Origin of the sequence: Sphingomonas lacusdianchii (assembly GCF_022664395.1) — a bacterium.
Taxonomy (GTDB): Bacteria; Pseudomonadota; Alphaproteobacteria; order Sphingomonadales; family Sphingomonadaceae; genus Sphingomonas; species Sphingomonas lacusdianchii.
The window spans coordinates 1-55529 of sequence record NZ_JAKRET010000015.1; the positions used below are offsets into that span (position 1 = coordinate 1).

Here is a 55529-nt window from a genome sequence, read left to right on the forward strand (position 1 = left end):
GCCGGACTTTCGTTCTACAGTGCCCGGAGCGGAGAGCCGGATGCAGTGAAAGTTGCACGTCCGGTTCGGAGGGGGGCAGTGGGGTGTTCTCTCGTAGACGCCACCCTGCCTACCCTACGGTACGATACCGGCACCTTCGTCCGCGCGATCGCCATTCACCTGAACGACGAGACGGCCGTCGCCGCCATGCGGCGCGCGAACCGGCTGCTCGAACGCCTCCAGCGTCATAAGCCCCCGGTGGACTCGGCCGTCTACGATGGTGGCCGCTACCGGGCCTACACCTTCACCGGACTGCCGCCGGAGCGGTTTCCCGCCGTTCGCCCCCGCTACGAATAGCGGCGCGCGCGCCTGCACTCCCCAATCCAGCACGAGAGGAACGCGCCATGTATCGCGTCCATCATTTCGACAGCAGCGAAGACGCCTACGACGCCTGCCTCGCCGGCAAGGCCGTTCGAGAAAACGATGTCGTGGTCGCCGCGTCCGAAGGCGTCGTCGGCCTCGCCTCGACCGACCCGATCGCGGTTACCATTACTGCCGGCGCGCTCAAGGCCTTTCCGGCGATGACCCGCGAAGACCTGCTCGCCGAGCTGGTCCACGGCGCCGCCACGATCGGCCGCGCCGTGGACGAGGCGCTCCGCCATCGATTCCCGGTCGCACCGAGTTTCCTCGCCTTCGCCGGGTTTCCGCACCGCCTGTTGCCGAACGAGGCCAGCCTCACGCTGACCCTCGACGACATCACCTCGATCGGGGACGCGATCGATCACCGCCTCGCCGTCTTCGCGGAGCTGTCCAAGACGGTCGACCCGGAGAGTTCGCGCGGGCTGTTCCTGGCGCAGGCCATCACCCGGCTCCGCGAGGGACGTGTCCGCCTGTTCAACTACACCAAAAGCGATGTGCCTCCGCCGGCATCGGGTCGACCCTGACCAACTGAGCAACGAGGCCGGAAGAGGAGGGGGGAGGGGAAGGCGGATGCGGGGATTGCCCCGCGCAACAGGAGACCGCCATGCTTCCCGCCTCGATCGCAACGAGCGTCGCCCCCGAGACCATCTCCAAGGTCACCCGGCTCTTCAACGGCTCGGCGCGTGACGTGCTCAACGAGCTGCTTCAGAACGCGCGGCGGGCGGGTGCCAGCACCGTCTCCATCTCGACCAAAGGAGGCGCCGGCGATCGGCTGCTCACCATCGTCGACGACGGCAGCGGGATCGATGACCCCGCCACAATCGTCACCCTGGGCCGATCGGGTTGGTCAGACGAAACCCGCGAGCGGGAGGACCCTGCCGGCATGGGTGTCTTCAGCCTCGCCGGTCGCGATGTGATGATCCGCTCCTGGTCTCGCGCCGAGCACCAAGGCTGGTGCGCGCATATTCCTGCAAGCGCGTGGGAAAGCAGCCGCCCGATCGCGATCACCAGCGATCCGATTATCCGCGGCACGTCGATCACCATCCGCATGCCCGAAGACTGGACGAGAACCCTCGAAGCGGACGTGGCGCACGTCGCCCGTTTCTTCCCGCTGACGGTCACCTTTCAGGGGACCGACTTGCCCCGTGAGGAATGGCTCGCGGGCGCGGTTCATGTCGAGGAATGGCAGGGCAGCCGAATTGGCATCTTCCGGAGCAACCCAGCTCCTGTCTCGATCTACGACCCAAGGCTGAACTTCCACGGGGTGACGATCCCCTGCTCCCTTCACCGCGTGAGCGAAGTCGGTGCTCGCGTGATGTGGACCGCCCGGGTCGACATCATCGACACGCCGTCCCTGCAGCTGGTCCTTCCGGCCCGCAAGGAAGCCGTGCAGAACGCAGCACTCGACGCGATGCTCGTTGCCGTCCGGGCCGCGATGTACCGCGCGATCGCACAGCAGGCCTCGCATCGCCTCGCTTATGCCGACTGGTCAGACGCGCGAGACTTAGGCGTCCAACTGCCCGAGGCCGAAGCCTATCTACGGGCTTGGCTTCCCCGCTGCGCGGACGCGCACGCCGCCTACGTCAGCGACGTCCGCGTGGAGGATCCCTCCATGGTGGTGATGACGGACTTCGAAGCCATCGTCGAACAACCCTTCGCGATCGCGATCGAGGGACGCTCCACCTTTGGCGGGCCGCTGGTCGACCAGGAGACGCAGTTCAGCGGCTATAGCTGGTACGACACGCTCGCGCGGGTTGAACAGATCGACTTCATGATCGAGCGCGACGGCCGCAAGTTCACGGTCTCGGATGTTCACGAGGCCCCGCCCAGCGAAGAGAGCGGCTTCGTCGATGCCATCACGCTAATTGCCACCATCGCGCATGCCGGCGCGTCGGTAGAGGTTTCCTGCGAGGCGGACATCGCTTTCGCCGCCGATCAGTTCATGTGCTCCTCGGCCGAGGACACGATCATCTTCGTGCGCAACGGCATGACACGCACAACCGCCGATGTCGCCGACCTGCTCGAGCGCGCCGTTTTCGAGCCAAACTCAGACTCGGACGCCGACAGCCACGAGACCCAGCGGGAACGCTTCGAGCGCGACGCGTTGGATCGCGTGATCGGGCTGCTGGAAGGCAGCGAGGCCGCCCTGGAGGCCCAGATCCGGCGCCTCCTCCGGTCGCATAGCTGGATCATCCCCGCCGATCGCACCGTCGCGATCAATGCCACGCGCGACACGGTCGAGGTCCAGATCGCCGACCGCCAGTCCGAGGCCGCCTGACATGGCCAGTTTTAGCCACGCCTATGGTGTTGCCTTCACCGTCCGCTCGCATGACCCGGAGGGCGCCGACGTCACTCCCTCAATGCTGAAGGCGGCGCTGCTGGCGCGCGTTGCCGATCTCGATGCTGCGGGCGAATGGCACGAGGCCGTGGGCACTCCCGTCGACACCTATCAGGAGGACGCAGCATGAGCGCCCGACCGCCCGTCGTCCTCGCCTATGGGGTCGGGGTCGACAGCACCGCCTTGCTGGTCGAGCTGGTAGATCGGGGCCAACCGCCCGACCTGATCCTGACTGCGGACACCGGGGTCGAGAAGCCCGCGACCTACGCCTACCTCGACGTGATCGGCCCATGGATCGCCGCACATGGCATCCGCCACGAGGTGGTCCGATACCAGCCGAAGCGCTTCAAGCACTGGCCTCCCTACTACTCGCTGCTGGAGATGTGCCTGACAAATGCCACGCTGCCGAGCAAGAGCATGGGTGGGTCCAGCTGCAGCCTCAAATACAAGAAGGCGCCGCAGGACGCCTTCCTCTCGACGTGGCAGCCCGCGATCGACGCATGGGCCAGAGGCCAGCGGGTCGTAAGATTGATCGGCTATGATGCGGGGCCGCGCGACACGATGCGCGCGAACCACGCTCTGTCCATCAACGATCCGCTTTACGACTGCCAATACCCGCTTCGAGAGTGGGGCTGGGACCGCGACGCCTGCATCCGTCGCATCGAGGCCGAGGGGCTACCCGTTCCCCCCAAGAGCGCCTGCTGGCTCTGTATCGCGAACCAGCCTGGCGAGATCCGGGAGCTGCCAACCTGGTGCCTGCGTCTCATCGTTCTGGTCGAGGCGCGCGCTGCCCCACGGCTCCATACAGTCGAAGGCCTGTGGCGTAGGTCGACGCGTGCCCGCCCCGGCCGAATGACCGACTTCATTCGGCACGAAAGCCTTCTCCCGGCTGACGAGATTGACCGGATCGAGCGTAACGCCCCCCTCGACCTTATCCGGTTCCAAGACGTTGCCGCCGGCGTGCCGGTCGATGAGCGACCAACGATGCGGGAATGGCTGGAGCGGTTCAACGCCGGTCTTCAGCCGATCGCATTGGCAGCCTGACCGTAGCCCCAAGCCTCAGTCTCGACACATCCGTAATCTGACGGAGATCCGCCGTGCTCACCACCACCGTTTCGCGCGACGAAATGATCGCGCGCCTCAACGATCGTTGCCGGAACGGCCTCGATCGCACCTCGCGAACCGTCATTACCAGGTCATGCCTCGCGACCTTCGGGAAGGGCAACAAGGCCGCCGAGATCGTAGCTCAGGCGAGGATCCTCGCGGCAATCCGACGGCATGCTTTCCCGGCCGACGACAGCACGAGGGACCGCGGCAGCATCACGTTCGAGGGCGAAACCGTGTATTTTACCATCGACGCCTACGACCTCGATCTATCCTATGGATCGCCCGACCCTGCCAATGCGAGCGTGACCCGCCGGGTCATGACGATCATGCTGCGCGAAGATCTCTGATGATCGTCTCTGGCTAATCTGGCCAGACTGGCTATATCGGGCTGACCAACAACGGAGACCTTCATGGCCGCTACCGCCGAGAGCTTCGCATCCGTTGCTCTGACCGACTTCCACAACCACCCGGGCACGGTCATCGACCAGAGCCAGCAGGCTCCGGTTGTGCTGACAAAGAACAAGCGCCGCTACGCCGCGGTTGTCAGCATCGACTATCTCGAACGCGCCACGGCCGCCCTTGAGGCCCTGCACGCGAACCGCCGCGTCCTTACTAGCGAGACCATGACCGATGACGACGCGGCGCGTCTTGAAACCAGCCTCCCCAGTGAAGCCGAGCTCGCCTCCGGCCGCTACGACTGGCAAGACCGGTAGCAACGCACCGGGCCGCGGCGCGGTCATCAACTATGTCTTTCTCTTCGCGGCCGAGAAGACCGCCGGCCGCGACGAAGGCGTAAAGGAGCGACCCGTCGTCATTCTTGCGGCCGACGCGAAGGGCTACATTGTCGTTCCCGTGACCACACGCGGCGAAATCGATCCATCGTCCGTCCTCCCGATCCCGGCCGATGTCGGCAAAGCCATGGGGCTCCCCCAGCCCGAGAACAGCTCCGTCGTCGTGACCGAAGCCAACAGTTTCGACTGGATGGGCCACGACGTTCGCCCCCGCGCGAATGGCAGCATTCTCTACGGGATCGTGCCTCCCGGCTTCTTCGGAAAGATCATCCAGGAGGTCCTCGCCCGACGGACCAAGCCGCTTGATCGACGGTGAGGAGGCTCGCGACGCCAGCTTCAGCCAAGCGTCGCGTACCACATCCCGAAGGCGTTGCTGACGACATGAACGACTAGGCCGGGGACCAGCGAACGGGTCCGGACGGCACAGAACGCGGCGCCGAGGCCGAGGCAGAGCGACGCGACCAGGTTCGCCGGCTCGAAATGAAGCGTCACGAACAGGAAAGCCGACAGGATCACCGCGACAAAGCCCGGAAGCCTGTCGATCACCGCGCCGACCAAATAGCCGCGATAGAGCAGCTCCTCGACCATCGGGGCGACGATCACGGTTGCGCCCAGCAACGCTAGACCCGCAGGCCCGGACAACGACGCGACGAGCGCGCGCCCGACCTCGAGGTTGCTGGCTGCCCCAGATTGCCAGACGGTCGCACCCTGAAGGGCCAAGATGCCGAGCGGGATCTGTGCGATGGCGAGACCTATCACCATCGTCTTGACGGTTTTCCCGTCCCTTTGTGGAGCGCGAAGCAACACCGCTTCCGCTCGCTCGGGTTTGCGCAGATCAAACGCAACGATCACCATCAGGAGGAGCGCAGCGGTGACGATCGTCACCGCGGTCAGCAAGGCCGAACGGGATTCGAGACCAACAGCCGGGCCGAGTCCGTAATGTATCACGGTAAGCGCGAGCTGGTGGGTGACCAGCGGTCCAGCAACCAACCACAGAGATGGGGCAGGGGTGCGAGCACCCGTCGCGGATGCGCCCGCTTCCTTCCGACCGACCGTCATCTCGTTCATCGTCTACCTCGGCGAGATCGTACCGCGGTCCGATCGTCCATCACCAGGAGACCGCCCATTAGGTCAAAAACAAGCCGAGGCCGTCAAGACCGGTCGAAGAGCCAGACGACCAATCTCGACCTCCTAAAGCTACTTCGACCAGCACCGCTCGATCCCGAGTGGGAGGCTGACAAAGCCGGATGGCGGAGCTTCGTCATGGGCACGGGCGGGAGCTGCTATCGCCAGGGCAGCAAGCTCCACCGGGCATGGCAACGCGGATACGATGCGGCTTCACGCTCAGCGGACCCCGAACGACTGATGCTCTAGAGCGTGCCGCCGCACCCCGGCGCGCCAACGGGCGAGTGAGAGGAGGGGGGAGGGTCGCTCGGATCATGGTGATCCGGGAGACCGAGCATGAACGCTTTCGGGCACAACATCGCCGAGGTGGTCATCCGCCACGGGCATATGGCCTGCGGTCTCGGCGCCGGGGCCGCCGGCATGAACGCTGCCAATCCCCGCGTCGGACCGCTCCGGGGCCGCTTTGAGTGCGCGGGCGGGATCGACGTCGACGCGGGCGCAATCCGCAATTTCGAGCGCCTGACGGGGGTCAAGGGGACGGTGATGGACCTCTTCGACGAGCGCCAGTACCGCGCCTTTCACGGCAAGGCCCCGCCGCTTGGTTGGCGCGAGGCGACACCCGCCGATATCCGCCGCGTCTTCGGGCGTCTCGACATCCTGTTCGCGTCCTATCCCTGCAAGGGCTTTTCCGGCCTGCTCTCTGCGCGCGCGGCAGAGACGGCGAAGTACCAGGCGCTCAACGACCTGACGACGCGGGGCATGATGCTGAGCCTCGAGGCCTATGCCGACGATCCCGTCGCAATCGTAGCGTTCGAGAACGTGCCCCGGATCGCGTCGGCGCGAGGTGCGCAGTTCCTCGCCAAGATCGACGCCCTCTACCGCGCCTACGGCTATGTCGTCAGCGATGTCGAGGACAGCATCCACGACTGCGGCACGATCGGCGGGCTCGCGCAAAGCCGGAAGCGCTTCCTGCGCCTGTTCCGCCACCCATCCAAGGTCCCGAACTTCATCTACCAGCCCGAGAAGAAGCGCCTCCGCGGTGTCGGGGAAGTCATCGGCAAGCTTCCCTTGCCCGGCGATCCGGCCGCCGGCGTCATGCACCGGGTTCCGGCCCTGCAATGGAAGACGTGGGTCCGCCTCGCGTTCGTGCCTGCCGGCAAGGACTGGCGTGCGCTGAACGAGCTCGCGGTAGTGGACGGCCGCCTTCGCGACTATGGCATCGTGCCAGAGCGCGACCTCCGCGAGAACGCCTTGGGCGTCCTCGACTGGGCCGACACAGCACCGACCCTGACCTCCGCCCGGTCTCCGGGTCAGGGAAGGTTTTCGGTCGCAGATGTCCGGATCGCGGCCGACTGGAACTCCGACGTGCTGGGCGTCCGCGAGTGGGAGGGCCACACCGGGACCGTCGCCGGCAGAACCGGTCCGACGAATGGCGCGTACAGCGTTGCCGACCCGAGGCCCGATTACGGCGCGCACACCCACCGGCACGTGCTCGGAGTGAAACGCTGGAGAGAGTCCGCAGCGACGATCAGCGGCAGCCCGAAGCCGAGCACAGGCGCGTACTCCGTCGCAGACCCTCGCGTCGAGGGCCACCCCAAAAGCGTCCAGCTCGGCGTGCGCCCGTGGTCACAGCCTGCACCCTGCATCAAGGGCGACGTTTCAGTCGGCACCGGCCCCTATGCGGTTTCCGACCCACGAGGGCCGCATTCTCCCCGCCTCAGCAATGTGTTCCGGATCGTCCCGACCGAGAACGCCTCACCCGGTCGGCCCGCCGGCTCGGTCCCCGACCCGCGGCCGACCCATGGCAGCGCCGCCCACCACAACAAGCTGAAGGTCGTCGCCAACGACGCCGCCGCCCCGACGATCACGGGATCGGACCGGGTCGGATCCGGCGCGCTGTCGGTCGCAGACCCGAGGCCGGGCTATTCCGAGGGCACGCATCGCAACATCCTCGCGGTGACCGACTTTGAGGTCGCCACGAAGGTGGTGACAGGTGCAAGCCATCCTGCAGGCGGCGCGCTATCGGTAGCCGATCCGAGACCCGTCGGTCTCGGCAAGGCCGCCCGCGCGCAACACTGCTACAACAGCCAAGCCCATTACGGCGTCGTGCGTTGGGAGGAGTCGAGCGTCGCCGTTCCGGGCTACGCCAAATACGACCGGGGCAAATGGTCGGTCGCAGATCCACGCATTCCGGCGCCGCAACCGATCGAGGCACTGCCCGCGCCGAATGATCGCCTCGTGGCGAGGATCATCGCGCCCGACAACACCTGGCACCGCCCGTTCACGACCCTCGAACTGGCTGCCCTGCAGTCGCTTTTCGACCCGGAGCTGGTCTTCCGCTTCGATGCCGACCTGGACCTATGGTCGATGGTCCAGCCCTTCGACATCGAGGGCAACTCGGATGCGATGAAGCGTGAGTGGATCGGCAACGCCGTACCTTCGGCCGCCGCGTGCGGGATGGCTGAGGAGATCGGGGAAGCACTCCTGCTCGCCCGCCTCGGCGAGACATTCACCCTGTCGGCTCGGGCGATCTGGGTGTCGCCTCTCCGAATGGCTCTCGCGGTCGACCACGCGCCCGTCCACGCCATCACGCACGGACAGGATCTCGAATGGGGCGAAGCGTCGTGAGCCGCTCCGTCCGGTCCGAGGGGGTTCGGTCCAACCGGGCCGACGTGCGCAATCCTATCCTCGCGCTGCCCAGCGCAACGAGGCTTCGCCAGCTCGCCCCTGCGACGCGCAGCGAGTTGAGCGGCTTGCTCTTCGAGTTGCGTGCCGATGCCCAGGCAAAGGCCGAGGACTGCTGGCGGCGCCACAAGGCACCAATGGCCGCCTACTGGAAGGCGGTCGCCGTCTATGCCGGTCACATCGCGAGGATCCTGCGATGACCTACAACCCGGCAATCGCCAACATCTCGCGCGCCGAGTTCGACGAGCTCATGGCGATCGTGCGTGGCCAACCCGACCGTGAACAACCTCTCGACCCCGACGACCTTTGGCGCCGCGAGTATCTCGAACAGCAGCGCCGCAACCTGGTCGTCGGTTATCAACCGGACCTTTTCTCCAAGAACACCGTCACCCATTACTGGCGACACGCCCCGGCCCCCGACGTCGAGCGGCCGCCCGTCGAAACCATCGAGGCCAAGATGGAGCGGATCAGGGGCGATCCGTTGGCGACCTTTGGACCGCCTCGCGCTGACCGGCCCGCCTTTCTGAGCGGCGAACAGAAGGCGGAGATCGTCCGCAATGCCGCCAACTGGCTCCGGGTCCGCCAGCGTGTCCGCATCGTCGACGCTCCGGGTACTGTCGACCCGGCCTTTGGCCCACAACGCTTCCTCGGGCGCGCCGGCGTCGTCTGGAGGCTCTGCAGCCGCACCTTCGCCGAGCGTTGCTACGTCTTCCTCGATCCCGTGGGCGGCGAACGGACCCACAAGATCGAGATGGTCGAGCTGCGCGACCTGGAGCCGATCGCATGAACCCGCGCCAGCCAGACCTATTCTACGGCGACAAGCAGCCGCCACGCACCGTTCCACCCTCACGCGCGTACCGGCGACCGGAGAAGACCAAGCCGAAGGGCTACGCGTGGGAGAGCATGGGAGCCTGGGTCCGCCACATGCACCGGCTGTTCGCCATGGAGACGCCAAGCAGCGACCATTACAGCCGAACCAGGGCGACGGCGCGAGAGCTGACGGTTGAACGGATCCGGCTATGCCGCCACGACGACGATCTTGCGCGCTGTGAGGACATGCTGGTGCGCGCCTTCGATGGTTGGCTCTACGGCCTCGATCGGGCATTCACCCGGGCCGAGCGAGGGACCCTCCTGGTCGAGGTCAGGAACCGTCGGACCTTGCTCGCGATGGGACGGACGACGGCTCGCCCGAAAGGCGCCAGGTTCGACCCCACGAAGTTGCCGGACGAAGCGCTCGATCGCTTGATCCAGCACCACCGGGACATCGCGGTCGTCGACCAGCTGCGCGCCGAGCGCACCCGACGCGCCGAAGCCGCGAGCGCGACGACGTCAGGAACTCTGACGTCCGCCAGTCTGATAACATAGATTATGTAAAACTATCAATGACTTAGCCGAATGTTGCCAGCCTTTGTGGCTGCTGTCACTCGCGAAAACGGGGCCGAAACCGTAGCAGCGGTTCCGACCCCGTCGATCCGAGGATCCTCCGACGTATCGGGAGATCGACCGTAGAACGCAGTCGCGTCCGTTCCGGTCCTCCGCCTCGATACATCGGGAACATTCAACTTTCCATGAACGGCCCGTGAGACGCTGCTCCAGCACTCGGCCGCTCAACCCCTAGACTTCACCCCGAGGGACATCACCATGACAGTCATCGCTATTTCCGCGCGTCGCAATCGCTTGGCTTCGTTCGAGAACGCTTATGCGGTTGCTGTCCAACTCCGCGAAACCACCGGCGTCGACCAATTCGTCGTCCGCACCGACAATCCTATACAACCCTTCCGCGTCTCGCGGCGTGAGCCGCAGCACCCGGAGACCATCCTTGCCCTGGTCGCCTGACCCGCCAGCTCAATTCTTCTCGGCGACGCCCGCCATCATGTCAGCCGCGGTCGTGCCTGCGACCAAGTCGCGCGCCGGCACATACTCGACCGGAAGCTTTTCGTCCCGAAGCACCCGGGCCATCCGGCCCCGACGGTAGGTCAGGCTCTTGAGCCAAGCGAGATCGATCATGGCGGCGCCGATCGGGCGCTCGTTCAACAGATACCAGAGCCGCATCTGAAACGGGTTCTTTGCCTGAAGGATATCCTCCAGCAGCAGGAAGCCCTCGCCATGGGCGATGTTACGACGAGCATCACACTCGAGCGCGACAAACGCCTCCGCCATCTCGCACGTCGCGAAATAAGCCGTATCCAACCCTTCCCCGATCGCAGCACCGGCCAGAAGGCGCCGATGCACCGTGATGTCGGGATCATCGACCGCATTCAGCGTGTCCAGCAGCGGCAGGTCGTAGTCGTAGCCCTGCATTACCTCCTTCATGTTCATGGTGGTCCTCCTTTGATGAAGCCGACGCCTTTGAACATAATGTGAACATACCCGGCAAGCGAAAACTTGCTCATAGATCCCGCGCCGAGCACGCAAGGCTAGAAAGGGGCCGCGCCGGCCCGATCCGGGTTGTCGCCGATGCCTGTTGGACAGTAGTCACCATCCGATCAGGCTAACTCACCACCAATCATCCCTAGCGGAGGAAGCGATGCTCAAGCCTCTTTTGGTACTCGCCATATGCGACGTCCTAATAACTGCGGTCGTGCTCGGCCTGATCTCGATCGGTAAGCTACCAATCGGCCGTATCGCGATTGCCACAGCTGCGAACCTACTCCTCGTCCTCTTCGCCCTGCGCGGCCATGCGCTGACCCATGGACTCGATCTCATAACGGTCCTTCTAGGCATCGCGGCGATTTACTTCGCTCGCTACACCATCATGTTCTGGCCGTACCTTCTTCCGGATCGGGTGGCGCAGAAGCTCGGCTGAGCCTCATGACCCTGTTTGCGGCCGTTCGCGCCGCCCTTGCGAAAACGCCCGCGCGCGAGCTCCTCGGCATTGCCGATTTCAGCGCCTTTGCCCTTGGCGTCCTGCTGCTGGTCGCCACGGACCCGACGACCTGGATCATCAGCGCCAGGTTCGCCGGCCTCTTTCTGCTCTACCTGGCGCTGCGCGCCTATGCCGTGGCTCGTTTGCTGCCGCGGTCGGGGCAACGCTCTTGCGACGATCGCCGCGTCGGATAGGCCCGGCCGCCAGCGAAAGGACAAACCGTGCCGGCACGTAAGGCCCCTGCCCCTCGTATCGCGATGCTCGGCCTCGTGACGGGTATAGCGACCGTCTTAGCCGCCTCGGCGTGGATCTATCTCCCGGTCGGCCTCGAAGAACAGCGCGCAGCGCTGGTGCTCTCACGCACTGGGTCGCGGGGAGCCGCCGCATACCGCGCCGCCATTGAGGACGGCAGGATTACCAGAAGCGAGATGCAAGACCTCCGTAGCGCTGCCGGCAGCGACGTCGATCACTGGCCATCGATGGACACCCCTGCCCGCTGACACCTCTGAGGAGGACAGGGGACCGGCGCCGAGCCATGCTTGCTACCGCCGAGACCTGGGCGACAACTTCCCCCTACCCAGCAGGCGCGAGCTATCGCGCTCCCGTCCCGATCTTGGCGCGGTTGCGCTGAATGGCGCGATTGCACCCGGCCAGCGTCGAAATGATCGTCTGGTCCGCAAGCCCTTCATCGAAGGAGCGCTTGTAGTAACCCCGGACTCGTGGATCGTTCGTGCTGCCGAACTCCCTCACGAGCGCGTCCGAGCGCGCAGCCCCGATCTTCGCCCGACAGGTCCCCGCAAGCATCATCAGGTCACCACGAGCCTGAATCCCCGGCGTTTGCCAACTCGCCAGTCCACCCGCTTCCAGCATGCTATCCGCCATGTCGGTCGCCGCGCGCTCCAGGTCATAGCCGGGCGGAGCGAGGATCAGCTTCGAGAAGATCGGGTCGGACGTAGCCGCCACGCACGTTCGGCCGTAGCCGAGCAGGACCGTCCTCAAGGCGCGTAGCTGCGCGTCGGTCTTCGCTGCCGCTGACGCGGCCTCAAGGTCGGTCGTGAACATCGCGCCCTGTCGCCCGACCGCCTCGTTCTTCAGCCTTTCGAGCGTGGCTCCGTCGAGCTTCCAACTGGCGGTCTCCGCCGTCACTCCCGCGTCTGCCTTGTTCGGCAGCTCGGAGTCGACCGTCATCCCTAGGCGCTCGCAAATCGGCGCCGTGACGACATAGCGGCCAACCTGGTCAAGACGATCCTGCTGCGCTTGGGTCTGCGACATAGCCGGCGACGCCAGAACTGCGCCGACCGCCACTACGATCATCCCTCTCGACATGCCTGAACGTCCCCCGACTTGATCCGCGACGCCATGGGCCCGTCGCTTCGTGGTGATGGCTGGGATCAGCGCGATTGGGTGCATGATCGGACGCCTGTTCGGGGTCGGGTTGTAGCAGGGAAGAAGGGGCAAGAAAGGGGTTCGAGCGCCCGCCCTTCGGGCGGTAACCTGCTCTAGTCGGCTTCGCCTCCCGGAGCCCCGCGTGCCGCGGGTCTCCGCCCTGCGGGTGACGATCAGGCGCAGGGGGTTGCGCTCGCCGCTACAGGCCTTCTCCGGCCATTCTGACGCGTGTGTGGCGAGCATGCGCGGATTAGGTCGCCGCTCCCCTGCCCTGCCCCGGACGTCACCCCTGCCCCACGGACACCGCAGGCAGCCTTCGGCTAATGAATCATGCGCAAGGCGCATGATGGTGTTTTGTGGGCCAATGATCTCATCGCCCCCTGCGCCGTCTCCCAGTGTCCCTGCGTTGCAGCCCTGCCCGCCGGGGTCGGCGCCAATGATGAATTGCCCGCTACGCGGACAATGTTTTTGTTTGTCATGAAGGCGCCTCAACAAGAATACCGGGCCTTACGGCCCTACGGTTTCCACCCCGCAAGCGGGGCGGAGCCTCCGTCATTCATGTTGACCCCGACGAACAGGCCCGCGCCTTGCGACCCTGCGAGGACGGCTCCGGGTGCGATGAGATCAAAGGCCGGGCTGCGCCCATCAACACAGTTGAGGCAGAGTTGTCCGCATGGGCGGACAACGCGTTGTTTGTTCGCTTTATTTGCGGCCCCTAGTCGGGGCCTTTTTCTTTGCTCGGACTCACCAGGTACGATGAAATACTGTCAAGAAATCAATGCGCTTCAATACTTTGAGGGGAGGGGGTAAAAGAAAGATGCCGGAAGGGAAGGGGACAGGCCCCGCCCAGGCAAGGGGGGACAGGCCCCCGGTTTAAGGAGTGCAAGCCATGAACATCGGTCAGTTCAAGTCGGTCAACGGCCAGCTTCTGGGTTCGGTCGCAACGGCAACCATCGACCTCGCGCGCTTGGGTTTGCGCCCGGTCGACAGCGACAACGAGAAGGCCCCCGCGTTCGAGATCATGGTTCTGAACGTCGCCAAGCGTTGGGTGCAGATCGGCGCGCTGTGGGAAGCCACCAGCAACGCAACGGGCGAGGTTTTCTATCAGGGCCGCTTGGACGACCCGAGCCTTCCCGAACCGCTCCAGATCATGCTTTTCGGCAACGATGAAGAAGGTTTCCGCGTCGTGTGGAACCGCCCCGTCGCCCGCCGCGAAAATCTGGACGGCAGCCGCCAGACCCGCCGCAGCCGCGCCGCCGACGCCTTCGGCGAGGGGAACGCCACCGACAACGGCCAGCTTGCCGAGCGGATGGACGACGAAATCCCCGCTTTCTGATCGACCAGACGGGCGGGGAGAGGGGTGCAACCCTCCCCCGGCCCTGATCGCAACCCATGCCAAGGATTGACGCCATGACCAAGGAAACGACTAGCCGCCGCTTTAGCACCTTCGCCGCCCTTGGCGAAGCGTTCGGAATGACCCCGGACGAGTACCGCGCCGCCGACCGCGCCGACGCCATCGCAGAGAGCATCCGCGACGACACAACCGCGACGAGCTTTCAGGAAGCGTTCGGCGACGTTGGCGCGCTTTCCATCGTGGAAATGGGAGCCGAGGCGCAGGAACTCGACATGCCCGAACCCGCCGAGGCGCAGCACGATTGCGCCGCCATCATCACCACGATTTTTGACCTGTTCCGCGATACCCGCCTTGAGACGAGCGCGCAGGCGATCGCATGGGGGTTCGTCAATTCGTTTCACTATGAAGCGGAGAAGCTGGCCCGCGAGGAAGACACGCTTTGCCGCGACCTTGGCGAGATGATCCGCCGACAGGACCCGTCCGAAATTTTCGCCGTCGAGATGGAGGAATTGCAGCTTCGCGCCCAGACCAAGACCGAGCAGCGCGCCGCCATCGAATGTATGCGCGACTATGCCGCCGACTGCTACCGCGCCCAGACCGGCCGCCCGTGGAGCGCCGCGCGCGGATCGAAGGTTTCGAGCGCCACCACCGCGAGCCAGATCGCAGCCGCCGACTTCCTGAAAGCACGCGCCACCGCGCACCGCGAGAAGCGCAATCCCACCGGCCCGCTTGTCGTCTTTTCGGGCGGTCAGGAATGGCACGACTTCCAGCAGCTTTACGACCGGCTCGACCAGATCAAGGCGCGCATCCCGAACATGACGCTTTGCACCACCGCGCAGCGGAAAGGATGCGACGCCATCGCCGCCGCATGGGCCGCAAGCCGGAACGTTCCGCTAGTCGCGTTCACCCCGCAGACGGCCCGCTATGGCAACCGCGCCGGTTTTGTGCGGAACAAGCAGCTTGCGGACCTCCGCCCCGTTGAAGCCATCGTGTGTCAGGGATCGGGCTTGCAGAGCAATTTGCTCGACACCCTGAAAGCCGCGAACGTGCCCACCCACGCCTTCCGCATCGACGGACAGGCACCCATGACCGCCGACGCCAAGCGGCAGAATTGGGGATGACCTAACCGGGCGGCGACCAGCGCGCCGCCCCCCTCTTTTCCTTGGCAGGAAACGACTAGGCCAGCGACGGGCAACACCCGGCGCTGGCCCTTTGTCGTCAGCGTCGCTTGTGGGGGAAACCCTACCGGTTTCCCCCACGCCGGGCGATCGGGCGCGCGACCACTACGGCGCGGCCCCGGCGGGCCGCACCTGGCGGCCGCGCGCCCGATCGCCCTCCCCCTTCCGGTAAGGCGCTGCCGCCCGCCTGGACGAGCTCGCACGCGCTTCCCATTGACCGGCGGGACTTCGGAGCCGGGGAAGCGCGAGCCGGGCATCGAACCCGGCTCGCGCTGCTGCCGCGCGCCTCGGTCTCAACGGGCCGGATCCTGCCCTTTGCTGCCCCAGTCATGCCGCCGGGAACGGCTCGACCGCCCTGCCCACATTCGAGCCTTGGGACCGCGGCCGGAGAGGAGAGGGAGAAGGAGAGGCGGTTCCAACGAAGGAGGTCGAGATGACCATCACGTTCCGCGTCGACGACGGCCACGATACGCTCGCAATTCCGTCCGCGATCATCACCCACGACCAGCTCGGGGCGCTGCGCACCTTGCTCGCCGAACAGGGGGCGCGGCTCGGTGTCGCTCTGATCGTCAGCGACTATGGCGAGCCGGGTGCAGGAGCGTTCGGTTTCGAGGCCCGCGTCTGCCCGCTGGCTCTCGCGGCCGTGTCGGCTTGCTTTGACCACGATCCCGCTGTCATCACCGTTCTCGATGAAGCCCAGTTTCGCGGGCGCCGGGTCCGCGTATGGCAGAGCGCTGGCACGGCTGACGTCTGGGTCGGCTTGGCATCTAGCCTCGACGCCGCGCCCGAGCTGGAGGTCAGCAGCAGCAACGGCCTCGCCATCCTCGAGATGCTCGGTCTCGACACCGAAAGCGTCGGCGCGATCTCGGTCGGGGAACTCCGCCAACGCCTCACCGATCCGCGTATCCGGCGCCGCATCGACGACGAGCCCGGATTGGCTCGCTACCTTCCCACCCTGATCGAGATGGCGGCGGTCAAACCGGTCACCGGCGAGCTTCATCTGGCATGGGCATAGGTCCCTCCCCTGCCCCGCTTCGAGAACCGACGGGAAGCGCGAGCCTGACGGCCCGCGCTTCCCTTTTTTTGCCTGATACCGTCAAGCCGGCTTCGCCTCCCTCGGGGCGGAAAATGGAATGGCCGCGCAGAGCTTTCAGCCCTGCGCGGCCATGGCGCATTGTTTTGTCTCGAACCGCCTCAGGCCGCCGCCTTGAGCCGCTTCTCGACCTCCTCCACGCCCAGCGTCTTCACCACCGTCATGATCTGCTCCAGCCGGTCCAGTGGAAGCCTCAACAGCCCCGCTTTTTCGACCGTGTCGATCGCCGCTTCCCGCAGCTTCGCCTTGTGCGCCTTTCGACGCTCGGCAAGCCTACGCTCCTCGGCCTCGATCGCAGCCAGTTCGGTGTCCAGTGACTTCGCCATCGCTTTACCTTTCGGGTCAGGCTGATCGGCTCTGAACACGCCCATGATAGCCCGCCGTCACGCCTCCGAAAAGCCACCCCGTAGGACCCTACGACCCACCCGACCGCAGAGGACCTTTCCGTGATCGGCGCTCCCACTTTCTACCGCGCGAAGCGCAATCATTCCCTCCCGCTTCCGCCTAGCGGCGGTTCGGAGCCAACCGGAAACCACGACCTGTCCGGGACGATTCCGAGACGGCACCGGGGACTAACAATCACCGAGGATGAGGGACTACAGTAGAGCACACCCTACGCAACTTCGTTGCAGGGATTTCGACTAATTCCAGCCACTTAGCCCGGTTTTGACGCGAGTCCCAAGCGACCACGTTTTGGTCCCAGCCGGTCCCACCTGAAAAGTCGCCTGAATTGAGCCACTTGGGCGTAGTCGCCTGGGATCGCGGACCTCCGATACCGGCATATATGCCTTGCCTGCAACCGCGTCAGACGCTAAACCAATCCCGCTTTGCGAAGGCCCACCATCCTCCCTGCTAGGAGGATTGGTAGTGAAGAAGACCTTTCAGCGGACCGTTCGGTTCGACCGTGACCAGGCGGCGCGCCTCGAGGCGATCGCTGTCAATCACAACCGAACTTTCGCAGATCAACTGCGCATCGTCCTCACCGAGTGGTTGGAGGGCCAGAACATCCTCAACGCGAGCCAGCTTCGGCAGGCCCGCGTCGCTGAGTATGCGCAGGCTGCGCTCGACACGATCATCCTCGAAAACCACCCCGAGTTTCGCGATCGGATCGTCGCTGAAACCGACCGCCGGATGGAGCGCTATCATGGCGCGCGCTGACATCCGCAACGACGGCCGTCCGATTCCGCTGACCCACCACTCAGCAAGGGGCGACGTTCCTCGCAACTCGGGCAATTTCACCCGCGGCAGCCAGCTCCTGAACACACAGGTACTGATGTGGCTGCAGGGCGCGAAACTGCCGGTCTTTATGTGGCTGATCTTCTTCGCGATCGCCTACGTCATCATCCTCTCGGTAACCCTCAACGAGAACAACGTGCAGCTGATCTGCATGCGGATCCTGTCGAGCCTCTGGGACTGGGTGGCCCTCGACAATCTGAAGGCGGTGAACCTGCGGATGCCGGACAACTCCGTCCATCGCTCCGTGATGGGCTTTGTGCCCTACGTTCCCGAGGTCGCAGCCGCTTGGACGAAGGCAGTTCGTGGGGTCATCGGTTCCGCCCTGATCGCGACCTTCGTCACAGTCCCGGCATCGGTCTGGTACGTCGATTTCTCGAAGCGTCGCGGCAAGGCGATGATCCAGGAACGCCACGAGCGCGGCGCCATGCTGGTGGAGCGCGATGTCCTCTATCAGGAGATCATCCATCACAACCAAAGCGAGTTCGTAAAAGAAGCGCGCACGCTCTTCCCGGATCGCACACCGGAAGCCGTCCTGAAGCTGCCATTTGCCGCCCGAAAGGCAGGCGGGATCCATCACCCCTACACCCTCGCCGGCATCCCCTACCCTCACCGGCTAGAACAGTCGCACACGATGCTGATCGGTACGACCGGCGCGGGTAAGACCACAGCGCTGCGGAGCCACATCAAGCAGATGCGCGAGCGCCAGGACAGCGCCGTCGTGTTCGACCTAACCGGCGCCTATGTCGAGGCGTTCTACGATCCAGCGCGCGACACGATCTTGAACCCCCTGGACGCTCGCTGCCCCGCGTGGTCGATCTTCAACGACTGCCGAACCTATAGCGAGTTCACCGCCGCTGCAGCAGCGCTGATTCCGTCGGACGGAGGCTCATCGGAGCCCTTCTGGGCGCTCGCCGCCCGGACCCTCTTCATCGAGATGTGCATGAAGCTCATCGAGAAGAAACAGACCACCAATCGGGCGCTCGCCGACAACCTGATGACGGCCGATCTGAAGCAGGTGCACAAGTACCTCCAGAAGACGATCGCAGACCCGCTCACGGCACCTGAGGCGGCCCGCATGGCGGAGTCTATCCGCGCCGTCTTCAACACCAATGCGCAGGTCCTGCGCTTCCTCCCCGACGAAGGCAGCTCCTACTCGATCAAGGACTGGATCACGGGCGACAAAAAGCCGGGCTCGATCCTCTTCATCACGTCGAACTACACCGACTTGGAGATGAACCGGGCGCTGCTCACGCTTTGGTCCAACCTCGCCATCCACTCGCTGATGACCATGAAGCACACCCGCGCACTGCGGACCTGGTTCATGTTCGACGAGCTCGGCGCTTTGCACCGCCTCCCCGCCATCGAAAGCGGCCTCCAGACTGCCCGGAACTTCGGCGGAGCGATGATCCTCGGCCTCCACTCGTTCGACAAGCTCATCCAGGTCTACGGCGAGGAGAATGCCCGCAATCTGTCATCACTCGCGCGCACCAAGCTGATCCTTGCTGCCGCCGATCTCGACACAGCCGAACAGTGCGCCCGCTACATCGGCAACCGCGAGATCCGGCAGATGGATGAGGGGTACAGCTACGGCTACAACAACACTCGTGACGCATCGACCCTGACGCCCCGCAAGCAGGTCGAGCCCCTCGTCATCCCCGACGACATCACGAACCTGCCCTCCATGCACGGCTACGTGAAGTTTCCCGACGGCTTTCCCGCCGCCCGCATCAGGCTGGAATGGGCCAACTACCCGAAGGTCGCAGAAGGCTTCATGCGGCGAGGACCGGGCAAGCCCGACGAGCCGGATGGCCAAGTTCGCGGAGGTGGGGGGCGGCCGAAGAACGGGGATGGCGACGGCGGGCGTGGGGAGTCCCTCGCCATGACGGAGGAGGAGCTGGCGGCGCGCGATGAGCCCACCAATTTGGCCGCGGGTATTCTGTCGATGCCAACCGAGGAGCAGGAGCGCGAAGCCCGCGACGCCAACAATCGTGAAGCCCTCGAGCGAATGGACCCGAGCGCCCCGCGCGAACCCAACCAGAAGGCCTCAAACGACCAGAAGGATGACCGGGAGCGCGGGGTCGATCGCATCGATGTCAGCCAGGTGCGGACAACCGACCGCGGCAAGGGCGAAACGCACGCCCAGCAGGTAGACCGTGAAGACCTCGGCGTTCGGGAGGCACGGGACGACTTTACGCCTGAGCAGGACGGCGATGACCTCGCCGTCGGCATGTAGCCATGCACTCCATCGCGTCGGTCAAATCCGCCTCCGGAGCCGCGAAATATTTCACCAAAGACGACTTCGTCAGCGGCGAATATTACACCGACGAGCACGCCGGCGACGTCAGCCAGTGGGGCGGCGAGGGTCTGAAGGACTCGCCCATCGGAGGGCACGTCAACAAGGACGTGTTCGAGAAGGTCCTCAACGGCGAGACGCCGACGGGTGAGAAGATCGACGCGAGGGAGAGCCGGCGCCCCGGCTACGACCTCACCTTCTCGGCGCCGAAGTCGGTGTCCGTGATGGCCTATATCGGCGGTGACAAGCGGATCCTCGGACCGGACGGAGCTCACACCAAGGCGGTCCAGAACACGATGGCCTGGGTCGAGAAGAACCTCGCCCAAGCGCGGACCACCGCCGACGGCAAGACCACCACGGTGAACACCGGCAACCTGGTCTATGCCCTGTTTCAGCACGACACGAGCCGCTCTCTCGACCCTCAGGCGCACATCCACGCCATCGTCGCCAACATGACCAAGATGGCCGACGGCACCTGGAAGGCCCTCCACGCGGACAAAGTCTGGGCCAACAACACCGTGATCGGCTCGATCTACCACGCCTTCCTCCGCGTCGAGATGGAGAAGCTCGGCTACAAGATCGAGCAGCTGGGCAAGCACGGCACATTCGAGCTCGCGGGCGTCCCGAAGGGAATCATCGAGGCATTCAGCCAGCGCCGGGAGCAGATCATGCTCAAGGCGGAGCAGCTCGGGATCGTCTCTCCGAAGGGGCGCGACGGTGTCACCGTGAACACCCGCGATCCGAAGCTGAACGTCGAGGACCGCGACGGGCTGCAGAAGGACTGGAAAGACAAGGCAACCGGGCTCGGGTTCGACGGCAAAGAGGTGCTGGCCGACGCCCAGGCATCCGCTGCACGCGAGGCGGCAGGGCCGATCGGACGCAGCTATCAAGCCATCGTGGAAGCCGTAAAGGGTGCCCGGGAGTTCGTCGCGGGCCTTCTGCGGTCCCCGGATGCGCTGGTCGACAAGGGTATCGTCCGGATCGCGCAATCCCCCGCCGATGCGCGCGCGCAGCTCGCGGTTGCGTCCGCGATCCGGATCCACAGCCAGCGCGAAGCGGCCTTCGACATCAATCGTGTGGCAAAGACAGCGCTGGACCTCGGCCTGACCGGCGTGACGATCGATCATGTCACCAACAGGCTTGACCGACTGGTCGAGCAGGGACGGCTCTTGCCCGGTGAGATCCGCGCGGATGGAAGGATGGCTGCATCAGTCACCACGCCCGAGGCTCTGAAGACCGAGGAGAGCATCCTTGCCCGCGTCGAAGCAGGCAAGGGTGCGTCTGCACCAATCGTGTCACCCGCAGAAGCGCCCGGCCGTCTTCAGGACGCCTCGCCTCATGAGTTGAACCCCGGCCAGCTCGCGGCCGCCACCATGATCGTGTCCGGGTCGGACCGCACAGTGGTAGTTCAGGGCGTCGCCGGCGCCGGCAAGTCGACCATGCTGCAGGCTGCCGCCTCCGTCCTGCGGTCGGAGGGGCGCAACGTGCTCGGCCTCGCCTTCCAGAACAAGATGGTCAGCGACATGCGCGAGGGCATGGTCCCAAGGGAGTTGTCGGTCGACGACATGAAGGCTGCCGGCGTGGAAGCGCAGACGATCGCGTCCTTCATTTGGCAGAACGAGCGCCATCTCGATAATCCGAACACCCCAGCGGCCCAGGCTCGTAGGGACGAGCTCAAGAACACCACGATCGTCATCGACGAGACGTCGATGGTGTCGAGCGACGACATGCTGAAGCTGCTCACGATCGCCGAGGGGCTCGGGGTCGAGAAGATCGCGATGGTTGGCGACCGGCAGCAGCTATCGTCGATCGACGCGGGCAAGGCGTTTGCCATGGTGCAGGCGGGCGGCGCCCCCATGGAGCGGATGGACGAGAACATCCGCCAACGAACCGACCAACTCCGCACGGTCGCGGCCCTCGCGAACGTGGGTCAGGCAAGCCAAGCCATGCGCGTCCTTGGGGGCGACGTGATCGAGCATGCCACACCGGCTGCACACGCGGCCGAGATGTGGCTGGCGCTGTCCCCCGAAGACCGTGCCGACACCGCGGTGTTCGCCTCGGGCCGAGAGGGGCGCGGGATCATCAACAGCATGATCCAGACTGGCCTCAAGGAGGAAGGCTCCATCAAGGGCGAGGGATTGGCGCTCCAGATCCACGAGAGTGTCCATCGGACCCGGGAGGAGCTGCGCTACGCCAAGAGCTACGAGGGCGGCTTCACGCTCAACGTCACGGGCCACGTCCCCGAAATCGGGCTCAAACGCGGGATGTATGAGGTCACGCGCGTCCTCGGCAATGGCAAGGTCGAGGTCGACGTGCATGGGCGCAAAGTGCGGTTCGACCCGCAGAAGATTGACCCGTCGATCAAGAACGACCGGCTCGAACTGACCAAACAGCGCGAGATCAAGATCCACGAAGGCGACCAGGTCCGCTGGACCACCAACGATAAGGACCGGGGCCTGCTCAACTCCGCGCAGGCGAGGATCGTATCGATCGACAGCAACGGCGTCACTGTGGAGACGGCCTCGAAAGGCCAGGTCACGCTCGGCCGCAACGATCCCATGCTGTCTCGCATGGACCTCGCCTACTCGCTCAACATGCACATGGCGCAGGGCGTCACCGCCTTGAAGGCGATCGGGGTGATGCTGAGTCACGAGACCAACCTCTCCAATCAGCGGCTGTTCAACGTCCTGGTCACCCGCGTCCGTGACGGCGTCCGAATGGTCGTCGACAGCAAGGACAAGCTGATGCGGCAGCTCGACCGCAGCCCCGGCGACAAAACGGCGTCACTTGAGAGCCTCGGCCGCCTTGAGATCGACGGCCCCAGCGCGAAAACGACGGCAGCGGATGCGGCGCTGACTGCGGCGATGGCGGTTCGCGACGGCACCGACAGCGCCGGCAGCAAAGGCAGCGAGCCGATCATCGTGCCCGGCCGTGACGGGCTCGATCTGCAGGATCTGCCCCCGATGGGCAAATCGGAAACGGACTATTCCAAGGTAGACGGTCCCGACGGGCGGTCCCGTGGGGAGCCCGAGATGGACCGGACGCCGAAGCGGGAGTCCGAGAGCGACAAGGATCAGGACGGACGGCGTCGCGACGACGGCGACGGCCTCGGTCTCCGCCCGCTCAACATGGACGACCTGCGCGGTCTGCCCCCCATGCCCGGTCGCGACAACCAGATCCCCGGTTTGCCGGAGAAGAACCTGAGCCTCGATCTGTGAGGAAGCGCATGACGAACATCATCTGCGGAACGCTGGACACGATTCCCCTCGAAACGACGCACCGCCTCATCGGTCTCGCTCGTGAGGGCGGCGACCGTCTGGTCATTGTCGACGAGGGCGACGGGATGACGGCTGCCCTAGCCGACATCAACGAGGACCTGCTGATCGATTCCACACGGGGAAATTGGGACTTCTACGCGGATCATCCGACGGAGATGGATAAAGCTCACGCTGCGGAGGCGATGATCCCTTCGCAGGGGATCGAGCCCGCCGTGTTCAACCAGGCGACCTGCCTTCTAACCGAGATCCTGTGCGACTTCGGTTGGGACTATCATGGGCACCTCAGTCGAGTTTCCGAACACATACGTGGCCTCGAGTACGAGAGCATCGCCGACCATTTCCGGCTCGACGTATCCAATGAGGACGACACCGCCCGGGCATTCACTATCGCCGCCTTGTTGAACGAGGCAGCGGGGCGGTTCACGGCGCGCGATCCGCGCGTCCCACGGGTTTCAATCGCCCGTTGGCTCGCCAGTTCCCCGGCAGCCATCCTCTTTATCAATGCCGGTGGTGACGTCCGCCGCGGGGCGTGTCGCTCCGTAAGCGCTGCGATCAGTCTCATCGTCCGACGCGAAGCCGATGCGGGCACCCGGTCTCACATCGTTAAATGTTCCATGGCGGCCGAGGAAGGCGTGCTTCAGCCGCCACCCCTCGTATCCATCGGCGCCCCGCAAGGGAGCTGCTAGGCGATGGACAGGTCAATCGCGCTCCTCGTGGCCCTCGGGTCCATTATTCTGCTCCTGAAGGCCCTGGGAGCCGCCCTGGGGCCGCCTAGACCCGTCGCGAAGCAGTTCCTGACGCGCCGCGAGGCGGCGATGCTGGACGCGCTGGAGCGCGCCCTCCCTCATTGCCGGATACACGCGCAGGTCGCGATGGGGGCGCTGCTGACGGTTCCGCACAACCAGCTGCGCAAGCGCAAGCTGTCGGATCGCAATTCATTCTCGCAGAAGATCGTCGACTTCGTGGCTCAGGACCGCGCCAGCGGGGCTATTCTCGCGCTGATCGAGGTCGATGACTGGAGCCATGCCCTTGCCCGCGATCGCGCGCGGGACGCCATGACGGGAAATGCGGGTTACCGCACGATTCGGATCCCGGCGGGTGCTCGGCCGACCTTTCACGAGGTTGTAGCGATCGTCGGGGGCCTCCGACCCCCCTCCCCTGCCTCATTCTCCCCGGAGGCCGCATGACCATGCAATCCGCCAAAACCCAAGCAGCGGCGCTCAGGACGCTCGGACACGACCTGCTCGACCAACGTAGCAGGCTGCGGCCCTACCGATCGGAGGCCTCGGTGGAGGAAACGCAAAGCCACGCGAGCTTCCTGCTGGACGGCGCCTTGGCCTGTCTCAATGGCGCGAGAGAGATCGAGGAACTAGCAGGCATCGCGGACCGGCCTCCCTATGAACGACGCCGTCGCTTCGCTCGGAGACTGGCGTGGGGCGGCGCGACCTCGCTGCTCCTCCTGCTCGGCGCCGTCACCTTGGGGGACGAGCGCCCATCACCAACGGACGCGCACTGGATCGCGCGCGCGAGCGAGGAGCTGTCCGATAGTGAGGATGCCCTGCCTCATGAGAGGGAGTGGACCACTGTATCGGTGGATGAGCTAGTTCAACGCGAGACCCCTCATGCCGGCCGCTGAGACATCCCAGAGCGTGACCGCCGACGAATCGCCCGAAGGCATCGCTGCAGCGCTCCGGGCACAGGCTTACACGGTCATGGACGTATCGCCGGTCGCAGCAGCGCACCTGGTCCTCGCAGCCGCCACGCTCGCCCCGGAATGCGATGACGAGCGTGACGTCGCCGACCAGTTCTCGTTCGTGATGGCCGACTTCGCAATGGGGCTCGCGAAGATTCACCACCGGGCGCGCATGCGAAACCAGCAGCAAGCGGAAGGGGGTAAGAATGGGGCTCAGTGACCGCGACTACATGCGCGAACGCTACCGGCAGCGACAGGGGCTCGGGGCTGGCAAGACACAGTGGAACGACAAAAAGGCTAGACGGGAGGAGCTACGCGAGGGCCACGAGAAGGCAGTTCCATTGGGAAGCGCAAGCTGGGTCGGCAAAGGCGGCCCCTGGTTCGAGGCCAAGGATCGCGGCCATGACTACCAGAAGCAACGGTACAGACCCCACCCAATCGTCCGCCCGCACCCGGCTCAGAAGTGGATACTGCTGCTCTCTGCCATCACAATCCTTATCCCGGCCTATCGAGAGGCGAAACGCAGCGGGTGGATCCCGGACAGCGGCCCGGCTCTGGCCTTCCCGTCCTCCGGTAGCGTGACGGTCAACAGCGCCATCGATCCTAGAACGGCGACGTCGCGGATGCCGGTGGTGACTGACACGGCCAACGCCGTCGTCCAGCTCTTCGACCGCGAAACCGATGAGCACATCATCTCCGCGTACGTGCGCCGTCAGGATTCGGTGACCATTCCCGTGCCGCCCGGAACTTATCGAATGAGGGTCATCGAGGGCGACAAATGGCACGGCCCCGTGCGGTTCTTCGGCCCCTCGACGACCTACGAGACCGTCGTCCGTCCGATGGTCTTCACACGACAAAAAGGAAGCGGGATCGATCTTCACCGCTCGCCAACCGGCACTCTTCACACCAGGATCAACATCACCGACCCCAAGCCACTCAACTGAGGGAGAATACCATGCGCGTGACACTTGCAGCGATCGGCATGATCGCCCTGACGATCTCACCGGCGACAGCTCAGAAGCTCGGAAAAGGCGGGATCGGCGTTGATGAGACGACCGAGGTTCCACGCTGCGATCGCCCGTTCGGGACGATCGCGCTCGTGGAGGAGCGTAGCGCTGCCGGCGCTGCCGAGGGGGTTCCTCCTGGCTTGGCGGCGCTCGTTAGGATGGCGGAAGCACAAAATGGCGGTAGCGCGCGTGTCGATCCCCTCCCCTTGCTGAAGCTCCTCGTTTCGCAGTCCAATTGCTTTCAGGTTGTTGATCGCGGCGAGGGCTTCGACGCTCTGCAGCGCGAGCGCCAGCTGGCGGCCGGCGGATCTGTGGCTGGCGCAAACAACCAGGCCACTTTGCGAGCGGCCGACTATCTGCTGCAAGCCAAGGTCCTATACTCGGACAACAACTCTGGTGGCAGTGGTGGCGGCCTTGGCAGCATGTTCCCGGGCGGCCTAGGCTTCAAGCAGAAGGTCAAAGCCAGTCAGACGATGCTGACCCTCGTTGAGGTGAAGACCGGCATCCAGACGGCCGTAGCAACCGGCTCAGCGCGCAAGAAGGACCTTTCGATCATCGGAGGCGGCCTGCTCACGAACGCCGGCGTTGGCGCGCTGGGTGGGACCTATACCAGCACCGACATGGGAAAGATCACCTCCCTTGCGATGCTGGACGCCTTCCGGAAGCTCACGAACGACGCCAAGGCGCGGATCGCGCCCGCAAACTCCGCCGCGACGAGCTCCCCTCCCCTGCCCGCCGCCGTGGCAGCCCCGGCTCCCTTGGCCAGCGCGGCACCAGCCCAAGGCGGGCGTCAGCAATAGGAGGGGAGAGGGGTTAAGGGGTTGAGGTCGGGCGGCGTGCAAGAAGCGGTCGCGCCGGACCTTCTCCCCTCCCCTCTCGACGAGGATGCCGGTCATGAACATGCACCCCGACCTGTTCAGTCACGCCGACGAGCTGGCCTCCCTCAATGAGGAACCGGAAACTGAGGCGGCTGCCCCGCGGGGTGAGCCGCTCGCAGTGCCGTGCGGCTTCCTCAATCGGGCGAACCAGCGCTGCCGGGGTATGGCCCATCGCCCCGTGCTGATGGACGGCCTTCAGATGGAATGCCGGGGGCGCCCAATGCTCCACTGCGATCCTGAGTGCTTCAGGGCGGCCGAGGCTAACCCGGCTCCAGACCAGGACGATTGGCCATGAATGCTCCGTTCTCACATCGCCGGCCACACTGCCCCTATTGCGCCGAGACGGTACATAGCTGGCACCAGGGGGCCTGGATCGAGCCATGCGATCGCTGCAAACGACCTATCGTACTTCTCCGCTCCCCACTCGATTGGAACGGCCCGCTGCGAATGCGCGGCCTACTGGACGTCGCGTCGACCGCCTACGGGTTCGCGATGGTCGTCCTGGTCGTGACCTTCGTCATCAGCGACATGAGCGCGATCACGTTCGCAAAGGCCCTGACGCTCCTGCTGTTCGTGATCGGCTCAATCTTGTGTGTCGATGGCGGGCTCGGGCTTCGGAGCAGGATCGATCGCACGTGGAAGGCCCTGCGCTTCGGTCGCGTAGCCGTCTGGTTCTCGGCCGCTAAAATTGCGTGCGGGGTGACGGCCATGCTGCTGGTTACCGTCGGCCTCGGCCTTTGACCAACTCTTGCCGCTTTGCTGGCAACACGACATTGCTGGCAACTTGGCAGCCGATCGGCTAAGCTACGACATACGACAGGGAGGGCTAGTTTTGGACACCTCGCTCATCACCAGCTTCGCGGCCGTGACCATCGGCCTAACCGCGTTCGCGCTGGCTCACTTCGAGAACTGGACAGGCGGAACCCGCCTAGCCGCTATGGCGGTTTTCGACAGGCTTGATTGCGGCGTCGGCGATCACGATCGAGTCCTGGTCTTGGTAGCGACCGCCGCGGCCGTTAGGCCATCGAACGCCGCTTTTGCCCTATTGCCAGCAGGCCAGCAAGCCAGGATGCTGGCGTGCTGGCGTGCTGGCGTGCTGGCGTGCTGGCGTGCTGGCGTGCTGGCGTGCTGGCGTGCTGGCGTGCTGGCGTGCTGGCGTGCTGGCGTGCTGGCGTGCTGGCGTGCTGGCGTGCTGGCGTGCCTCGTTGCCGACCTGTTGGCGCCGGATCGTTTGACCGCAGGGAGCGGAAACTCCCCCTTCCGAGTGCCCGATGTGGCTTTCGCCCCTGTTGCCTTGCTGGGGTGACTGCAAGCTGCGTTGCCAGCAAGCTGGCACGAGCGACCTCGTCGTTAGGTCAAGCCGTCCAGGCCGCCGCGACGACGCTGGGTGTGCTTCAACGGGCATCGCTCCGGAGGCGCGCCCCTCGCCTCTCTTCTTATCACAAGGTTTTGACCAAATGCTGGGTTGCTGTGTTGCTGGCAACTAGGCGTTGTGCTTTTCCAGCAAGCTGGCAAGCGCCTCTCGCATCAAGTCCTCGATCGAGCGGTCCGTGTCGGCGGACAATCGCTTTATCCGACGATGCTCTTCCGGCGCGACGACAACGGTCAGGCGCTTCATGCCCTCGCGTGTCTTTGCACGGTAACCGCTTGCGGGCTGCTCGGCCGCTTGAGCCCCCGCCGGCGCGCTCGCAGGGGCTTCCTGCGCCGGCGCCTCGATCGCTGGTTCTGGAGCTGGTCCCTTCGCCGCGGCTTTCATGCTCTCGGCGAGACTGGGTCGCTTTGCCATGTAGTCACCCTAATTCTGCTGTGATGCCAGCAATACAGGCTTGTTGCCTTGCTGGCAATGAGGCTTGCCATGAAGGCGGCAAGCCGACTTGCTGCTAAAGAGGCAATGCGGCGCGTAACCACTGCAGGAGCTGGTCGACCTCCTCGGCTGCCTTGCCCCCTGGTTCGTACTCTGGCGCGGTTTGACCGACGGTAAGCGCGTGCCCAAACGCCGCGCGCTGCTGTAGGCCCGCCGGCGCAACGTCCATGCCGTGCTGAGCGACGGCCGCTTGCGCGTCTGAAAGAAGCTGTGTCGCACGGGGCGGGACAGCGTTGAGGATGACGAACGCCTGCTTCTTCGCGTTGGAGACGAGTTCCGCCGTGGTGGCAATCGCGCGAAGGTCGAGGATCCCGGCACGACACGGGATCAAGACCAGGTCGGCTGCCTTGATGGCCGCGATCGCGACACTGTCCGAATGCGGAGCCGTGTCAATGACGACGAGCTCGGCGCCTCCGTCGGTGGCCGCCTGTAGCCCGTGGCTCAGCCGGGAGTAGGGGAGGGCGACCACAACAGGCGCTTCTCCCTGACGGCTGTCACCCCAGCCTGCGGCGCTCGCCTGAGGATCTAGGTCGATAATAACTGACGGGAGGCCCGCCGCCTCCGCGGCCGTCGCGATATGCAGCGCGAGAGTGGTTTTCCCGGCGCCGCCCTTTTGGCTCACAATTGCGATCGTCTTCATAATTGCTGGCATAGCAGCAGCGCAGCATGGCAGCAAGGCGGCAGGACAGCAATACGGCAAGGAGGCACCACGGCATTGCGGCATGCTGGCTTGTCACCGATATGGCTTGCCAGCAATCTGGCAGCCGTTCCGGGCCGGATCACGTGAGGCGAGCGGGCGACCGCGTTCGTGGAGACGATCGATGATGATCCTTACAAGGGAGGATTCCGACCTCCTTCCGTCGCTGGGCACGTGGGACCAGCCATTCCACTGGAGCGTGTTCGTGGTCTCGCCGAGAAAGGGTGGGCCGGGAATGCCGACCCTGATCGCGGTTGGCACGATAGAGAAGCTCACCGCGCGCGGTCCGACCATCGACATCACGGTCGTCGACCTGATGCAAACAGAGCCGACGATTAGGCCTGTGATGACGGGGCAGGGGGCGCTCAGCCGCAACAACCGGGTGAAGCTGACGCCGGGTGATGTGCTGATCCACCCGGCCGCGTTGCGGGGCAGGGGGATCGGAAATCTCGTGTTCAACATCGTCACGGCGTGGGCGCAGCGGGCTTACCCGGGCCACCAGGCCGAACCGATAACGCTAGTTCGATCAAACTCCGCGAGCGGAGCCGAATGGGAGCACGAGTTTAGCAAGCTGACCGAGTTCTATGGCAGGTTCGGGTTCCGGTGGCAGACGCCGCCCGTCGAGACTGATCGTAATCACTTCCCATCCGACCCGCCGTTGGTCCGCGATCTTACCCAGGTACTGGAAGCCGACCTCCCGCTGATCCGGCGTGTCCACCTACCTGCAGCAGTGACGAACATGATTGACCAGCTGCACGATTACGCCGACGACCGCGCTCAGCTGACAACCGTCTCCCGCCTTCTGAAGGAACGCAGAGAGCAGTGGCGTTCCTTGGGCTCACGCCTAAACTACTTTGCTTGGGGCATCGCGTTCGTTGCAGGCGTTCTCGCGGCTCGGCTCGCCGGCGTTGTTGGCGGCGCTTAGCTCCGAAGTACCGCCGAAGGCTTCCACGCTGCCGTACAATCAATGCTCGGCATCAGTTCGCTTGCGGCGCTGCCCGCTCCAGATCGTCGTTGCGAGGCTCCGGATTAAGCGGTCCCTCGCCAGAGAGGTAGCGATCGGGCCATTGCTTGGTCCATTCGTAAAAGGGCTGTCGCGCTCCGTCGACCACTAGGTTGAGGAACACGCTGTACGGCAAAGATCGCACCACACCCGGACAGAGCTGCTCGAGCCCGAGCTTTTCGCGCTGCCTGTCCTCTTCGACCACCATCATGGCCTCCACGAATGGTCTGAACCAGTCCTTCTGCGGATCACGGTCGCCCAGCTCCATCCGAACCATGTTGAGCCCGTTCGCGTAATAGAGCATCAGCGCCGAGCGGGTGTTTGCAAAGGCAACTAGGTCCTCTGCAGTGAAGTCGGGGTTCGCCCACTTCGTCTGCGCCATTTCCTCGTTATTCTCGACCGCCCGCTCCACATGACGCCAAATCGCGCCACTGATATAGGGATTCTCGGCATAGAACTGCGCCGCCTTTTCCTCTTCCTTTAAGCAGAGGACCGCGAGACCGCAGAACGACAACACATATTCGGCGAGCAGCTCACGACAGGCCATAGCCGGGTTTTCCGTAGCGCCGATCGCGACCACCTTGGAGTAGAAGTCCTGGACGAGGCGATCCTTGTTCTCTTGAGAGAAGTGGCTTAGCGCTTGGCCACGGTAGAAGAACTCCTGCGTATGCAGCGCAAGCGCTTGGCCGAGTGGCGAGCGCTTAAACTTGTACCCAGCCCAGTACGCCCTCGCGGTTCCTAGCAGCCCCATCATACCCCCCCGTTCCTGCCGTTGCCTTCAGGCCGCGAGAACCGGCCCAAGCATGCTCTCCCCTACAGCATAATGGGGTGGCGCCGCCCATCGGAATGTCACGATTGCTGCTTCACCGCTCTCCGGCCTCGCAACAGTCATGCACGCCGGCTAGGCTCCGCCAGCATCCGGCGCCGCCCAACCTACGCGGGCGAGGGTCGCTATCAAGGTGGAACGAGCGACCTTGTGGGTTCGGCAAACAGACGCCTTGCTCGCCCCTGCAGCCAGCGCGAGCGTGATGGCTTCCAGCGTTTCAGGGTTGATAGCCGGCGGGCGACCTCCCTTTCGACCTCGGCGCTTAGCGGCCGCAAGGCCGGCAATGACCCTTTCCCGCGTCAAAGCACGTTCATACTGCGCAAGCGCCCCGAAGAGGGAAAACAGCAGCTCGCCGTGGGGCGTCGTGGTGTCCATCTGTTCGGTCAAAGATCTGAATGAGACCGACCGCTCCTTCAGAGCCGCCACGATCGAGAGGAGGTGCGGAAGCGAGCGACCGAGGCGATCGAGCTTCCAAACAACAAGGCCGTCGCCGGGCTGGAGATAGGACAAGCACTCCTTGAGGCCCGGTCGATCGTCACGGGCACCGGAGGCCCTATCGGAATAAAGGTGCCGAGCGTCGACTCCTGCGGCGAGCAACGCATCTCGTTGCAGATCCACCGATTGACGGTCGTCGGCCGACGAGACGCGCATATAACCGACCAACATGTACCGAAAACCCCAAGATTGCCGTTCCTGCACACTAGGGCAATCGGACAGGGTTTGTCACACAGATATCACGCCGAAAGCAGGCTTCCGGCGAGGAAACAGGGCGGGGGTGTCCGAAAACAAGTGTTTTCAGACATTGATGCCTCATCGGCTCTCCATGTGAGAATGCTGCATCTCACGATGGCGCCGGTCCGAACTGCAACCTAGAACGTGAGACGAGGAATAGGGGGAGCCTGAGGCATGGAGATCGATTTTGGTGCGTTGCTGGATGATAGCGAAGCGGCCCCAATCAACCCGCGAGAGATTTTCCAAACTCTCGACAAGGACAAGGCGTTCGACTTCTTACGCGACGTCCAAAGAGACGTTCTGGATGGGTGGTTTGCCCGGCGCACCGAGAAGGACACCGTAATCAAGCTAAACGTCGGCGCTGGAAAAACCACTGTCGGCCTGCTTGCACTACAGAGCTGCCTCAACGAGGGTGTTTTTCCAGCAGTCTTCGTCTGTGCCGATAGAATGCTCGTCGAGCAAGTCGTGCATGAAGCTGGTCGGCTAGGGATCGGTGTGACGACTGAGCCTAAGGACCCAGACGTAAGATCGGGCTCGAAAATCCTAGTTACGAACATCTACCGGGTGTTCAACGGTTTGTCGGTCTTTGGTGTTGCTAAGGCGGGCGAGAAGATCGCCATAGGCGCAATTGTAATCGACGATGCCCATGCTTGCCTCAGGACGTTGGAGCGACAGTTCCGTCTAACAATCCCGAATGGCCATCCAGTTTACGAATGGGCAGTCGCCCGGTTTGAAGACGCCATTAAGCAGCAGAGTCCGAGAAGCTTCCATAGGATCAAGGCCGGCGACCACGCTGATTACGTCGAAGTCCCGTTCTGGGCAGTGCGGGAAGCGTCTAGCGATCTGCTGGAGCAGCTTACTAAGCACGAGAGCGAGGACGCCTTCAAGTATGTCGTGCCATTTATCGGTGAGGCATTGGCGTTGTGTAGAGTTATCATCGGTGGAACAGAGATGGAGGTTTCGGCTACATACCCTTGGACCGATCTTGTAAACTCCTTTCGCCGTGCGAGACGTCGCGTCTATATGACAGCGACACTCTCAGATGACACGATCTTGGCAACCCACTTTGGTGCCGACCCGGACGTCTTGAAAGCTGCCGTTACCACGCCGTCGGCGACCATGGGCGAGCGCATGATCCTAATGCCTCAACAGCTCAACTCCGAGATTACGCTCGCGGATGTGAAGGGCATGCTTAAGGACTTTTCCAAACAGCACAATGTAGTCGTAATTGTGCCATCTAAGCAGGCCTCCGAAGAATGGATAGAAGTCGCAGACCAAATCCTAATCGGCGATGACGTCGCTGAGGGTGTCGCGCGCCTGCGCTCCTCCCACGTGGGGCTTACCATTCTTATCAATCGGTATGACGGCATAGACTTGCCAGAAGGCGCCTGCCGGGTGCTTGCGATTGTCGGTCTGCCAGAAGCCGCTTCCCTTGTCGAACGCGCAGACATGACAGTTCTCAACGCTTCCGGCGTAACGCTGCACCGGCAGGTTCAGCGCATCGAGCAGGGGATGGGGCGTGGTGTCAGGTCTGTGGAGGATCACTGCGCAGTCGTACTGTTTGGGTCCGCCTTAACCGAACGCCTCCTGTCGGCCGAGGGCAAGGCCATGCTGACCTCTGCCACCGCAGTTCAGCTCGAGCTATCCCTCCGATTGGCGAAACAGATCGAAAAGGCCGCGGCGGGCACCATTGATGTGAGCACAGTAGCAACCGTTATTGACCGTTGCCTCGATCGAAACAACGAATGGCGGAAGTCCGCGCGTACCGCGCTGTTGAAAGCTGAGGGGTCCGATGTGTTGCGGTTCGACCGAACACAGGTCGCCCTGAAAACAGCAGTTGACCAAGCGAGGGATGGAGATAGCCGGCTAGCTGCTCGCACCCTCCAGCCAGTTGTCTCGTCTGCACAGGACGGCGACACTCGGGCATGGCTGCTCAACAGACTGGCGCATATTACCGACTTCCACGACCGTGCCGAGGCACAGAGAACACTCAAAGCTGCGTACAACCTCAATCGCAGCGTGGTGCGGCCGATCGAGGGGATCAATTATGAGCGGATCTCGACCCAAAGCGAGGCCCAGGCGGCATCATCTGCTCGTTTTCTCAAACTTCGGGGTATGGAACTCGCCGACCGTGTAGTCTTTGCAACCGACCTAACCGAGGACCTTGCTTTCAAGCGGGTTTCGTACAGGAAGTTTGAGGCGGCCATCCGGGACCTTGGACTGGCAATCGGCGTATTATCACAGCGCCCGGAGGAGGACTATCACGAAGGTCCTGATAACCTCTGGCGGCTCCCAGGGCGAGAGTACCTCGTCATAGAGTGCAAGAACGAGTCTGAGGCCGAGGGCGGTATAGCTAAAGGTGACCTCGGACAACTCGGTCAATCCATGGAATGGTTTCAGCAGCGTTATGGAGCCACGGAACCGGTCATTCCAGTCGTGATCCATCCCTTATCGCACGTAGGACCAACCGCTACCGCGATCCCTGGATGTCGAGTTATAGATGGGCATCGTCTGAGACTCCTCCGCCAGAGCTTTCTCGACTTTGTTAAAGCAACAAGCGAGGAGGTAATCAGCGACCCAGCAGCGCTCCACGAACAGCTCGCCACTCATGGGCTTACTGGTGAGAGGTTCGTTGAAACGTTCACCACCGCCTTGAGGTAAACCAATGCGACCGGGTCTCAGGCGTCCGGCGAGAGCTTGAGACCCGCGTGAATGTTCTGGTGGCAGCGCACCCGCGAGGTCGCCTCACCGGCGAACGTCAACGACGTCACGCACGCAGCGCAGCAACGTCGTTCACCACAGACTGCGGGTTTCCAAACCGAAACTCCGCCAAGTTCGCGCGATCGATCTTGCTTAACGGTGACTTGCTGTAGGTGCCCCGGACCCAGCTCTGGGTCTCCGTGTGCTTCACTCCCTGCTCGACCATCAGATCATGCGGTACAACGTACCAGTCGCCACGGTCCGGAAACGCGATCCAGATATTTCGTCCAAGATACTTCTTGTCGATTGTCCACCGGCCCTTGAGCTGCACGAGCTTCGTGTCTCCCGTCGCCTCATTGTGTAGAATGAGGTCGATGCCGTTGTCGTAGACAGGAAGGAATGCGTTGTATCCCTGGTTAAGTGCAGCGGTGACCAGCGCGTTGCGGTTTACGACCTCGATCGCGTCGCTGCTCAGCACGATCATTCGACGCGCATCAATTGGGACGGATAGGGGGCGACAACATCCTTCAGATCGTCCCAAGGCGCCGAGAGCCAGCGATCATAGTCGTCGTCGTGGAGGATCACCGGCATTGCCTTCGGGTGGACCGGGGCCACAATGGCGTTCGGCTCCGTTGTCAGGAAGCCATAGGCGTTTCCACGCTCGGTCGGCCGCCAGATGCCGGCAAAGGCGAAGATAGGTCGGCTAGGGAGGTCGAACCAATGAAGCGGCTTCTTCCCGTCCTCTCCCGGAGCACTTCCGTACTCGGAGAAGGCGGTCAGAGGCACCAGGCAGCGCCGAGCCGGCGTCGTCAGCATCGATCTCCAGAAGGACGAGCTCAAGTTCCTCACGTTGGTCACGTACTTGGTTAGCTTGGCCGATGGGTCGCGTTTGCTCGGGACCTGCGTGGGCACTCCCCACTCCATACGCTCTATTTTCCGATCCGCACCGTCCTGCACGATGACCGCACCGTAGAACGGCGTCTTCTTGCCCGTCGGGAAGACATCCCCCACGGGGAACGTCTCATCCGGCTCGTAGGGCGAGCGAATGCCGAATGTAGCGGCCACCTCGGCCTGCTTCGCCGTCAGCCTGTAGATGGGGTGATTGCGGTTCACACTCTTCGACGCGCACCGTGATCTGGGCCGGCATGGGGCCGGCAGACGCGGAGTGATGCCATGATGCAGTATGTTGGGCTTGACGTCTCGCTGGCCGAGGTGGCGATCTGTGTGGTCGATGAAGACGGAACGATAGAGTTCGAGGGCACTGCTCCGTCTGAGCCCGACGCCATAGCTGACTGGTTGCTCGAACATGACGTTCATCCCGAGAAGGTCGGGTTGGAGATCGGCGGCTTGGCGCGCTGGCTGTATTCCGAGCTGGCGGAGCGTGGGCTCCCGATGATCTGCATCGACCCGCGCCGGCTACGCGCCCTGACCAAGACGATGCCTGTGAAGACGGACCGGAACGACGCGCGCGCCATCGCCCAGGTGATCCGTGTCGGCTGGTACCGGCCGGTCCACATCAAGAGCCCGGTCGGCCAGGAGCTGCGGATGCTGCTGGCGAACCGCAAGACGCTCCTGGTCAAGTACGGCGACATTGAGAACGAAGTGCGCGGCACGCTCCGCGCCTTTGGCCTGAAGCTGTCGGGCCGAATCGCTTCGGGGCAGTTCGAACAGCGCGCCATGGAGCTGGTCGAGGATCGACCGAGGCTCGCAGCCATGGTGAGGCCCATGCTCATCGCGCGATCGGCGCTACGCGAGCAGTGCGCCGTGCTGCACAAGATGCTGCTCGATGCCGTCGCCCGCGACGACACCTGCCGGCGCCTCATGACCGTGCCGGGCGTCGGTGCCGTGACGGCCGTCACCTTCCTCGCCGTGATCGATGATCCGAGCCGCTTCCAGCACTCGCGCGATGTAGGCGCTCACCTCGGCATGACGCCGCGGAAGTATGCCAGCGGCGAGACGGATCGGAACGGCTCGATCTCCAAGACAGGCGACGCGCTGATGCGTACGACGCTCTACCAGGCATCGCTGGCGCTGCTGACGCGGTCGAAGCGGTGGTCGACGCTGAAGGCGTGGGGCATGGCTGTCGCGAAGCGGCGCGGGCTACGCAGGGCCATCGTCGCGGTCGCGCGCAAGCTGGCGATCGTCATGCACCGCATCTGGGCCGACGGCACCGAGTTCCGGTGGACGCGTGAGGAAGCCATCGCATGATGGCCTGATCTCCGCGCCACCTTCACCAGCTCCGCCGCAAGGCGGGGGCAGCCCGAGAGAACGAGGTCGAGGCGACTGCGCTGTAACCGGAGTGCCACCAGAGCCCGTCCAAGGTAGATAGCAGCCCTCGATCAGCCATCGAATGACCCATGGTGAGGCGGCTCCGCGCCGACCTCGGACACAAGCTCGAACCTCGGTAGCCCAACTTCAAACGATCCGGTCAGGCGCCCAGCCTGGTCGCGGCAAACGTCGCCTGCTTCTTTTGTAAACGGCTGGGGATTGTTGGAAAGCGGACGCCGGCGATGCTAGCTTCGAGGTATGAGACTCAGATGGCCGCTTCTACTCGTGCTTGGGGCGATCAGCGGATGCGGTGAGCCGGACTGGCAAGTCGTTGATCTGCCTTCCTCGGCTGGGGGAACATACAAGGCCCAAGCAAGGGTACTGAGCGAAGGTGCGGTTTTGCACATCGCGCGGCAGAATGAGGCTTGGGCTGATTACAATTGGCTGGCTTTGGGCCAATGCAGCAATGCCAGCTTCTTCTGGGCCGATGAACGAACTGCCATCCTTGCCTATGACAAAGCGGAACTGAGCTATTTTGTTGATGAGCCAGGGCACTGGGGAGGTGCTCATGTCCGCATCTGCAATCGTTCTACGACGGCGTGTCCGAAACCAATATCCGCGGTCGTGCGCATTCCCGGCTGTGACGATCACAGCATGTAACTTCACCCTATCTTAGAACCGGTTTTCGGACGCACGCCGTTAAGCAGCTTTCCGCTTGCGGCGGGAACCGCAATCACACAACCGATTGCACATCGGCGCCTCGCATTGTGTGCGCCGGTGGACGAACCACCGGCGCCGTCGCCTCAGAGCTTGTCCTTCAGGCCCTTGGCAGCCGTGAACGAGACCTTCTTCGAGGCGGCAATCGTCATCGCTGCACCAGTTGCGGGATTGCGGCCTTCGCGCTCCGGACGATCCTTGACCGCGAACTTGCCGAACCCAGGAATTAAGACGTCCTCGCCCTTGGCGGCTGCCCCGGCGATCTGGTCGAACACGGCAGTAATCGCTTTCTTCGCGTCCGCCTCGCTCGAGCCGGTCGCACCCGCGACGCCCTTGGCCAGTTCACCAATGTTCATGCTAGATCTACTCCGTTGACCAAAACGGCGAGACCTTAGCCATGGCGAGCGATGATACAACGACCGTCCTTACCGACCTCGACGCCACAGCCGTCCGCTTCATGGTTGAGCACCTAGACGATCAGGGCGTGCTCAAGGTGTTCGAGCTCTCCGGCGGGGAGGGGCCGGTTGCCGACCTCGCGGCAGAGCAGATGGAACGACGTAACCTGGACTACTAGCGTCGGATCCGCTCGCGCGTGATGCGCGGATCCTCGTACAAATCGCGCAGCGCGCGAAGACGGAATACATTCCACCACCGCTGCCAGCGGTGCTCAGCCGCGTCGTGCATCAAGTGGCAGCGCTGGCATAGAGCCTTTAGATTGGCCGGGGCGCTATTCCCCGGATCGTGGTCCAAATGCGCGCAGGCAAGCACCACGTAGGTCATCCGAACCGCAGCCAGCGCGAACCCACCCTTGATCGAGACGCGCTTGCCACGATCGGAACGCCAGCACTTAGCGTCAGCATCCCACCATCGACCATCGCCGAGATGGGCCACGCGGCGCAAATGCGGCCGACGGCACTGCTCGCACCGCGCACCGGCACGCTCGAACCGTACAGTCTCGGAGATCTGTTGCCAGTCGATCGGGTAGAGCCATCGATTTTCCGGGCGGATCGGCATGACGATTCTATGAGTCAGGAGCGCCCCGAACGGAAGCGCTTTTTCGCGCTTTGTTTGCGGTTCGTTGCAGCCCCGTTCTACAGCTAAGCGGTGAACCGATCCCGATCGCGCTTGACCACCAACGGGCTTTTACGGAACATAAAGGGAACGAGTAGAGTCTAGAGTCCTATGTACGCCGTTGCCGATTCCCTGCCGACCACCATAGCTCAGCTTCGCGCAGTCGCGACTCCGGCAGCCGATTTTCGCGTCATGCCGTTCGGCATCGCCGAGATCGATGATCGGCTAGGAGCGGGCGGCCTGCGCGCCGGAGCGCTACATGAGGCCGCCGCGCTGAGCGCATCGCTCGTTGACGACGCAGCCGCAACGCTCTTCCTGGCCGGCATCGCTGCGCGCGAGGCACGGGCGGCAGGCGGCCCAGTGTTATGGGCGAGCTGCCGCAGTGACCTGTACGCACCGGGGTTGTCGCAGGCCGGTCTTACGGCTGCCAACGTCATCTTCGCGCGCCCGCAAGACGATGCAGCCCTTCTCGCCGTGATTGAGGATGCCGTGCGAGATGGAACGCCGTCCGCGATCGTTGGGGAGGTGAGCAGGGTGTCTATGGTTGCCACCCGTCGCCTGCAGCTTGTGGCCGCAGAAGCCGACATGCCGGTGCTGCTACTCCGTCGTCCCCGCGCGCGCGACCAGGATCCGCTTGCCGAGCCGTCGGCCGCGTGGACACGCTGGCGGATCGGCTCCGCGCCTTCGGCGCGGCTGAGCGTCGCGGGTGTAGGAAGGGCGAGATGGTCCGTCGGATTGGCACGGCAGCGTGGTGGTGAGTCCTTCTCCCTGATTGTGGAGGGCAGCGATGAGACGGGTCGTCTCGCTGTTCCTGCCGAACTTGGCCATCGAGCGGCTGAGACGGTTGGAACGGCCCGCTACGCGGTTGCCTGAGCGACCAGCTCTCCAGCTGCCGGTGGACGATGATCCGGGTGCCTGTTCGGTGCCGCGGCGGGGAGGGTGGCGACCTGGTGCTCGATGGGCGCGTGAGGGAACGCCGACACGTGGCGACGTTGAGGCTCAGATTGCAGCCCTGCCGGCCCACGCACAGCCACCGATGCGCGAGCTCGAGCGGCGATCGGAGGCGGCCAGTCATCCCTTCCGCGGCGCAACGTCGACCAGGAGCCTCACTGCCAGCTCGGCAGGGCAGGTCGGGCACGCGCCGCTGGCGCTCATTGGTAAGGTGGGCCGGCACGAGGAGGTGGTAGCGGCTTGTACCGGGGCGCAAGCGCTCGGCATTCATCCGGGAATGGCCGCGACCCATGCCCGCGCGCTGGTCTCGGATCTCGACTTCCGCCCGGCGGAGCCGGAGGTAGATGGGGCGCTGCTGGACCGACTGGCGCTACTCGCGGTGCGGCGCTGGTCGCCAATTGCCGCCGTGTCACCTCCGGATGGCCTGTGGATCGACCTCTCAGGCTGTGCCCACCTCCATGGCGGCGAGGAGCGCTTCTGCCGGCGTCTTCTCGCGTTCTGCCGGCGAGCTGGTTTCACCGCGCGCGTTGCCGTGGCGGACACGGCAGGGGCTGCACATGCCTTGGCGCGGTTCGGCAAGGAGGACTTGGTGCGCGTCGAGGCGCGCGCGACTGCCGACGCGCTTGCACCGCTCCCGATCGCAGCGCTTCGCCTGGCACCGACAGCTCTGGCCGCAGCGCGGAAGTTCGGCTTTGACCGTATCGCGGATCTACTGCCCGTCGCACGCGGCCCGTTGGCGCGCCGCCTTGGGCTACCGGCGATCACACGTCTCGATCAAGCGCTCGGCGCTATCGCGGAGCCGATTACGCCCCGAGATGACCCAGAGGTGCCAATCGCCGAACGTCGCCTGCTGGAGCCGATTGGCACGGCCGAAGCGATCGAACAGGTTATGGCCGACCTCTTGGGTGACCTCGCGCAGGTACTGCAGGCGAAGGGGTTGGGAGCACGGTCGCTACGACTGACCGGTCTCCGCGTCGACGGCAGCGAACAGGTCGTAACGGTTGGCACCTCTCGGCCGACGCGCGAGGTTCCGCACCTGTTGCGCCTGCTGAAGCTCAGAATCGAGCGCATCGATCCCGGCATGGGGATTGAGCAATTCCGTCTGGTTGCGCCTCATACCGAGCCGCTGGATGCCGTCGACCTCGGCGCGGTCCTCGCCGGCGAAACGCTAGTGCGCGATCCGTCGCGCCTGGTCGATGTCATTGCCGGCCGTATCGGCGTCCGGTCGGTCTTTCGGCTCGCACCGGTCGAAAGCCATGTGCCGGAGCGAGCCGTCGCCCACTCCGACCCAAACCAAATGCCGGGGGATTGGCCGTCTTGGCAACGCCCCATTCGGCTATTTGCCCGCCCAGAGCCGCTGTCGCGCGTCATGGCGCTGATGCCCGATCAGCCGCCCCGCCGATTCGAGTGGCGAGGCAGGACCTACAAGGTGGTTGCCGGCGACGGGCCGGAGCGGGTCCACGGCGAGTGGTGGCGGCGGGAAGCGGAAGTGTGGGCCGTTCGCGACTATTACCGCGTCGAGGACGATCAAGGTGGCCGATATTGGGTATTCCGCCGCGGCGACGGCTTTGAAGACGACACCGGCGATCTCAGCTGGTGGATGCACGGGGTCTTCGGATGACCCACTATGTCGAGCTGCAGGTGCTCACCCACTTCTCGCTGCTCCGCGGTGCATCGTCGCCCGAGGAGCTATTCTCGGCCGCGGCGCTGCTCGGCTATCCCGCGATCGGCGTCAGCGACATTGGCACGGTCGGCGGTGTCGTGCGCGCGTGGGAGGCGCAGAAGACCACCGGCGTCCGCTCGATCGCGGGAACGCGCGTGGATCTGTCGTGCGGCCGGCGCCTGCTGCTTTATCCGACCGATCGACCCGCCTGGTCGCGGATCACGCGCCTGCTCACCGTCGGTAAGAAGCGGGCAGGGAAGGGCGGGTGCCTCCTCCACTGGCATGACCTGCAACCGTGGTCCGAGGGCGTCATCGCCATCCTGCTGCCCAACGAGGCGGACGAGGAGAACCTGGCGGCGCTGAAAGACCTCAAGGCGATCTACGGGCGCCGCGGATACATGGCGCTGTTCCAGCGTCGCCGGCCGGGAGATGCGGTCCGCATCGATGCGCTCGCGCGGCAGGCGGGCGGCGCTGGCGTGCGCGCCGTTGTCACCGGCGATGTGCTCTACCATGCGCCCGAGGCGCGCCTCCTGCAGGACGTGGTCACTGCGGTACGCGAGAAATGCACCGTCGACGAGCTCGGCTACCGCCGTGAGGTCAACGCCGATCGCGCGCTCAAGTCGCCAGACGAGATGGTCCGCCGCTTCCGCGCCTACCCCGACGCGCTACAGGCGAGCGTCGACATCGCCAAGCTCTGCACCTTCGACCTTGGCGAGCTCGCCTATCAGTACCCACACGAGCGCCTGATCGAGGGGCTGACGGCGCAGGAAACCTTGCAGAAGCTGGCGACCGAGGCAGTCGAGCGGATGTTCGATGGCGACGTGCCGGAGGCCTACACCACACAGATCGCGCATGAGATGCGGCTGATTGGCGAGCTTGGCTACGCGCCGTACTTCCTCACCGTCTATGCGATCGTGCGTGAGGCACGCCGGCGCGGGATCCTGTGCCAGGGCCGCGGCTCGGCCGCCAACAGCTGCGTGTGCTTCGTGCTTGGCGTCACCTCGATCGACCCGATCAAGCACGAGCTGCTATTCGAGCGCTTCGTGTCGGGCGAGCGGCGCGAGCCCCCCGATATCGACGTCGACTTCGAGCATGAGCGCCGCGAGGAGATCATCCAGTGGATCTACGAGACCTACGGGCGTGATCGCGCGGCGCTGACGGCAGTCGTGACCCGCTACCGCGCACGTGGCGCGGTGCGTGACGTCGGCAAGGCGCTCGGCCTGCCCGAGGATTTGACCTCCTCGCTGGCGGGACTGGTGTGGGGCTGGTCGGCCGAGGGTGTCGGCGAGAAGCAGGTGGAGGAGCTGAACCTCGACATCGCTGACCGCCGCCTCCGCCTCACCCTCGACCTCGCCCGCAAGCTGATCGGCGTGCCGCGCCATATGTCGCAGCACCCGGGCGGCTTCGTGCTGACGCATGACCGCCTAGACGATCTGGTGCCGATCGAGCCCGCCGCCATGGAGGACCGCTCCATCATTGAGTGGGACAAGGACGACATAGATGCATTGCGGATGATGAAGGTGGACGTCCTCGCCTTGGGCATGCTCGGTTGCATGAACCGCGCTTTCAACATGCTCGAGCAGGCCAAGGGCATCCGGGTCGGTCTGGCTGACCTGCAGGATGACGACCCCGACGTTTATGCCATGATCCAGAAGGCCGACACGCTCGGCACCTTCCAGATCGAGAGCCGCGCGCAGATGAGCATGCTGCCGCGCATGAAGCCGCGGCGCTTCTACGACTTGGTCATCCAAGTCGCGATCGTGCGGCCGGGTCCGATCCAGGGCGACATGGTCCACCCCTACCTTCGCCGGCGCGAGGGCCTGGAGCGTCCCGAGTACCCGCGGCCCGAGCTGCGCGCGGTGCTGGAGAAGACGCTCGGCGTCCCGCTATTCCAGGAGCAGGCGATGAAGGTCGCGATCGTCGGCGCTGGCTTCACCCCGGCAGAGGCGGACCAGCTGCGCCGCGCCATGGCGACCTTCAAGTTCACAGGGGGCGTCTCTCACTTCAGCGAGAAGCTGATCGAGGGCATGGTCCAGCGTGGCTATCCACGCGAGTTTGCCGAGCGCACCTTCCGCCAGCTCGAGGGCTTCGGCTCCTACGGCTTCCCTGAGAGCCACGCCGCCAGTTTCGCCAAGATCTCTTACGCCTCGTCGTGGATGAAACATCATCATCCCGACGTGTTCTGCGCCGCGCTCATGAACGCGCAGCCGATGGGATTCTACGCGCCAGCGCAGATCGTTCGCGACGCGCGCGAGCATGGCGTCGAGGTCCGACCGCCCTGCGTCAACGCGAGCCGCTGGGACTGTACGCTTGAACCGACCGGCGGGCGTTACCTCGCCGTCCGGCTCGGCCTCCGGCAAATCCGCGGGCTGTCGAACGCAGACGGCGCCAAGATCGTCGCCGCGCGCAGAACCACGGCTTACGAGAGCGTGGAGGACGTTTGGCGCCGCTCTGGCGCGCAGCGCGCCTCTATCGAGAAGCTGGCGGACGGCGACGTCTTCCACAGCTTCGGCGCGGATCGCCGGCAGGGGCTCTGGAAGGTTAGGGGGCTCGGCGAGGCGCCGCTGCCGCTCTTCGCAGCCGCGGATCGGGCGGCCGAGACGCATAGCGCCGAGGGGATCGAGCCCGAGGTGGCACTTCGCGCACTCACCGACGGCCGCGAGGTGATCGAGGACTATCGCAACCTGCAGCTGTCGCTCCGCGCCCACCCGCTGTCGTTCGTGCGCGACGAGCTGACCCGCCGCGGCGTCGCGCGCTGCGCGGATCTCGCGGGCATCCGAGACGGCCGCCACGTCGAGGTCGCCGGCATCATCCTCGTCCGCCAGAAGCCCGGATCGGCGAAGGGTGTGCTGTTCATAACTCTCGAGGACGAGACGGGGATCGCCAACGGCATCATCTGGCCCGACCGTTTTGAGGCGCAACGCCGGACGGTCATGTCCGCCTCCATGGTCGGCCTAAAGGGCCGGGTGCAGAAGGAAGGCGAGGTCATCCACGTCATCTGTGATCGCATCGTCGATCATGGCGACCTGCTACACCGCGTGGGAGAGATGTCGTTTCCGCACAGGACCGGTCGAGGCGACGCCGCCCAGCATCCCGGTGCGCCCGACCAGAGGCACAAGGCCTGGAGCCCCGAGCCTCGTGACTGCTACTGGCTACCCCATGCCGAGGGCCGAGATCCAGAGAGCGTCGTGCGCTTCAAGTCGCATGACTTCCACTGACCATGCGCCCCCTGCCGCGGCATCAGCGCGTCGTCATCGCGCTCTCGGTGCATATCCTTCGGTCGGGCGTCGCTCGGGCGTCCGAGGCGAGGTTAGACTGCGTTGAGGTACGCCTCGCTCTTCGGTGTCTGCTCCCGCACTGTCCGGAGCGTTGGCCGCTCGAGTTGTTTTGGGACGCTGCCGCCCAGGAAAACGAGATCGGGAGAGCTCAAGGGGTGACGGCAGCATTCAACGGCATTGTGCGTCAGCTTCGGAAAGCCGGCCGGTATGAAGACGTTTCACCGCTGTGAGCACCCGGCTGCGAGGGAAGCGCTATCCTGGGGTTGTGCATCGAGGTGCACGCTTTCTGCCAAGGCTTAATCTCAGGCGCTACCAGAGAGGCGCATGCTCCCACTGCCCGGGCCGGGCGAGACGGAGATAATTCCCGCCTCTGGTCGTTTACGAAGGGTCTCGCTGGAGCTATCTATAAGCCATGGCATCGATCTTGACCCTTGGGCAGCAGCGACAGGCCGGTTCGGCCGCCCGCAAGGTCGGCGGATATGATGAGCTTGTCCGCCTTGAGATTGAGCGGCGACAGGCGCAAGGCAAAGGCCAGCTCGCCCGCGACGGTGCGACTGGCCGTTTCATCTTCAAGCCGACAAAGACTCCGGCCCGGTAAGGCATGAGCCTAACGCTCGGCCTGCTGGCGAGCGTTCTCGTCCTCCTGCCCGGCTTGGTTGTCCTGGCCGCCTTCAACTATCGAACGCGGCGCGGAGGCGCGCGACGCCCCGAATTGCCGTTAACGGCGGTTAGCGCGCTGGTCATGGCTACGCTGTTCTCCATGCTTGTCCATGGTGGCGCCTTCCTGCTCAGCAGCCTTGCGATCGACTTCGTAGTCGCGGTCCATGACAAGGTGCCGTCCGTCGACTTTGGGCCAGTAATCCAAAATCCGATTGCTGCTTTCTTCGCGGCCGTTGAGGGGACCGCCATGCCGTTTAGTGCCGCGCTGGGTCTAGCGGTGGTGCTATTTCTGGAGGCGATAGCGGTCGCGAACTTCATAATGAGCGACCTGTTCGACCTTGCTTTCGAGAGAGTTGACTTCAACGGTCAGGGCTGGATTTTCGAGCATGTCACGCGTCCAGCAGAGAATGGCTACACGCCCGTCGGTCATGTCTTCACCTCGACAATGAGCGGGAAGTTCGGGATTGCCTACAAGGGTGCGATCGTCGAGGTCCGGCAAGGGGACAAGGGCGAGATCCTGTCGATAGCTCTAGCCCGCCCCGAACGGTTCCTATACGAATTGGGCTCGCTCCAGGGTGAGCCCGGCGGGTGGTGGCGTCGCAATCGGTTTGGGGACGATGCGGAGCAGAGCGGAATCCGCCATCACGCTAAAGATTATACCGGCGGGATTGTGGCGCTGGAGGCCCGGGTCATCAACAACATCGTCGTACACAGCGTCGCGAACAGCTTACTTGCGGAAATTGATCAGACCGTGCCAGCTGATACTACTCAGAGGGTACAACCGTGAGTGGCGCCATCCACGCGATGGCCTATAGCCTCGGTGCCGTTCTCAGCATTCTTCTCTTTATCGGCTCGATTGCAGCTTTGCTTGTGTCGGTAGGGAGCTTCACACGTGACCTGTGGGCGCTACCGCTCCTTTACGAACTGCGCCGAAGGGAGGTCTTCTGGATCGGCATTGTCGTCGGTTCAGTTATCTTTTCTGGAACCTTGTGGACCTTCGGCCTGCGCCATCCCACCGTGCCGCTCTTTGTTTTGCTGGCGGTAGGGCCTTGGATTACCGTCAAGCTCACTCGTCTGTTTGCCTGGTACACCGACGCCTCGGAAACCCGGGCAGCGGCGCTCGAGGTCCGCGTTGCGGAAGCCCTGCGCCTTGATGAGACCCTACCCACGATCGGCCAGCGTTGGCCTTGGGCGAGCTACCTATGCGACGTCGAACGCGCACGCCGGCGAACGCGCTACGAACCACCTCCCATCTGAGTGCAACCACAAGCGGCAACCGGGAACGAGTCTGCGGTGCAAGCGATTCTTTCCGGTGAAGCGCCCTCGATCGTCACGCCGGGAAGAGCTGAATGCCTGTCCCGTGGTCGCTCCGGATCTCCCGGACGAGGCGATGCACTTCATCACCTGCCCTGAGTGCGGGCAGGCGGTCGATTGCCGCAATCTCGGCGACGTGCTCCACCATGACGAGCCGGGCCATGACCCGTTGCCGCCGAATGCTCGCAGCGGCCCGCCTCTTGCTTTCGTCGAGCCTATGCTTCCAACGCTGGTCGAGATCGCGCCGGACGGCGAGGATTGGATCCACGAAATCAAATATGACGGCTATCGAACGCAGTTGGTGATCGACGGACCCGAGATCCGCGCCTTCACGCGGAATGGCCAGGATTGGTCAGAGCGCTACACGCCCCTCGTCGCCGCTGCCGGCGCCCTCTCCTGCCAACGGGCGATCATCGATGGCGAATTGATCGTGCAAGATGATGCGGGGCGCAGTGATTTCGACGCGCTACGATCCGCCATCGGCCGAGATCCCGACCGTCTCGTTTTTATGGCGTTCGACGCTCTCCACCTCGACGGCACCGACCTTCGGCCGCTCGCTGTCGAGCAGCGCAGAGAGCGGCTTGAGAAAGTCATTGGCGATTTCGATCCTACAAGCCCGATCCATTTCAGCGCTGACGTTCGAGGAGGCGGCCGGGCGTTCTTCGACGCCGTTGATGGAATGGGACTGGAAGGGATTGTCTCCAAAAGGCGCGGAACCCGCTACCAGAGCGGCCGCACCCGCAACTGGCTCAAGATCAAGGCGTGGACCGTAGAGGAGTTCATCGTAGTCGGCACCGAAGCCACGCCGGGAGAGCCGGTGTCTGCCCTCCTGGCGCGGGAAACCGGTGAGGGCTTGGAATATGCGGGGGGGGCCGCTGTGACGCTGCCGACGGACAGCCGCGAGGTCTTCTACGCTGCGGCCGAGCAGCTCGCTCGTGATCGGCCGCTGTCCGGTATGCCTCGCTCGAAAAAGGCTCGTTGGATCGAGCCGCTCATGCGCGTTCGCGTCCGCCATCTGAAGGGAAGCGACAAGGGAGCCGGTGAGAGAAGGCCCGAAAACGTACGCTAACGGTTCTCGCCCGGTCGCGGCACGCGTAGAGGCCTGAATCGCTCGCGCGGGCGGTCGATCTCGCTCCAGAGATAGTCGCCGGTGAGCCCGACATGCTCCCAGCCGAGCGGGGCGACATGGGCGAGCAGCTCGTCGGAAACGTCGACGCCGGTTCGGCGGAGATGCTGGACGGCGCGGTCCAGATAGACCGTGTTCCACAACGTCACCGCGGCCGTGACCAGCGTCAGCCCGGACGCGCGGTGCCGCTGGTTCTCGAACGTGCGATCCCGGAGTTCGCCCAGGCGATTGAAGAAGATGGCGCGCGCGAGCGCGTTCCGGGCCTCGCCCTTGTTCAGGATCGAGCCGGTGCGGCGTCGCTGCTCGGGATCATCGAACCAGTCGAGCATGAACAGGGTTCGCTCGACACGGCCGATCTCGCGTAAGCTCCGGGCGACCGGGTTCTGGCGTGGGTAGCCCGCCAGCTTGCGCAGCATGGCGGACGCGCTCACCGTGCCCGCCTTGATCGAGGCGGCGAGCCGGATCGTCTCGTCCCAGTTCTCCTCGATCGCACGGACATTGACCGGGCCCGCGACGAGCGGCCGGAGCGTGGGCCAGGCGTCGAGCGCTGTCATGCCATAGAGCCTACGTTCGTTCAGGTCGCGGATGCGCGGCGCGAACCGGAAGCCGAGCAGGTGACACAGCCCGAACACATGGTCGACGGCTCCGGCCGTGTCTGTCGCATGCTCGCGAATGACGAGCTCGCTCTCGTGGTCGAGCAGGCCGTCGATGACGTGGGCGGCCTCGCCGGCGTTCGCGGCGATGACCTTGGTGTGGAACGGCGTGAACCGGTCGGAGACGTGCGTGTAGAACAGCACGCCCGGCTCCGAGCCGTAGCGCGCGTTGTGGTCGGCGCGCGCCTCGCCGCGACCGCCCGCCCGGAAGAACTGGCCGTCGGAGGACGATGTGTCGCCGGGGCCCCATACCGCCCCGAGCGGATGCGCGGTGTGCGTATCGACGATGGCGGCGAGCGCCGACAGGTAGGTCTCGTCGCGGACGTGCCACTCGGCCGTCCAGCGCAGGCGGGCGAGCGTCAGCCCGCGCGAACTCTCGGCCATGCGGCCGAGCCCGAGGTTGGTCGCGTCGGCGAGGATGGTGCCCATCAGCGCGGATTGGTCGGCCGCGGGCTCACCGCTACGCGCATGGACGAAGCGGTCGGCAAACCCCGACCAGGCCGCGACCTCGACCAAGAGGTCCGTCACGCGGATGCGCGGGAGGAGCGCGTAGAGACGCGCCTTCAGCTCCTCCGCCTCGTCGGGCACGGAGCGTCGCAGCGGCGAGATGGTAAGCTCGCCGCCCGCGATCGCGACGTCGACGAGTTCGCCGGCCGCGGCCGCGCGCTCTACCTCGTCCATGCGCCGGGTGAGCAAGGCGCGGCGCTCGTCGTGCCAGTCCTGGAACATGGGCGTGACCGCCAGCCCAAGCTGGCCGTCGTCGCGCAGCCCGGCGAATGCTGCCCATGGCAGCAGATAGTCGTCGAGCGTGCGGTAGGCGCGGCTCCCGTCGACCCAGACGCTCCCCGACGCGAGCCGCTCGCGTAGGTGGACGATGACGGCTATCTCGTAGGCGCGACGGTCGATCCCCGCTCCTGCGGGAAACACCACCCTGCGCCAGCGCGGTTTCAGGAATGTGGTCGGCACGCGCTTCGGCAGCACGGAGCGGCCGTCCCGGTACATGCGCCTGAGCGCGTCCACGGCACCGAGCAGCGGGTCGCCCGGCCTGGCGGCGCGGAAGACGAAGGCGGCCAGGAAGGTGGGCGCGAATTTGCGCACGGCCGGATAGCGCTCGACCACCTCCTCCAGACCGTCGTCGCCCGCGCGGGTCAGCTCCTCCGCGGACCGGACGCTGCGCTCGAGCTGATCCCAGCCGATACGGTCGGCGACCGCCCGCAACGGGTCGCGGCCGGTCGTGCGAGCGTCGATCAGGAGGCGGCCGAGCCGGGCATGGACCCGCGCCATGTCCTTCAGTAGCCGGGCCTGGCCGAGCAGCCGTTCCGAGCGGGTCCGGTCCGCGCGTCGGAACAGCGAGCCGACCAGCTTCTCGACCATGACCAGCGCGGCGTCCGTCAGGGCCGCGTCCATCTCGATCGCGAACGCGACCAGCGTCGCCAGCCGTCGGCGTCGCTCGAGGCGGCGTAGGTGCTGCGCGGTGACGATGCCGGCGACGCGCGCGATCACGGCATAGCGGGCACCATGAATGCGCCGCGCGCGGTCCGGCTCGATGCCCAGCGCACGGACCCGGTCCAGCCGCTCGACCAGCGCCTTCAGGTTGGACGCGCTCGGCGCTTCCGACCAGTCGCGGATCCAGCCGAGGCCCGTCCGGCCCCGCTCGCCCGGGTCGATCAGCTCGCCGAGGCCCGACTCCTGCTCGGCCGTACAGTCGCGGATCAGGCCGGCATAGGCAGTGCGCCTCGCCTGGGCGCGGGCGATCAGGGCGACGCGCTCCAGGGTGGAGGCCGCGGGCACCACCACCCGCGTCAGGCGCAGGCGCTCGACCATGGCAGCGACGATCGGAGCGCCGCGGTCGGTCGAGGTGGCGATCTCGATCCCGACCGCCAGCATGGCGCGCAGGTCCGCGCGCTCGAACGCTCGCAGCCCAAGTAGCGCCTCGATCTCGGCGCGGTGCTCGCGCAGGGTGGGTGCCCGGTCGGCATAGCCGGTAAAGTCGGCCGAGCTGCTGCCTAGCTGCTCGCACAGGGCGGCCAGCATGACGGCGGGCGGCTGCTCATCAGGGGCCAGCGCTCGACCCGGATGGCGAAGGTAGCATAGCTGGACCGCGTAGCCGATCCGGTTGGCGCCGCGGCGTCGCCTGCCGATCTGGGCAAGTTCCTCGGGTCCGAGCGTGTATAGCCGCTCGACCGTCTCGCGATCGGCAGGCGGGTCGAAGATCGCGGCGCGCTGCCCCGGCGAGAGTATCGTCTTGGTCGACATCGCCCCGGCTCCCCGCACCCGTCAGATATCGTTCCGTTCAGGATGTTCGCGGAGCATAGACAGGAACACGGGTTAAGTGACAAAGAAGCGGCTCGGTGGCGAGCAACGCGGCGTTGTCACCTATACGGACGAATATGTGACGACGCTGATCGGCTATGCCCGGGTTTCGAAGACGGACGGCAGCCAGGTTCACGACCTGCAGCGCGACGCGCTCGTGGGCGCGGGCGTCGCGGCCGAGCACATCTACGAGGACAGCGTTTCGGGGCGGCGCGACCAGCGGCCCGGGCTCGACGCCTGCCTGAAGGCGCTCAGGGTCGGCGACACGCTGATGGTGTGGAAGCTCGACCGGCTCGGCCGCGATCTGCGCCATCTCGTCAACCTCGTCGGCGATCTCACAAAGCGCGGCGTCGGGCTGAAGGTGCTCGCTGGCGAAGGTGCGTCGATCGACACCACGACCGCGAACGGCCGTCTCGTGTTCGCGATCTTTGCTGGGTTGGCGGAGTTCGAGCGCGAGCTCATCATCGAGCGCACGCACGCGGGTCTGGCGTCCGCCCGGGCGCGCGGCCGTCATGGCGGGCGGCCGTTCAAGATGACGGCCGCGAAGCTTCGGCTCGCTCAGGCCGCAATGGGCAAGCCTGAAACCAAAGTAGGCGAGCTCTGCGCCGAGCTGGGTGTCACAAGGCAGACCCTCTACCGACACGTCACCCCCGATGGGCGGATCAGGCCGGACGGCGAAAAGCTTCTGGCGCGACGCTCCACATCCGACCGGCCTCAATCCAGAAAAACCGGCGTCGCCGCCACCAACTCGGAAAAATCCTGATGACCGACAAGCTGATGGATCGAGCCGCCATGCCGAACGCGCGCATCATCGACGGCGATGCGGAGCGGATCGACGCCGAGCTCGCCGGGGTGGATGTTGGCACCGACCCGTTCGTCGCCGCGGTGCGCGCGACGCGCATGCCGATGATCATCACCAACCCCCGGCTCGACGACAACCCGGTGGTGTTCGCCAACGACGCCTTCTGCCGCCTGTCGGGCTATGCGCGCGAGGAGATTCTTGGGCGGAACTGCCGCTTCCTCCAAGGGCCGGACACCGATCCGGAGACCAAGGCGCGCGTCCGCGCCGCGGTGCAGGCGGAGCGCTCAGTCGAGTGCGACATCCGCAACTACCGCAAGGACGGCGAGCCGTTCTGGAACCGGCTGCTTCTGGCGCCGGTGAGGGATTTGGAAGGCAACCTCGCCTACTTCTTTGCCAGCCAGGTCGACGTTACGCTCGAGCGTGAGCGATTGGCGGACCTGGAGAGCAGCAACGCCGCGCTGATCGCCGAGCTCGCGGGCAAGCTGCGCGAGCAGCAGGCCAACGAGGACGAACTGCGCTTCACGCTGGAGGCCGGGCGATTTGGCGCCTGGAGCCTGGACCTCACTTCCAACGAGCTGACCACCTCGGCGACGTGTCGCGAGAACTTCGGCCGGAGCCCGGACGAGCCGTTCAGCTACGCCGAGCTGCTGGAGGCCGTGCATCCGGATGACCGGGCTCGGATGCGAGACGCGGTTGCCGCGAGCGTCGAGAACCGGACCGATTATGACATCGAGTACCGGGCGGTGACGCCGGAGGGCCGGGTCCGCTGGGTCGCGATCCGGGCGCGGCCTACCTACACCGACGACGGCGTGCCGACCCGCATGGCGGGCGTGTCGCTCGACATCACCGAGCGGATGCGCGCCGACCGGATGCGTCGCGGCCTGGTCGAGCTGTCGGACGCGTTCCGCGATCTCGACGACAGCGCCGACATCTCGTTCACCGCTGGCCGCATACTGGGCGAGGCGCTCGACGTCGACCGCGCGGGCTACGGCACGGTCGACCCGGACGCGGAGACGATCACCATCGAGCGCGACTGGAACGCGCCCGGCATCCAGAGCCTCGCCGGCACGCTCAACTTCCGCGAGTACGGCTCCTACATCGAGGATCTGGTCCGCGGCGACACGGTGGTCGTCGAGGATGCCGATCGCGATCCGCGCACCGCTCCGACCGCCCACGCGCTCAAGGCCATCGCCGCCCACTCCTTCATCAACATGCCCGTCGTTGAGCAGGGCCGCACCGTGGCGCTGTTCTACCTTAATCACGGCAGCGCCCGCAGCTGGTCCGAGGACGAGGCGACGTTCCTTCGCGAGGTCGCCGACCGCACCCGGGTCGCTGTCGAGCGGCGCCGAGCGGAGCTGGCGTTGCGCGCGCTCAACGAGACGCTGGAAGCGCGTGTGGAGGAGCGCACCCGTCAGCTCGTCCAGGCGGAGGACGCGCTTAGACAGTCGCAGAAGATGGAGGCGGTCGGCCAACTCACCGGTGGCCTGGCGCACGACTTCAACAACATGCTCACCGGCATCAGCGGCAGCCTGGAGATGATGCAGGTCCGCATCGCGCAAGGCAGGTACGACGCGATCGACCGGTACTCGAACGCCGCGCAGGGCGCGGTCAGGCGCGCGGCCGCGCTCACGCACCGGTTGCTCGCCTTCTCGCGTCGCCAGACGCTCGACCCCAAGCCCACCAACGTCAACCGGCTGGTGGTTGGGATGGAGGAGCTGGTCAGGCGCACGGTCGGCCCGTCCGTCCATCTGGAGGTGGTGGAGGCGAGCAGCCTGTGGGCGACCTGCGTCGATCCGCACCAGCTCGAGAATGCGCTCCTCAACCTGTGCATCAACGCGCGCGACGCCATGCCCGATGGCGGCCGGCTGACGATCGAGACGGCCAACAAGTGGTTCGACGACCGCTCCGCGGCCGAGCAGGACCTGTCGCCCGGCCAGTACGTGTCGCTGTGCGTCTCCGACACCGGCACCGGCATGACCCGCGACGTGATCGCCAAGGCGTTCGACCCGTTCTTCACCACCAAGCCGCTCGGCGAGGGCACCGGGCTCGGGCTGTCGATGATCTACGGCTTCGCGCGCCAGTCGGGCGGACAGGTCCGCATCTACTCCGAAGTGGGCCAGGGCACGACCATGTGCCTCTACCTGCCCCGATACGACGGCGAAACCGTCGCGGAGGCACATGACGGCCCGACGACGCTGGAGGTGCCCTCAAGCGACGGCGAGGTGGTCCTGGTCATCGACGACGAACCGACCATCCGCATGCTGGTGGGCGAGGTGCTGGCGGAGGGAGGATATTCCACCATTGAGGCGTCGGACGGGCCGTCGGGCCTGCGCATCCTGCAATCCGACGCCCGCATCGATCTGCTGATCACCGACGTCGGCCTGCCTGGCGGCCTGAACGGGCGCCAGGTCGCCGACGCCGCGCGGCTCGTCCGGCCGAACCTGAAAATCCTGTTCATAACCGGCTATGCGGAGAACGCCGTCGTCGGCAACGGCCAGCTCGACCGCGACATGTCCATCGTCACCAAGCCGTTCCAGATGGAGACGCTGGCGCGCAAGATCCGGGAAGCGCTGGTCGGTTGACGACCTGTCGCGCCGGCTTCCGTGACGACCGGCTTCAGGCTACATTTTCAGCCTTCTCTCCCCGGGCTCTAGTTAGACGCGGGATTCACCGGCGAGCAGCTTTCGCGCGTGCTCCACAAGGCGATCACAGAGCCAAGAAGAGGGATGCCAGGTCTTAACAAGGTTAAGATTTCGAAATATGTATCGTTTCTGAACGGGGACATGGAGGAAGGCCATGACCAAGGACGATATCATCTACTTTCAACGTCGCGCCCAAGCCGAATTGGAGCTGGCGCGACAGGCGACCAAACCGGAAGTGGTGGCGGCGCATCATCAGCTCGCCGAAGCCTATCTCGACCGCATCGCTTCGGGAGCACCCGCAAGGCAGAACGAACATGCTTGAGGAGGTCAGGTCTGCCACCAGGGCATCGCATCCACGTTCGCCCGAAGCAACGCTGCTGGGAACGCGATTAGCCGCTTCGCCCTTTCTGTCGAGCGAGGAGCGGCACGCGCTTGAGAGCATCACGCTTCCTCCGAGGTCGATTGCAGCCTATAAGGACTTGTTGCGGCAGTGCGAGCCTGCCCACCACGTCGAGATTCTGATCGAGGGGTGGGCCTGCCGCTACAAGACGACGCGGGAGGGTCACCGTCAGATCGTGGCATTGCTGATCCCCGGTGACGTCGCGAACCTAGATACGTCGCTATTCACGCGATCGAATTATTCGGCGCGGACGCTCACAGCGGCAAAGACCATTTCCGTCGCACGAGATCGCATCTCTTCCCTTGCAGAGCAGCACATCGGCATCGCCAAGACGTTGGCGTGGCTCGCGATGCGTGAGAATGCGATTCTAAGCCAATGGGCGCTGTGCCTTGGGCGGTTATCGGCCAGGCAGCGGCTGGCGCACCTGTTATGCGAGCTGAGCGTGCGGCTCGGAAATGCGGTCGAGACGGAGAGCCGCTTCGAGCTGCCGCTGACGCAAGAGCAGATCGCCGACATGCTGGGGCTGACCGCGGTTCACGTCAATCGCATGGTCCAACAGCTCCGCGCCGGGGGACTGATCGATACGCATGGGCGGGCAATGACGATTACCGACATGGCCGCGCTTCGACGGATCGGCGAGTTCGACCCCGCCTATCTGCATGATCAACGGGCGTGAGTGGGAGCTACCAGACCGGAGTAGCCGGCGTGACGAACGACAATCTCAACTATTGCCCGGCGTGCCCCTGAGGAGACCGAGGCAGCCTCGGCGCACGCCTGCTCGCGACAGAATATGAGGCTCAGGTTGGCGAGCTGCGCGGGCTTACTTAGGCTTGTCCGAAGCTGACGATCCGATGGCCTAAGCGTACGTTTTCGGGCTTCCTCTCACCGGTCCCCGACAAGGTGCGTCACGCGTCCCTCGTCGACGTGACGGAGCTCTGCGGGGTCCGGCGCTAACCTGCTTTCAGAACGCGATCACGACCGCCTGTCGAGCCGGCTGAGCCGTGGGCGTGCGGGTAAGGAATACCTCATTCCAGCTGGCTTCGTTATGGCGTCGTCGGACCAACCAAGCCCGCTAGCCACTTGGCGATAACTGGCTGGATGAAGCCTGTCGCGGCTTGGGTAACTGGAAAGCTGCACGACGC

59 protein-coding genes (1 of these 59 running past the window's edge) are annotated in these 55529 nt (G+C 64.8%); 45 read left to right on the forward strand and 14 right to left on the reverse strand.

Going from position 1 to position 55529, the window contains the following annotated elements:
• The 8 genes from MF607_RS17475 to MF607_RS17510 form a co-directional block, all read left to right on the forward strand.
• On the forward strand, nt 1-336 hold a 336-nt coding region (locus tag MF607_RS17475; RefSeq protein WP_242121177.1), incomplete at its 5' end, for a hypothetical protein.
• Nucleotides 337-383: 47 nt separating this feature from the next.
• Complete coding sequence (locus MF607_RS17480) at nt 384-923, forward strand: hypothetical protein (protein ID WP_242121179.1); 540 nt, start codon at nt 384-386, stop codon at nt 921-923.
• Between the two features lie 80 nt (nt 924-1003).
• Entirely contained in the window at nt 1004-2677 is a 1674-nt protein-coding gene (locus MF607_RS17485; protein WP_242121181.1) for an ATP-binding protein, read from the forward strand.
• A gap of 1 nt (nt 2678) precedes the next feature.
• Nucleotides 2679-2867 carry a hypothetical protein gene (locus MF607_RS17490; protein WP_242121183.1) on the forward strand — a complete coding sequence of 63 codons (189 nt, stop codon included), beginning with the start codon at nt 2679-2681 and terminating at the stop codon, nt 2865-2867.
• Nucleotides 2864-3781: an adenine nucleotide alpha hydrolase family protein gene (locus MF607_RS17495; protein ID WP_242121184.1), complete on the forward strand. Its 918-nt coding sequence runs from the start codon at nt 2864-2866 to the stop codon at nt 3779-3781. The genes MF607_RS17490 and MF607_RS17495 overlap by 4 nt, the downstream gene beginning before the upstream one ends.
• 53 nt (nt 3782-3834) lie before the next feature.
• Entirely contained in the window at nt 3835-4191 is a 357-nt protein-coding gene (locus MF607_RS17500; protein ID WP_431311969.1) for a DUF3768 domain-containing protein, read from the forward strand.
• A 63-nt stretch (nt 4192-4254) separates the two neighbouring features.
• Complete coding sequence (locus MF607_RS17505; protein WP_242121186.1) at nt 4255-4557, forward strand: type II toxin-antitoxin system prevent-host-death family antitoxin; 303 nt, start codon at nt 4255-4257, stop codon at nt 4555-4557.
• Complete coding sequence (locus MF607_RS17510; protein WP_242121188.1) at nt 4511-4951, forward strand: hypothetical protein; 441 nt, start codon at nt 4511-4513, stop codon at nt 4949-4951. The genes MF607_RS17505 and MF607_RS17510 overlap by 47 nt, the downstream gene beginning before the upstream one ends.
• A gap of 20 nt (nt 4952-4971) precedes the next feature.
• On the opposite strand, the gene MF607_RS17515 is transcribed toward MF607_RS17510, so the two are convergent.
• A complete protein-coding gene (locus MF607_RS17515) occupies nt 4972-5703 on the reverse strand; it encodes a CPBP family intramembrane glutamic endopeptidase (RefSeq protein ID WP_242121190.1) in 732 nt (243 codons plus the stop codon).
• A 393-nt stretch (nt 5704-6096) separates the two neighbouring features.
• Between MF607_RS17515 and MF607_RS17520 the strand changes: the two genes are divergently transcribed.
• From MF607_RS17520 to MF607_RS17540, 5 genes are all read left to right on the forward strand, one after another.
• Nucleotides 6097-8388, forward strand: a complete 2292-nt coding sequence (locus MF607_RS17520; RefSeq protein WP_242121192.1) for a DNA cytosine methyltransferase — start codon at nt 6097-6099, stop codon at nt 8386-8388.
• A 44-nt stretch (nt 8389-8432) separates the two neighbouring features.
• Nucleotides 8433-8645 carry a hypothetical protein gene (locus MF607_RS17525; RefSeq protein WP_242121194.1) on the forward strand — a complete coding sequence of 71 codons (213 nt, stop codon included), beginning with the start codon at nt 8433-8435 and terminating at the stop codon, nt 8643-8645.
• Nucleotides 8642-9232 (forward strand): hypothetical protein, encoded by a 591-nt coding sequence (locus MF607_RS17530; protein ID WP_242121197.1) that lies wholly within the window; start codon nt 8642-8644, stop codon nt 9230-9232. The genes MF607_RS17525 and MF607_RS17530 overlap by 4 nt, the downstream gene beginning before the upstream one ends.
• Nucleotides 9229-9810 (forward strand): hypothetical protein, encoded by a 582-nt coding sequence (locus MF607_RS17535; RefSeq protein WP_242121198.1) that lies wholly within the window; start codon nt 9229-9231, stop codon nt 9808-9810. The genes MF607_RS17530 and MF607_RS17535 overlap by 4 nt, the downstream gene beginning before the upstream one ends.
• 276 nt (nt 9811-10086) lie before the next feature.
• On the forward strand, nt 10087-10281 hold the full coding sequence (locus tag MF607_RS17540) for a hypothetical protein (RefSeq protein WP_242121201.1): 195 nt from the start codon (nt 10087-10089) through the stop codon (nt 10279-10281).
• A gap of 9 nt (nt 10282-10290) precedes the next feature.
• On the opposite strand, the gene MF607_RS17545 is transcribed toward MF607_RS17540, so the two are convergent.
• A complete protein-coding gene (locus MF607_RS17545; protein ID WP_242121202.1) occupies nt 10291-10764 on the reverse strand; it encodes a hypothetical protein in 474 nt (157 codons plus the stop codon).
• A 262-nt stretch (nt 10765-11026) separates the two neighbouring features.
• Here MF607_RS17545 and MF607_RS17550 point away from each other — a divergent pair, with 262 nt between their 5' ends.
• Nucleotides 11027-11251 (forward strand): hypothetical protein, encoded by a 225-nt coding sequence (locus tag MF607_RS17550; protein ID WP_242121204.1) that lies wholly within the window; start codon nt 11027-11029, stop codon nt 11249-11251.
• A gap of 5 nt (nt 11252-11256) precedes the next feature.
• Entirely contained in the window at nt 11257-11505 is a 249-nt protein-coding gene (locus MF607_RS17555) for a hypothetical protein (protein ID WP_242121206.1), read from the forward strand.
• Between the two features lie 397 nt (nt 11506-11902).
• Here the strand turns inward: MF607_RS17555 and MF607_RS17560 are convergent, their stop codons facing one another.
• The gene (locus MF607_RS17560; protein WP_242121208.1) at nt 11903-12625 is read right to left on the reverse strand and encodes a hypothetical protein; all 723 of its coding nucleotides are present in this window, start codon (nt 12623-12625) and stop codon (nt 11903-11905) included.
• 961 nt (nt 12626-13586) lie between these two features.
• Between MF607_RS17560 and MF607_RS17565 the strand changes: the two genes are divergently transcribed.
• From MF607_RS17565 to MF607_RS17575, 3 genes are all read left to right on the forward strand, one after another.
• Nucleotides 13587-14033 (forward strand): DUF736 domain-containing protein, encoded by a 447-nt coding sequence (locus MF607_RS17565; protein ID WP_242121210.1) that lies wholly within the window; start codon nt 13587-13589, stop codon nt 14031-14033.
• 74 nt (nt 14034-14107) lie between these two features.
• The gene (locus tag MF607_RS17570; protein WP_242121211.1) at nt 14108-15172 is read left to right on the forward strand and encodes a DUF2493 domain-containing protein; all 1065 of its coding nucleotides are present in this window, start codon (nt 14108-14110) and stop codon (nt 15170-15172) included.
• A gap of 490 nt (nt 15173-15662) precedes the next feature.
• Nucleotides 15663-16244, forward strand: coding sequence for a hypothetical protein (locus MF607_RS17575; protein WP_242121214.1), 582 nt, complete (start codon nt 15663-15665; stop codon nt 16242-16244).
• Between the two features lie 179 nt (nt 16245-16423).
• Here the strand turns inward: MF607_RS17575 and MF607_RS17580 are convergent, their stop codons facing one another.
• Nucleotides 16424-16648, reverse strand: a complete 225-nt coding sequence (locus MF607_RS17580; protein ID WP_242121215.1) for a hypothetical protein — start codon at nt 16646-16648, stop codon at nt 16424-16426.
• A gap of 541 nt (nt 16649-17189) precedes the next feature.
• Here MF607_RS17580 and MF607_RS17585 point away from each other — a divergent pair.
• From MF607_RS17585 to MF607_RS17635, 11 genes are all read left to right on the forward strand, one after another.
• Nucleotides 17190-17480 carry a hypothetical protein gene (locus MF607_RS17585; protein WP_242121218.1) on the forward strand — a complete coding sequence of 97 codons (291 nt, stop codon included), beginning with the start codon at nt 17190-17192 and terminating at the stop codon, nt 17478-17480.
• A complete protein-coding gene (locus MF607_RS17590; protein ID WP_242121220.1) occupies nt 17467-19791 on the forward strand; it encodes a type IV secretion system DNA-binding domain-containing protein in 2325 nt (774 codons plus the stop codon). The genes MF607_RS17585 and MF607_RS17590 overlap by 14 nt, the downstream gene beginning before the upstream one ends.
• Before the next feature lie 2 nt (nt 19792-19793).
• Complete coding sequence (gene mobF, locus MF607_RS17595; RefSeq protein ID WP_242121222.1) at nt 19794-23069, forward strand: MobF family relaxase; 3276 nt, start codon at nt 19794-19796, stop codon at nt 23067-23069.
• A gap of 8 nt (nt 23070-23077) precedes the next feature.
• Nucleotides 23078-23815 (forward strand): type IV secretion system DNA-binding domain-containing protein, encoded by a 738-nt coding sequence (locus tag MF607_RS17600; protein WP_242121224.1) that lies wholly within the window; start codon nt 23078-23080, stop codon nt 23813-23815.
• A 3-nt stretch (nt 23816-23818) separates the two neighbouring features.
• Entirely contained in the window at nt 23819-24316 is a 498-nt protein-coding gene (locus tag MF607_RS17605; RefSeq protein WP_242121226.1) for a DUF2726 domain-containing protein, read from the forward strand.
• Complete coding sequence (locus MF607_RS17610; protein ID WP_242121229.1) at nt 24313-24765, forward strand: hypothetical protein; 453 nt, start codon at nt 24313-24315, stop codon at nt 24763-24765. The genes MF607_RS17605 and MF607_RS17610 overlap by 4 nt, the downstream gene beginning before the upstream one ends.
• A 13-nt stretch (nt 24766-24778) precedes the next feature.
• Complete coding sequence (locus MF607_RS17615) at nt 24779-25042, forward strand: hypothetical protein (protein WP_242121231.1); 264 nt, start codon at nt 24779-24781, stop codon at nt 25040-25042.
• Nucleotides 25029-25766: a hypothetical protein gene (locus MF607_RS17620; protein ID WP_242121233.1), complete on the forward strand. Its 738-nt coding sequence runs from the start codon at nt 25029-25031 to the stop codon at nt 25764-25766. Before MF607_RS17615 ends, MF607_RS17620 begins: the two co-directional genes overlap by 14 nt.
• Before the next feature lie 11 nt (nt 25767-25777).
• Complete coding sequence (locus MF607_RS17625) at nt 25778-26629, forward strand: CsgG/HfaB family protein (protein WP_242121235.1); 852 nt, start codon at nt 25778-25780, stop codon at nt 26627-26629.
• Between the two features lie 525 nt (nt 26630-27154).
• Nucleotides 27155-27448 carry a hypothetical protein gene (locus tag MF607_RS17630; protein ID WP_242121237.1) on the forward strand — a complete coding sequence of 98 codons (294 nt, stop codon included), beginning with the start codon at nt 27155-27157 and terminating at the stop codon, nt 27446-27448.
• A 91-nt stretch (nt 27449-27539) separates the two neighbouring features.
• Nucleotides 27540-28013: a hypothetical protein gene (locus MF607_RS17635; protein ID WP_242121239.1), complete on the forward strand. Its 474-nt coding sequence runs from the start codon at nt 27540-27542 to the stop codon at nt 28011-28013.
• Nucleotides 28014-28190: 177 nt separating this feature from the next.
• Here the strand turns inward: MF607_RS17635 and MF607_RS17640 are convergent, their stop codons facing one another.
• A complete protein-coding gene (locus tag MF607_RS17640; RefSeq protein WP_242121240.1) occupies nt 28191-28493 on the reverse strand; it encodes a ribbon-helix-helix domain-containing protein in 303 nt (100 codons plus the stop codon).
• A gap of 94 nt (nt 28494-28587) precedes the next feature.
• Nucleotides 28588-29211, reverse strand: coding sequence for a nucleotide-binding protein (locus MF607_RS17645; RefSeq protein ID WP_242121242.1), 624 nt, complete (start codon nt 29209-29211; stop codon nt 28588-28590).
• 181 nt (nt 29212-29392) lie between these two features.
• Here MF607_RS17645 and MF607_RS17650 point away from each other — a divergent pair, with 181 nt between their 5' ends.
• On the forward strand, nt 29393-30193 hold the full coding sequence (locus MF607_RS17650) for a hypothetical protein (protein ID WP_242121244.1): 801 nt from the start codon (nt 29393-29395) through the stop codon (nt 30191-30193).
• Between the two features lie 52 nt (nt 30194-30245).
• Here MF607_RS17650 and MF607_RS17655 read toward each other — a convergent pair whose 3' ends face one another.
• Both MF607_RS17655 and MF607_RS17660 read right to left on the reverse strand, forming a co-directional pair.
• Complete coding sequence (locus MF607_RS17655; RefSeq protein WP_242121245.1) at nt 30246-31025, reverse strand: hypothetical protein; 780 nt, start codon at nt 31023-31025, stop codon at nt 30246-30248.
• 147 nt (nt 31026-31172) lie between these two features.
• The gene (locus MF607_RS17660) at nt 31173-31763 is read right to left on the reverse strand and encodes a recombinase family protein (protein WP_242121247.1); all 591 of its coding nucleotides are present in this window, start codon (nt 31761-31763) and stop codon (nt 31173-31175) included.
• A 240-nt stretch (nt 31764-32003) separates the two neighbouring features.
• Here MF607_RS17660 and MF607_RS17665 point away from each other — a divergent pair, with 240 nt between their 5' ends.
• Nucleotides 32004-34490, forward strand: a complete 2487-nt coding sequence (locus MF607_RS17665) for a DEAD/DEAH box helicase family protein (RefSeq protein WP_242121249.1) — start codon at nt 32004-32006, stop codon at nt 34488-34490.
• A gap of 106 nt (nt 34491-34596) precedes the next feature.
• Here the strand turns inward: MF607_RS17665 and MF607_RS17670 are convergent, their stop codons facing one another.
• The gene (locus MF607_RS17670) at nt 34597-35013 is read right to left on the reverse strand and encodes a hypothetical protein (RefSeq protein ID WP_242121251.1); all 417 of its coding nucleotides are present in this window, start codon (nt 35011-35013) and stop codon (nt 34597-34599) included.
• Nucleotides 35010-35846: an SOS response-associated peptidase gene (locus MF607_RS17675; protein WP_242121252.1), complete on the reverse strand. Its 837-nt coding sequence runs from the start codon at nt 35844-35846 to the stop codon at nt 35010-35012. The genes MF607_RS17670 and MF607_RS17675 overlap by 4 nt, the downstream gene beginning before the upstream one ends.
• On the opposite strand from MF607_RS17675, the gene MF607_RS17680 reads away from it, so the two are divergent.
• Entirely contained in the window at nt 35754-36737 is a 984-nt protein-coding gene (locus MF607_RS17680) for an IS110 family RNA-guided transposase (RefSeq protein ID WP_242121254.1), read from the forward strand. The two genes, MF607_RS17675 and MF607_RS17680, sit on opposite strands and share 93 nt — an antisense overlap.
• Nucleotides 36738-37055: 318 nt before the next feature.
• Complete coding sequence (locus MF607_RS17685) at nt 37056-37457, forward strand: hypothetical protein (RefSeq protein WP_242121257.1); 402 nt, start codon at nt 37056-37058, stop codon at nt 37455-37457.
• 143 nt (nt 37458-37600) lie between these two features.
• Here MF607_RS17685 and MF607_RS17690 read toward each other — a convergent pair whose 3' ends face one another.
• The gene (locus MF607_RS17690; protein WP_242121259.1) at nt 37601-37870 is read right to left on the reverse strand and encodes an HU family DNA-binding protein; all 270 of its coding nucleotides are present in this window, start codon (nt 37868-37870) and stop codon (nt 37601-37603) included.
• Between the two features lie 41 nt (nt 37871-37911).
• On the opposite strand from MF607_RS17690, the gene MF607_RS17695 reads away from it, so the two are divergent.
• Nucleotides 37912-38088, forward strand: coding sequence for a hypothetical protein (locus MF607_RS17695; RefSeq protein WP_242121261.1), 177 nt, complete (start codon nt 37912-37914; stop codon nt 38086-38088).
• On the opposite strand, the gene MF607_RS17700 is transcribed toward MF607_RS17695, so the two are convergent.
• Complete coding sequence (locus tag MF607_RS17700; protein ID WP_242121264.1) at nt 38085-38528, reverse strand: hypothetical protein; 444 nt, start codon at nt 38526-38528, stop codon at nt 38085-38087. The genes MF607_RS17695 and MF607_RS17700 overlap by 4 nt on opposite strands.
• A gap of 249 nt (nt 38529-38777) precedes the next feature.
• Between MF607_RS17700 and MF607_RS17705 the strand changes: the two genes are divergently transcribed.
• The 7 genes from MF607_RS17705 (at nt 38778) to MF607_RS17735 (ending at nt 47520) form a co-directional block, all read left to right on the forward strand.
• Complete coding sequence (locus tag MF607_RS17705) at nt 38778-39458, forward strand: ImuA family protein (protein WP_242121266.1); 681 nt, start codon at nt 38778-38780, stop codon at nt 39456-39458.
• Between the two features lie 163 nt (nt 39459-39621).
• Nucleotides 39622-41157: a DNA polymerase Y family protein gene (locus MF607_RS17710; protein ID WP_242121269.1), complete on the forward strand. Its 1536-nt coding sequence runs from the start codon at nt 39622-39624 to the stop codon at nt 41155-41157.
• Nucleotides 41154-44417 carry an error-prone DNA polymerase gene (locus tag MF607_RS17715; RefSeq protein WP_242121271.1) on the forward strand — a complete coding sequence of 1088 codons (3264 nt, stop codon included), beginning with the start codon at nt 41154-41156 and terminating at the stop codon, nt 44415-44417. The genes MF607_RS17710 and MF607_RS17715 overlap by 4 nt, the downstream gene beginning before the upstream one ends.
• A gap of 472 nt (nt 44418-44889) precedes the next feature.
• On the forward strand, nt 44890-45075 hold the full coding sequence (locus tag MF607_RS17720; protein WP_242121273.1) for a hypothetical protein: 186 nt from the start codon (nt 44890-44892) through the stop codon (nt 45073-45075).
• Nucleotides 45076-45078: 3 nt separating this feature from the next.
• A complete protein-coding gene (locus MF607_RS17725) occupies nt 45079-45924 on the forward strand; it encodes a hypothetical protein (RefSeq protein WP_242121275.1) in 846 nt (281 codons plus the stop codon).
• Between the two features lie 17 nt (nt 45925-45941).
• The gene (locus tag MF607_RS17730) at nt 45942-46394 is read left to right on the forward strand and encodes a hypothetical protein (RefSeq protein WP_242121277.1); all 453 of its coding nucleotides are present in this window, start codon (nt 45942-45944) and stop codon (nt 46392-46394) included.
• Nucleotides 46395-46527: 133 nt separating this feature from the next.
• Complete coding sequence (locus MF607_RS17735) at nt 46528-47520, forward strand: ATP-dependent DNA ligase (protein WP_242121279.1); 993 nt, start codon at nt 46528-46530, stop codon at nt 47518-47520.
• Here the strand turns inward: MF607_RS17735 and MF607_RS17740 are convergent.
• A complete protein-coding gene (locus tag MF607_RS17740; RefSeq protein WP_242121280.1) occupies nt 47517-50486 on the reverse strand; it encodes a Tn3 family transposase in 2970 nt (989 codons plus the stop codon). The genes MF607_RS17735 and MF607_RS17740 overlap by 4 nt on opposite strands.
• A 136-nt stretch (nt 50487-50622) precedes the next feature.
• On the opposite strand from MF607_RS17740, the gene MF607_RS17745 reads away from it, so the two are divergent.
• The 4 genes from MF607_RS17745 to MF607_RS17760 all read left to right on the forward strand — a co-directional run bounded on the left by MF607_RS17745 (nt 50623) and on the right by MF607_RS17760 (nt 55063).
• On the forward strand, nt 50623-51306 hold the full coding sequence (locus MF607_RS17745; protein WP_242121393.1) for a recombinase family protein: 684 nt from the start codon (nt 50623-50625) through the stop codon (nt 51304-51306).
• The gene (locus tag MF607_RS17750; protein WP_242121282.1) at nt 51306-53927 is read left to right on the forward strand and encodes a PAS domain-containing protein; all 2622 of its coding nucleotides are present in this window, start codon (nt 51306-51308) and stop codon (nt 53925-53927) included. The genes MF607_RS17745 and MF607_RS17750 overlap by 1 nt, the downstream gene beginning before the upstream one ends.
• Before the next feature lie 214 nt (nt 53928-54141).
• Complete coding sequence (locus MF607_RS17755) at nt 54142-54309, forward strand: hypothetical protein (protein ID WP_242121285.1); 168 nt, start codon at nt 54142-54144, stop codon at nt 54307-54309.
• Entirely contained in the window at nt 54302-55063 is a 762-nt protein-coding gene (locus MF607_RS17760) for a Crp/Fnr family transcriptional regulator (protein WP_242121287.1), read from the forward strand. The genes MF607_RS17755 and MF607_RS17760 overlap by 8 nt, the downstream gene beginning before the upstream one ends.
• Nucleotides 55064-55359: 296 nt before the next feature.
• Here the strand turns inward: MF607_RS17760 and MF607_RS17765 are convergent, their stop codons facing one another.
• Nucleotides 55360-55529: the end of a hypothetical protein gene (locus tag MF607_RS17765; RefSeq protein WP_242121289.1), read on the reverse strand. It continues 319 nt past the right edge of the window; 170 of the gene's 489 nt are visible here — the last part of the coding sequence; its start codon lies off the right edge, out of view — the gene reads right to left on this strand; it ends in the stop codon at nt 55360-55362.

Coding starts and splice junctions, on each gene's coding strand:
- MF607_RS17480 (WP_242121179.1), top strand. CDS start 384: ATGTATCGCGTCCATCATTTCGACAGCAGCGAAGACGCCTACGACGCC.
- MF607_RS17730 (WP_242121277.1), top strand. CDS start 45,942: ATGGCCTATAGCCTCGGTGCCGTTCTCAGCATTCTTCTCTTTATCGGC.
- MF607_RS17600 (WP_242121224.1), top strand. CDS start 23,078: ATGACGAACATCATCTGCGGAACGCTGGACACGATTCCCCTCGAAACG.
- MF607_RS17725 (WP_242121275.1), top strand. CDS start 45,079: ATGAGCCTAACGCTCGGCCTGCTGGCGAGCGTTCTCGTCCTCCTGCCC.
- MF607_RS17670 (WP_242121251.1), bottom strand. CDS start 35,013: ATGATCGTGCTGAGCAGCGACGCGATCGAGGTCGTAAACCGCAACGCG.
- MF607_RS17690 (WP_242121259.1), bottom strand. CDS start 37,870: ATGAACATTGGTGAACTGGCCAAGGGCGTCGCGGGTGCGACCGGCTCG.
- MF607_RS17735 (WP_242121279.1), top strand. CDS start 46,528: ATGCACTTCATCACCTGCCCTGAGTGCGGGCAGGCGGTCGATTGCCGC.
- MF607_RS17660 (WP_242121247.1), bottom strand. CDS start 31,763: ATGTTGGTCGGTTATATGCGCGTCTCGTCGGCCGACGACCGTCAATCG.
- MF607_RS17705 (WP_242121266.1), top strand. CDS start 38,778: ATGCCGTTCGGCATCGCCGAGATCGATGATCGGCTAGGAGCGGGCGGC.
- MF607_RS17620 (WP_242121233.1), top strand. CDS start 25,029: ATGGGGCTCAGTGACCGCGACTACATGCGCGAACGCTACCGGCAGCGA.
- MF607_RS17720 (WP_242121273.1), top strand. CDS start 44,890: ATGGCATCGATCTTGACCCTTGGGCAGCAGCGACAGGCCGGTTCGGCC.
- MF607_RS17495 (WP_242121184.1), top strand. CDS start 2,864: ATGAGCGCCCGACCGCCCGTCGTCCTCGCCTATGGGGTCGGGGTCGAC.
- MF607_RS17545 (WP_242121202.1), bottom strand. CDS start 10,764: ATGAACATGAAGGAGGTAATGCAGGGCTACGACTACGACCTGCCGCTG.
- MF607_RS17710 (WP_242121269.1), top strand. CDS start 39,622: ATGCGCGAGCTCGAGCGGCGATCGGAGGCGGCCAGTCATCCCTTCCGC.
- MF607_RS17630 (WP_242121237.1), top strand. CDS start 27,155: ATGCGCGGCCTACTGGACGTCGCGTCGACCGCCTACGGGTTCGCGATG.
- MF607_RS17665 (WP_242121249.1), top strand. CDS start 32,004: ATGGAGATCGATTTTGGTGCGTTGCTGGATGATAGCGAAGCGGCCCCA.
- mobF (WP_242121222.1), top strand. CDS start 19,794: ATGCACTCCATCGCGTCGGTCAAATCCGCCTCCGGAGCCGCGAAATAT.
- MF607_RS17755 (WP_242121285.1), top strand. CDS start 54,142: ATGACCAAGGACGATATCATCTACTTTCAACGTCGCGCCCAAGCCGAA.
- MF607_RS17685 (WP_242121257.1), top strand. CDS start 37,056: ATGAGACTCAGATGGCCGCTTCTACTCGTGCTTGGGGCGATCAGCGGA.
- MF607_RS17655 (WP_242121245.1), bottom strand. CDS start 31,025: ATGATGGGGCTGCTAGGAACCGCGAGGGCGTACTGGGCTGGGTACAAG.
- MF607_RS17555 (WP_242121206.1), top strand. CDS start 11,257: ATGACCCTGTTTGCGGCCGTTCGCGCCGCCCTTGCGAAAACGCCCGCG.
- MF607_RS17700 (WP_242121264.1), bottom strand. CDS start 38,528: ATGCCGATCCGCCCGGAAAATCGATGGCTCTACCCGATCGACTGGCAA.
- MF607_RS17575 (WP_242121214.1), top strand. CDS start 15,663: ATGACCATCACGTTCCGCGTCGACGACGGCCACGATACGCTCGCAATT.
- MF607_RS17740 (WP_242121280.1), bottom strand. CDS start 50,486: ATGTCGACCAAGACGATACTCTCGCCGGGGCAGCGCGCCGCGATCTTC.
- MF607_RS17715 (WP_242121271.1), top strand. CDS start 41,154: ATGACCCACTATGTCGAGCTGCAGGTGCTCACCCACTTCTCGCTGCTC.
- MF607_RS17560 (WP_242121208.1), bottom strand. CDS start 12,625: ATGATCGTAGTGGCGGTCGGCGCAGTTCTGGCGTCGCCGGCTATGTCG.
- MF607_RS17540 (WP_242121201.1), top strand. CDS start 10,087: ATGACAGTCATCGCTATTTCCGCGCGTCGCAATCGCTTGGCTTCGTTC.
- MF607_RS17490 (WP_242121183.1), top strand. CDS start 2,679: ATGGCCAGTTTTAGCCACGCCTATGGTGTTGCCTTCACCGTCCGCTCG.
- MF607_RS17610 (WP_242121229.1), top strand. CDS start 24,313: ATGACCATGCAATCCGCCAAAACCCAAGCAGCGGCGCTCAGGACGCTC.
- MF607_RS17750 (WP_242121282.1), top strand. CDS start 51,306: ATGACCGACAAGCTGATGGATCGAGCCGCCATGCCGAACGCGCGCATC.
- MF607_RS17565 (WP_242121210.1), top strand. CDS start 13,587: ATGAACATCGGTCAGTTCAAGTCGGTCAACGGCCAGCTTCTGGGTTCG.
- MF607_RS17570 (WP_242121211.1), top strand. CDS start 14,108: ATGACCAAGGAAACGACTAGCCGCCGCTTTAGCACCTTCGCCGCCCTT.
- MF607_RS17605 (WP_242121226.1), top strand. CDS start 23,819: ATGGACAGGTCAATCGCGCTCCTCGTGGCCCTCGGGTCCATTATTCTG.
- MF607_RS17535 (WP_242121198.1), top strand. CDS start 9,229: ATGAACCCGCGCCAGCCAGACCTATTCTACGGCGACAAGCAGCCGCCA.
- MF607_RS17695 (WP_242121261.1), top strand. CDS start 37,912: ATGGCGAGCGATGATACAACGACCGTCCTTACCGACCTCGACGCCACA.
- MF607_RS17580 (WP_242121215.1), bottom strand. CDS start 16,648: ATGGCGAAGTCACTGGACACCGAACTGGCTGCGATCGAGGCCGAGGAG.
- MF607_RS17520 (WP_242121192.1), top strand. CDS start 6,097: ATGAACGCTTTCGGGCACAACATCGCCGAGGTGGTCATCCGCCACGGG.
- MF607_RS17675 (WP_242121252.1), bottom strand. CDS start 35,846: ATGAACGTCATGTTCGAGCAACCAGTCAGCTATGGCGTCGGGCTCAGA.
- MF607_RS17515 (WP_242121190.1), bottom strand. CDS start 5,703: ATGAACGAGATGACGGTCGGTCGGAAGGAAGCGGGCGCATCCGCGACG.
- MF607_RS17625 (WP_242121235.1), top strand. CDS start 25,778: ATGCGCGTGACACTTGCAGCGATCGGCATGATCGCCCTGACGATCTCA.
- MF607_RS17760 (WP_242121287.1), top strand. CDS start 54,302: ATGCTTGAGGAGGTCAGGTCTGCCACCAGGGCATCGCATCCACGTTCG.
- MF607_RS17590 (WP_242121220.1), top strand. CDS start 17,467: ATGGCGCGCGCTGACATCCGCAACGACGGCCGTCCGATTCCGCTGACC.
- MF607_RS17530 (WP_242121197.1), top strand. CDS start 8,642: ATGACCTACAACCCGGCAATCGCCAACATCTCGCGCGCCGAGTTCGAC.
- MF607_RS17505 (WP_242121186.1), top strand. CDS start 4,255: ATGGCCGCTACCGCCGAGAGCTTCGCATCCGTTGCTCTGACCGACTTC.
- MF607_RS17650 (WP_242121244.1), top strand. CDS start 29,393: ATGATGATCCTTACAAGGGAGGATTCCGACCTCCTTCCGTCGCTGGGC.
- MF607_RS17640 (WP_242121240.1), bottom strand. CDS start 28,493: ATGGCAAAGCGACCCAGTCTCGCCGAGAGCATGAAAGCCGCGGCGAAG.
- MF607_RS17645 (WP_242121242.1), bottom strand. CDS start 29,211: ATGAAGACGATCGCAATTGTGAGCCAAAAGGGCGGCGCCGGGAAAACC.
- MF607_RS17485 (WP_242121181.1), top strand. CDS start 1,004: ATGCTTCCCGCCTCGATCGCAACGAGCGTCGCCCCCGAGACCATCTCC.